This window comes from Yersinia thracica (assembly GCF_902170565.1).
Classification (GTDB): Bacteria; Pseudomonadota; Gammaproteobacteria; order Enterobacterales; family Enterobacteriaceae; genus Yersinia; species Yersinia thracica.
In genome coordinates, this window is the sequence record NZ_CABHXX010000023.1 from 1 (window position 1) to 57,671 (window position 57,671).

The window sequence follows — 57,671 nt, forward strand, 5'->3', positions numbered from 1 at the left end:
GTATATTATTATCTCCATTAGTTTACTCTGGATTGGAGATATCTTTTGATTATGCCACTTCCCCAATTAAAGATAACACTGAATGTTCACATTATCATCATAACTTAATCGATGAAGAATTTTATCCATGTCAAATTAATAATACAGTTCCAGATGTGAAGCAGAATAAAACAGAAATGACTGCAAAAAAAAGTAACTTATTAATCTGTGAAGAAGACTGCATAATATCAAGTAAAATGGTTATTCCTTTAGATGATATCTTTTCTTCTACTCTTGATTTAGACCGCCCCAACAAAGTGGCATTATTTAATTTTGAATTAAATCGCCATTCTATATTCAATCTAAATCTGGAAGATAACGTCGACATTACTATTGATGAAGATGAAATGTATATTCTGGCCTCTGACATAAACAGCCAGCAAATTAATTATAAACTTCAACCCGATACCACGGCTATTGCATTTATTTTCGAAATTTCAAATGGAGGGTTAGCAATAAATTACCTGGAAAGTAATTCCGCTAAACAGGGAATCCTATCACCCACTCTTATTTTTAACGCCGAGCGGAAAAATAATCTCTCTGTTTTCCCCGACCTGGCTATTTATAACAATATCCTCAATGGCCCCTTAGTGATGAATCGCCATCTGATGGTCACAATGAGTGATGACCACCGCACCAAACGAGGGGCGGTGGGAATGATGGGCTGTCTGTTGTCCGGCCCTTTAGCCCTTTACAATGTGGTCGTACATGGGCGCTGTAATCAGGTGGAGTCAGCCTGGGCCAGTATTAAGTCATTTTTCGGCGGTAAAGATAAAGCGAAAATGCAGTTGGTTGCCGGTTCGGCTACAGCCTTAAAACCGCACCCAGCACCATCTGAAGAAGCAGAAAAACAATCTGAAATATTGGCATTAACCCATATCGACCTCCCTTCATTGCACCAACAGAGCTTGACCCTGCCCGCCGTAGCAAAAGCCTGCAACATTCCGCTGGAAAATTTAGTTAGCCGTCGTTTTCCGCGTCAGATAGATGGCCCCGCGTGTGGTTCCTGGCTATCACATTTGCTGGCTGATTTTACCTTATTGTTTGGGAATAGTTTACGTGACTGGTCGACGGAGCGCTTACGTCAGGTATTAGACAGCGCTATTGATACCGATAGTTCTGGATATGCCGTCCTTGATACAGGAACGGAGTTAAGACTGATGCAGGGGATCAGAAGAGGTGTGAGAGAGCTTGGTCGAACCGAGGCTATCAATCAAATCACTCGCTCATTTCATTATGCAGAAAGGGAACTTGCCCACTATTACTTACAAACAGATGGCGAAGATGCCATGCCCTCGGCGGTCCAAAATCTCCCTTTAGGCCATTATGTGCTGTCCCTTGATAACTACACCCCCATAACTGAACCTGTCCCGGTGCGTATTCGTAGAAATGGCGAATGGGAAACATCCGAGTCATTGGCTTTTCAGATAGAAATCATCTCGGGAGAACATCAAGAAGAAGAGAGGGAGCTACGCGCCGCCTCCTTGGAAGTTATCAATGAATGGTTCGATAAATATTACTCTCTTACCTATGGCACGATGTTAACCAAAAATAAAGAAACCCATAAAGAAGTCAGAGTCCCTGTAACCTCTGCTGATAGAATCATTTACTCTGCACGTATTACCAGCAATTCATTGAAAATTCATTTGGAAGAAAACACACCAGGATATTTATTTGTCATTGTGAAAATTAATGGGGAAATTATCCATTTACTAGAAGCGGAAAAATATCAAATAAATAATGAACCTCAGGAAGGACATTATTATCTGGCAAACTTCCTTACCGCACCAAAATATATCATAAATGCAGATTCGGAGGACAGTATTCGAGGAGCCGGCACTGCCGCTGTTCATAGATTAGCTCGTCACCTTAAAAATAAAGGCGTTAACTTTATCCACTCTAATGTCCTTTCCCACCCCTCCGCTAGAGTGAAAAAAAAGTTGGGTTTTGAACATGATGAGCTTTAAATTTTAATATTTAAATATATTATGGGTATTAATATGAAAAAATTACTTTGGCTACCTTTATTATTTATTGTTTTTTCAAACAATGCTGAGTGTAATGATAACATCGTCAATAAATCAATAGGTGAACCATTATACTTTACAGAAAAAGAATATGCTCCAGCTTGTTTCTACACCGAAGATAATTTTCAAGGAGAATATATTTGCCTGGTGCCACCTATAATGATGGATTTATATAATACTGGTGACTATAACCTTAATGATAGAATTTCTTCTATCAAAATCCCTGAAGACGTACAAGTGGCTATTTATAAAAATGATAACTTCAACCCACCCTATTATACTCTAACAGAGTCTATTCATTTAAAAGGACTAGAAAAAATTGACATGGCGGGTCAAATTAGTGCGGTGACCACAGCAGAATCACTCGGTTTTTGTGATCAAAACTGTGTTATTATTAAACATCACAAACTAGAGCTAAAAAGAACTTTCAATCAGCCACTATCAACATCTGAAAATACCAATAAACTGGTGCTAATGAACTTTGATATCAATAGTGACAGCAATTACAGTGTTGGTTTTAGTCATTATCCCAACATTATCATTGTTGATAAAAATTTGTTTTTTTATTCCTCAGAACAAAATAAACCTCTCTATATGAAACTCAGTGAGGACGCTGACAACCTATCTCTGCTATTTAAACTAAATGACCATCAAATACAAGTTCAATATCTTGAAGCCAAAGGTACTGAACCACTTAATACTCCATTTTGGATTAACACACACTACTCATCTGAAAATTTACCCGATTTATATATCAGTAATGGCATTCCTGACAATGACCAGGGCACTCCCCCCGAGGATATAAATCCGTTAATATTGAATAAAACTATTATTGCCATAAATAAACACGCTCATCGCGATAAACGCGACGCTTTAGGGATAGCCGGTTGCTTTGGTATTCCCCTACTGGCAATTTATAATTATGTGGTTCAAGGCCACTGTAATCAACTCGATAAACTGGTGGGAACGGATGAATTTTCTCGTCACGATGGTGAGGGGAAAACACTGGTGGTGGCCGGTTCTGCAAAGCCCGTTCAGCGGGTAGAACACCGCCCCCAAACTTCATCCGATAAACCCGCTCCATTGATGCTGCTATTAACACGCCTTGATACGCATTTGCATAATCAGGCCCTGACACTACCCGCAGCAGCAAGAGTTTGTAACACCCCGATAGATAATATTATCGGCGCTCGCTATCCGCGCCAAACAGGGATTCGCTGTGGATCCAGGCTGTCCATACTGCTGGCTGATTTTACATTACTCTTCGGTGAAAGCTTATTGGGTTGGACAACCGAGCATTTAACTCAGGTTCTACAAAATATTCATGAGCATGGCACCACGGGCTATGCGGGGTCTGACCAGGAAACGGAGTCCAGATTGGTTAGAGGGGTTCAGGAGGCCATATCTGATTTAGGGCTAAGCCCATTAACCACCATGTTGGAGAATGCCTTTAATTACGCATTATTAAATTATGCTCGCTATTTTATGCAAAATGAAAATCAAGAAACTTTTGCCACTCCGCAAGCCGCGCAAAGTCTCCCGTTAGGGGATTATGTTTTACCTTTAGAAACTTATATTCACCCAACAGAGCCACCATCCCCCCTTATTAGGGATAATAACGAATGGATTAGACCAGATGACCTTTATTTTGAGGTAAGTGTTATTCCTGGCGGGGACCATCATCTTCCAACCAATTTAACCGATGAAATACTCGAAGTCGTCGATAATTGGCGGATGTTTTATAGCCAGGTCGGATATGAAATGGATAATTTGGGTAGTCCATTAACCAGCCAGGACAGAACTATATATGCCGCTAGAGTGACAAGTCATGTGTTATCTAACCTTTTATCTGCTAATTCGAGGGAGTATCAATTTGTCATTGTTAAGCTAAAAGGAAAAATCATTAGCGTATTAGCATCGCAGAATGATGAGAATGGTGAAGATAGTTATCTCAACTTCTCGGTAACGGCTCCTCAATATGTCTTAACCCCAAATGAAAATGGCAGTGTTCGCGGCGCAGGAACTGCGGCGGTAAGAGAGTTAGCGCGTTATCTTAAAGAAAAAGGGAAAAAAACACTCAGTGCTGATGTTATTTCCCACCCTTCTGCCAAAGTGAAACTCAAAATTGGTTTTGTTCATAAAGATGAGCTTTAACTCCACCACAGAGTCATGCGTATTTATTCTGTGACCACACGATAGACACAGCGGCGCGAACCGGAGAGGATATACTCAGTTCGCTCAACCGGTGCTTGTAGCACCTGACGAAAAACATCCAATTCTGCCCGGCAAAAACCCTGACAACGGGTGGCTGCCGCGCAAATTGGGCAATGATTTTCAATCAGCAATATTGAGCCATCGGCCTGAGTTTGGCACTCCGCCATGTACCCTTCCTGAGAGCGGATCGCCACCAGCCGCTCCACCCGTTCACCAATACTATTGGCCCCATTCATTGCTCGGCAATATAGTTCACGCGTTTCCTGCTCACGGGTATCTATCAGTAGATTAAGCGCTTCTTCGCCTAATTGGGTGCGCACCATCCGCAATAATTGCACCGTTAACTCGCCGTGAGCATCCGGAAAACGGGCATTCCCTGCATCGGTGAGCTGCCAAAGTTGGATAGGCCGCCCCACGCCTTTGGCCTGCGCTACAGCCACCACCAGGCCGTCTTTGGCTAATTTTACAAATTGTTGCCGTGCTGCTTCTCCCGTGGTGCCGAGGATCTTGCCCGCATCAGTGGCTTGCAAGGGGCCGCGAGTCTTCAGCAACATCAACAGACGCTCAGCAACTGACTGTGGTTGACTGGTAGAATGGTCGATATTCATATCTTCCCCGCTATCATGGGTGCGCTTTCTATTTTAACGAATGATAGCCAGTATAACATTTTACAAGCTTATACTTGACTTATTATCGGTGACTGGCCTAAGTTATTCCAAGAATTATCTTGTTTAACTTTATCGTAACAACACCACCAACTCAACAACCAGATTTCTGGCAGGATGGAAAACGTGATAATGAATGATGCAAGCCGTTGGAGTGATTTGTTCTCCGGCAAGAACGCGGCTTTTGCCATAGCCCTGTCAGGCGGCGTAGTGTTACACGCCATCAATATTTATATCGCCACCACGATTTTACCGTCCGTGGTTTTGGAGATTAATGGCCTGAGTCTCTATGCCTGGAATACAACGCTGTTCGTCACCGCCTCAATCCTCGGCTCAGCGCTTTCAGCCCGATTGCTCAGTGGCTACGGCCCGCGCAGTGCATATCTGTTGGCTTCATTGACCTTTATGTTAGGCAGTGCTTTGTGTGCGATGGCACCCAATATGCCGCTGATGTTGGTCGGCCGAACCGTACAGGGTTTGGGCGGCGGTTTTCTGTTCGCACTCTCTTACGCCATGATTAATCTGGTATTTCCACAATCATTGTGGCCGCGAGCCATGGCGCTGATTTCAGGTATGTGGGGCGTAGCAACCCTGATTGGCCCCGCGATTGGCGGGATATTCGCGGAAATGAACGCCTGGCGATTTGCCTTCTGGACATTGCTGCCCGTGACCCTGATTTATGCCATTTTCACCTGGCGCATCCTGCCTAAAGGGAGGTCCAGCACCGCCGTCACCTCGGCATTACCAGTCACTCAGCTGGTACTATTAACCGCAATTGTCCTGACGATTTCCGCCAGCAGTATTGCTAGCAGCGGTCTGACGAATCTGGTGGGTATCGGATTGGCGGTCTTACTGTTGGTGCTGTTATTGCGCATTGAATCCCGCGCCACTTCGCGCTTACTGCCGAAAGGCGCATTGCGTCTAAATTCCCCCTTAGCGGCGCTCTATATCACCATCTCTTTACTGGCGATCGGCATTACTTGCGAGATTTTTGTCCCCTATTTCTTACAAACCTTGCACGGCCAGTCACCGCTGATTTCTGGCTATATCGCGGCCACAATGGCGGCGGGCTGGACAATTTCTGAAGTCATGAGTGCTGGCTGGAAGAAATCAGGTGTTCGTTGGGCGATTATCAGCGGCCCAATTATTGTGCTGATAGGGATAATTGCGCTCGCCATTCTGATGCCGGTCAGCTCATTGGGCGGGTGGACGCAAATGGGCCCTATCGCCATTGCGCTGACATTAGTGGGCTTTGGTATTGGTTTTGGCTGGCCGCACCTGCTGACCCGCATTCTGCAAGTGGCTGCTGAAGAAGATAAAGATATCGCCGGGGCCTCAATTACCACGGTACAGATGTTTGCCACCGCTGTAGGGGCGGCAATAGCCGGAATGGTAGCCAACCTTTCTGGCCTTAATTTCCCCGGCGGGGTCGCGGGTGCCGAAAACACCGCTCATTGGTTATTTACGCTGTATGCCATTGCCCCAGCACTGGCGATTATCACCGCGCTACGTTGCGCCGCCATTCGCTCGCCTGGCTTTGCAGTTAAAAACACCGCTCGCCACGAAGCATAATAAATGATGACAGCCAGCCTGCTCAAACAGGTTGGTTTTTTCATTGCTCGTAACATTATAAGGGTGATTAGCGCTTGATCCCGCACCGGTCTTTGCTGTTATTCTGGCTTTAAATCTTAATCCTATTTACCCAAAGTCATTGAGGTTGCGATGAAGCCGTCTATTGTGCTGTACAAAAATATTCCCGCTGATCTGCATCAGCGTTTAGAGCAACATTTTACCGTAAACAGTTTTGAGGGTTTATCTTCAGAAAATCAGCCTGAGCTATTGGCTGCGCTGCAACAGGCGGAAGGGCTTATCGGTTCCGGCGGTAAAATTGATCAGACTTTCTTGCCATTAGCACCTCGGCTGCGCGCTGCCTCAACCATTTCTGTCGGTTATGATAATTTTGATGTCGATGCGCTGAGCCAGCGCGGAATTGTATTAATGCACACGCCGACTGTGCTGACCGAAACAGTGGCCGACACCATGATGGCGCTGGTGCTTTCCACCGCTCGTCGGGTCGTCGAGTTGGCTGAGCGCGTGAAAGCCGGTGAGTGGCAAGACAGCATTGGTGATGACTGGTTTGGCGTCGATGTTCATCATAAAACTATTGGCATTCTCGGCATGGGCCGGATTGGCATGGCACTAGCCCAACGGGCACATTTTGGTTTCAGCATGCCGGTGCTGTACACCAGCCGTCGCCCACATGAAGAAGCTGAAAAGCGCTTTGGTGCTCACCGCTGCTCACTCGATACATTGCTGGCTGAGGTCGATTTCCTCTGCATTACCCTGCCGATGACCGAGCAAACTTATCATATGATTGGCCGTGAACAGCTGGCTAAAATGAAATCCAGCGCCATCTTGATCAATGCAGGCCGTGGGCCAGTAGTGGATGAAAAAGCACTGATTGCGGCCCTACAAAATGGCACCATTCAGGGTGCGGGTCTGGATGTATTTGAACAAGAACCTCTGCCGGTGGATTCGCTATTACTCAAATTACGCAATGTGGTGGCCGTGCCGCATATTGGTTCCGCCACCCACGAAACTCGCTACAACATGGCCGCCTGCGCGGTGGATAACCTGATTGCCGCACTGACTGGCACCGTCACAGAAAACTGCGTTAATCCGCAAGTATTGCAGCAAGCATAAACATGCCCACTGGCCTGTTTTCAGGCCAAATCCCCCTCCTCCATCGCCCTCCTCCCTACAATAATCCCTAGAGGATGAGGCTATTTCTTCGCCGTCTGGCACTCTGATATCCATAAAGATTTATACGTTTCTCAGACCCAAGGAAGACGCGCGATGAAATATCTTACTTTCCCTCTGCTTCTGGTTTTGTCACCGGCAGTGATGGCGAACTGGTCACTCCCCCATTTCCCGGCGTTTACTGAGCAAGACAGTGGCGTTTTCCTGAGTAGCAGCGCCCTGACAAAAGGGGAGTATCTTCTTAAATTTCATCAAGATAAACAGTGCTGGCAGCCAACTAGCCCAGTAAAATTGAATCAGACATTTTCGCTGCAACCTTGTCAGAATCAAGCCGATATCCAGTGGAAACTGTTCCGTGATGGCCAATATCAGGTGCGGATTGATACCCGCAGCGGCACCCCCACACTCACTTTGAGTCTCAAAGAACCGGTGGCGGAAACCGTCAAAGTCGTCACACACAGTTGTCAGCGCTGGGATGGCAAACCGGTGACAATTGATGTCAGTAAAACCTTCGCTGAGGGGGAAATGGTGCGGGATTTCTACTCCGGCCAAACGGCGAAAGTCTCTCTCGGTAAAATCACGCTACAACCCACTCCCGAGAGCGGGGGTTTACTGTTATTGGAATCAGCCCAAACTCAGCAAGCTGCACCATTTAGTTGGCAAAATGCCACGGTCTATTTTGCCCTGACTGACCGCTTTAAAAACGGCAACCCCGACAATGACCACAGCTATGGCCGCCATGGCGATGGCATGGAGGAAATCGGCACTTTCCACGGCGGAGATTTGGCCGGATTAACGGAAAAACTTGATTATCTCCAGCAACTTGGCGTCAACGCGCTGTGGATAACCTCCCCGCTGGAGCAAATTCACGGCTGGGTCGGCGGCGGTACCAAGGGGGATTTCCCACATTATGCTTATCATGGTTATTACGGCCTGGATTGGTCACGTTTGGATGCCAATATGGGCACCGAACAAGATTTGCATAATCTGGTTGAGCAAGCCCATAAACGCAGCATCCGCATTCTATTTGATGTGGTAATGAATCATGTGGGATATGCCACTCTGGCAGATATGCAGAGCTACCAATTCGGCGCGCTGTACCTGCAAGGCGACTCGTTAGAAAAAACACTGGGCAAAAACTGGACTGACTGGACGCCGGGCAAAGGGCAAACCTGGCATAGTTTTAACGATTATATTAATTTCAGTGATAAAGCAGCCTGGGATAATTGGTGGGGCAAGAAGTGGATCCGCACTGATATTGGCGATTATGACTCCCCCGGTTATGACGATCTCACTATGTCGCTGGCTTTTCTGCCGGACATCAAAACAGAATCCACTCAGGCCAGTGGTTTGCCGGTGTTTTACCGCCATAAACCGGATACCGCCGCGCGGGAAATTGCCGGTGCCACTCCGCGTGATTATCTGACTCATTGGTTGAGCCAATGGGTTCGTGATTATGGCATTGACGGCTTTCGGGTTGATACCGCCAAGCATGTCGAGAAACCGGCCTGGCAACAACTCAAGCTGCAAAGCGCGGCTGCTCTGGCCGAGTGGAAAGCGGCTCACCCGGATCAAGCACTGGATGACTTGCCATTCTGGATGACGGGAGAAGCTTGGGGCCACGGGGTGATGAAAAGTGATTATTACCAAAATGGCTTCGATGCCATGATTAACTTTGATTTTCAGGATCAAGCTAAACAAGCGCTGACCTGCTTCTCATCTATTGACGGCACCTATCAGCAAATGGCTGATAAACTGCAAGGTTTCAATGTGTTGAGTTATATCTCATCCCATGATACCCGGCTATTTTTTAAAGATGACGCGCAACAATCATTGGTGAAACAGCAACGCGCGGGCGACCTGCTGCTGCTGGCTCCAGGGGCGGTGCAAATTTTCTATGGCGATGAAAGCGGGCGAGCATTCGGCGCAACCGGCTCAGACCCATTGCAGGGAACCCGATCAGATATGAACTGGGATGAACTGACCGGTGAAAAAGGCGCGCTGTTGGCGCACTGGCAAAAAGTCAGTCAGTTCCGCGCTCGCCATCCGGCCATTGGTGCTGGCGTGCAGCAATCTCAACAAACCGCTGATTACTATGCTTTTAGTCGCCAACATCAAGGTGATAAAGTCTTAGTCGTTTGGGTTGGAGACAAAAAAGAGTAATTAAGCATATTATTTTGCAATAACACTTCCTGCCGATATTTTCACGCGGCAGGAAGAAACCTTTCCGCATTGCGTCCGTTTTTATCTGCGAGTATGGTAGTTATTCACTTACGGATAACAATAAATTTTCATTTATGAAGTTTTCACTTTTCGGCGACAAATTCACCCGCTACGCGGGCATTACCAGATTGATGGACGACCTCAACGACGGCCTGAGAACCCCAGGTTCTATCATGCTTGGCGGCGGTAATCCGGCACATATTCCTGAAATGGATGCTTACTTTCAGCAACTTTGTCAGGACATGCTGGAAAGCGGGAAGCTGACCGAGGCGCTGTGCAATTACGATGGGCCACAAGGCAAAGATTTACTGCTGAAAGCATTGGCAACAATGCTGCAAGATGAGCTGGGTTGGCAAATTGAGCCACAGAACATTGCACTGACAAATGGCAGTCAAAGCGCGTTTTTCTACTTATTTAATCTCTTCGCTGGCCGCTATGCCGATGGCTCCCGTCGGCGGGTATTATTCCCACTGGCACCAGAGTATCTCGGGTATGCCGACGCGGGCCTCGACGAAGATTTATTCGTCTCCGCCAAGCCCAATATTGAGCTACTTCCCGAAGGGCAATTCAAATATCACGTCGATTTTGAGCATCTCAATATTACTGATGATATTGGCCTGATATGCGTCTCGCGGCCCACTAACCCGACCGGGAATGTGATTACTGACAATGAGTTAATCGGCCTTGATGCTATTGCTCAGCAACGTGGTATTCCGTTATTGATTGATAATGCTTATGGCGTGCCATTCCCCGGTATTATCTTTACCGATGCGACCCCACTGTGGAACCCGAATATCATTCTGTGCATGAGCTTGTCGAAACTGGGTCTGCCGGGTTCGCGCTGCGGGATTGTGATTGCCGATGAGAAAGTCATTTCGGCGCTCACCAATATGAATGGCATTATCAGCCTGTCACCGGGCAGCATGGGGCCAGCTATTGCTGCCGAAATGATTGCGCGCGGCGATTTATTGCGCCTATCCAAAGAAGTCATTCGGCCATTCTACTTTGAGCGGGTACAGCAAACTATTGCTATCCTGCGCAAATACTTACCGCCGGAGCGCTGCTTGATCCACAAACCGGAAGGGGCGATATTCCTCTGGCTGTGGTTTAAAGATTTGCCGATCAGCACCGAACTGCTGTATCAGCGCCTAAAAAAGCGCGGTGTGTTGATGGTGCCGGGCCACTATTTCTTCCCCGGTCTGGAATATGATTGGCCACATACCCATCAGTGCATGCGGATGAATTATGTCCCGGCACCGGAAGATATCGAAAAAGGGGTGGCAATTCTGGCCGAAGAGGTTGAGCGGGCTTTTCAGGAAGCAAAGTAAAACAGCCATTCTTAGCTTCAATTACAGAGTAAGAGTGGAGAGAACAGGCCGATCGTAAAGACGCCGTAAAGACATCCATGTCGGCTCGAGCCGCGCCATCCCTGGCGCGGACGCTTTACTCTTCGGCCTATCCTTTCCACTTAATCATTGACGTCGCTGACGAAATAAAACCATACCCAAAGTCATTGGAGTTGCAGGTAGGCAGCCAGCAAACACATCCCGATGAGCTTACTGACTTTAAGGCCCACGACCAGTAAGTGATTCGGGTGACCGTTTCTATTGACACTTAGCGCCGGGAGCAGATTTGAACGCTGCTAGCAGCGGCCTCAACGAGGCGAGGCCCACGGATGGGCCGAGTAACGAGAGCAGCTAACACCCCTGCAACTTCAAGGACAAAGGGTAGCTATAGTGTCCAGAACAACACCGCCAATATCTGCGGCGACATAATGCGTAAAAACATCGCCAGCGGATAAACCGTCGCATAAGATAACGCCGCCGCACCACTGGTTGGGTGCAGGCCATTGGCGAATGCCAGCGCCGGTGGATCGGTCATTGAACCGGCTAACATGCCGCACAATGTCAGGTAGTTCATCTTAGCCAACATACGCGCTAAAATCCCCACCGTCAGTAATGGTATCCCGGTAATCATCGCCCCGTAGCCAATCCACGCCAGCCCATCACCATTCACCAGCGTGTTGATAAAATCACCGCCCGACTTCAGCCCGACCACTGACAAGAACAACACAATTCCCAGTTCACGCAGTGCCAGGTTGGCACTCGGCGGCATAAACCAATACAGTTTTCCGATGCTGCCAATACGCCCCAGAATAAGTGCGACCACCAGCGGGCCACCCGCCAAACCTAAGCGCAATGCCGCCGGGAACCCCGGAATAAACAGCGGAATTGACCCTAACAACACTCCCAGACCGACACCGATAAATACCGGAAGCATCTGAACTTGCTGTAGTTTCTGTTGCGCGTTACCGACGACAGCGGATACCGCCTCAATAGATTCCGGGCGGCCAACCAGATTAAGAATGTCGCCGAATTGCAAGCTGGCGCTATTACTGGCAACCAGTTCAATCCCAGCACGGTTTAAACGAGTAATCGCCACGTCATACTTTTGCTTCAGATTAAGGTCACGGATTTTCTTACCCAGCACCGCCTCATTGGTCACCACCACCCGGGCAGTTTGCAATACCGTACCGGCGGTCGATAAGGTGACATCCACCTCTTCCCCGACCACCAGCCGTACTTTCTCCAAAGCTTCGCGCTGCCCGACCAAATGTAGATAATCGCCTAGCTCAATCACTGTGGCCGGCAACGGCACCATCAGTAAATCACCGCGTTTCAAGCGGGAACAGACCACTTCATCACTGTTGAGCAGCGGCACATCTTGTACGGATAGCCCATGCAGATTGGGGTTACGCACCGCCACATTCATGGTTTGCAGCAACTCGCGATTCTGCCCGTGGCTGCTATCAAACTCTTTTGCTTCGCGATCGACGTTGATTTTAAAGAATAAACGAATCAGCCACATCACCAGCAAAATACCGCAAATGCCGAATGGATAGGCCATGGCATAACCCATCCCCATTTGGCTGACCAATTGCGGTGGCGAGCCTAAATCAGTGAGGATTTGCTGTGCCGCCCCAAGTGCCGGGGTGTTGGTGACCGCACCTGAAAATATGCCCAGAATGATAGGCAGCGGCACGGCAAATAATTTATGGATAATCGCGGTCACTAACCCACCGACAATCACCATCAGGATAGCAAAGCAATTAAGCCGCAACCCCGAGACCCGCAGTGAGGAGAAGAACCCCGGCCCCACCTGAATACCAATGGTGTAAACAAACAGAATAAGGCCAAATTCCTGAATGAAGTGCAGCATGTCCCCATTGAGAACTAATTGGTAAGTTTGTGCAAAATGGCCCACGATAATGCCGCCAAATAACACCCCGCCGATACCTAACCCCACACCATAGATTTTCCAATTACCGATCCATAACCCCAATACGGCGACCAGCGCCAACATACTGACGGTAAGGGCGATAGCACTCATAAATCACTTCCTTGCCTAAGTTTAAAAACTGGCGGCCATGTGGAGTTTCATTCGGGTCATACATGGCCTTAAATTCTTACTGTTAGTGTGGATTTTGTCAGAAGGGGGGGAAAGTGAATGTGGGATGCGCCACAAAATGCACCGGAGAGTGGGGAAACTCTCCGGTGAAAAAACAAACAGAGAAATTTATACCCAAATTAATTGGCGTTGCAGCAAGGCAGCAAGTGAACAAACCCCGATGAGCTTACTCCAGTAAGTGATTCGGGTGCAGAAACGCCGCTAACAAAGCTGCGGCGTCAAATAAGAAGGGTATACTGGTACCCCGGAGTGGGGTACCGGTCATCATAATTACTGCTGTTCCGATTGCTCAGTTGCAGCCGGATTATCTAATACCTGGCGCTCTTGTGGAGCGGCGCTGCCAATACTAATACGCTGTGGTTGCAGCGCTTCTGGCACTTGGCGCAACAGATCAATGTGCAGCAAACCGTTTTCGAATTGAGCATTATCAACATTCAAATGCTCTGCCAGCGTAAAGGTCAATGAGAACTCTTTATGAACCAAGCCTTGATGCAGGTATTCAACCTGTTTCTCAGCCGGTGCTGGCTTACCGCGAACAGTTAAACGCGGGCCTTCCACTTCAATATCCAGTTCGCTCTGTTTAAAACCGGCTAATGCCAGTGAGATGCGATAATGGTTATCGTCAGTTTTCTCAATATTGTATGGCGGGAACCCCTGAGAATCCTGACCGCCCTGCATTGAGTTAGCTAATTTATCAAAACCAATCCACTGACGAAGTAAAGGTGACAAATCATAATTACGCATAGATATAACTCCTTCTGAGAAGCGAGATAAGATAATAAACAGTCACGAATTAGCGATATAAAAAACCTTAACGCAAAATACTGGCGTTATATTATTTCTCGCTATCAGCCTGTGACCGGTCAGCCCCCGATTACGGCAGGCTAAACTCCGTTAAATAATGCAACTAACTTACACTGTTAAGTAGATTACTTAATTTCAATACGGCGTGGTTTTAAACTTTCCGGCACCAAACGCTCAAGGTCGATATACAGCAAGCCATTCACTAAATTGGCACCTTTAATTTTAATGTGCTCAGCCAACTGGAATTTACGCTCGAAGTTACGCTCAGCGATACCCTGATACAAATAGGTGCGCTGCGCTGGCTCATTGGCATGAGAACCACGGATAATCAACAGGTTATCCTGTGTGACAATCTCCAGATCCTGCTCAGCAAAGCCTGCCACCGCGATCGCGATGCGGTAGTTATTTTCGTCGACTAACTCGACGTTATAAGGAGGGTAACCGCCATTACTTTGGTTCTGGCCGGATTCTAAAAGATTAAACAACCGGTCGAAACCGATAGCTGAACGATACAGTGGTGCAAGCTCGGAATTACGCATAAAAACTGCCTCCTAAATATATTAGCAAGGGTGTTATCATATTTTGTATTAAGCCTTCCATTATGGACAGGCTTATGGCCCGAATACCCTGTCGGCGTATTCTCTCTGACCTGATAATAAAGTGGGACCGGTATTTTTCTTTTCAAGAGCAAAACAAAAAAATTTTCGCGAGAAAAATCTCAATAAGACGCTTATGACTCTAATTATTCGATAAATGCGCTGCTATAACTTACACTTAGCTCAACTTACACCACAAGATTGAATTTTTCACCATAGGAACTGTCTGTAAGGTAGTGTAAAAATCATGTCAAAACCTGACACTGTTTGCTGGCTTATCGCGGTAACTTGTTACTCCCCGGTAGAATGAGAGCTGAATAAAATAATGAAAAATACAGTTATCCCTTTTGTTACCGGCTGTTCGCTGCTGTTGTCCAGCGGTTGTTCCAGTATTATGACGCACACCAGCAGCAGCCAGGGCTATTACTCCGGCACGGCTGCCAATGTGGCGATGCTCAAAGATGATAATACCGGTTGGGCGCTGCGCCCCTTGTTGGCGGTGGACCTGCCTTTTTCTGCGGTGATGGACACCCTGCTCCTGCCATATGATTATTTGCGTTCTGATAGCGAAGACAAAATGACCAATTCCCCGCGTGAGCGCATTCGTCAGTCAGAAGCGCAGAATCCGCCAGCCGTTCCTCCTGCGGCTACCCCGCTACCATGATCTAGCCAACATCCACTGTAACTATATTTACTGTAACTATACCCACTATAAATAGTTGCGCCAACCCGTCGATTTCCCGCATAAACGCGACTTTGTCGCCATCGGGTGAAAACACCACGGCATCCGCCAGTGGTGCAATTGCACTCCGGGTGGTCAATCGCTGTAACCGACCGGTGGCACTATCACACTGCATCACACTGTTATCACACACAAATGCCAAGCTGTGCCCTTGTGGATGCCAACTAAATGCCGACTGAATCCCCTCTTTCGTAAAAGTCAGTTGCCGCGGTTCACCACCATTCGGTGAAACCAGCCACATCTGTACCACACCTTTATCATCTTTCATTAAGCAAGCAATGGCACTGCCGTCAGGCGAAGTGCGCAGCCAATGCCGTGGACTGGTCGCCAGCCCAGGAAAACGCCGTTCAGCCGTAAAAGTTATCCGCCGCTGGCTGACACCCGCAGGTGGCGCGGGCAAGGTAGTTTGCGTACCCTCCAGTGGTGCAGTTCCGGCGCGGGCGTAATCCCGATCATGCTCCGGCAAATCAACAATAAAGACTTCCGGGATTCTTTCTCCCTGCGCCGAAAGTGTGTCGCCAATAAATGCCAATGCCCAACGCTGGCGAGTGCCGTCCGCTTTCAGATAGCCCTGAACGCCCACCCAGCCCTCTTCATAAGCACGGTTTATTTGGTCACTGCCCGCCAGGGGCTTGGGGGTAGTTCGAGTCACTAACACACAGAAATGGCTGCCATCATATTCACGCGGATGTTGCTTGGGCGGGTTAACCCCCTGCAAAGGCAGGGCAACGCCGACATTGCGGCAATCCAGCGCGGGATCCCATTCATGCAGCACATGGTCGTTATAAGTAAAACTCAGGCGGCTGCCGTCAGGACTGAAAACATGCACATGACTACCTCCGCGCAATGCACCGGGAGTGTATGGCGCGGTGATGTCCATCGCATCCAGCGTTACCGCCAGCTCTCTGTCCGGCTCAGTGACAATCACCCCTCGCCGGTGGTGGAAATCATAATGCCAGTGACTATCTGGATACTCCGGGCCATGAATAAACACATAGCGGGCGGGTTTATCAGGGCTGACCGTCACCACCCCGACATGCGCACCATGCTGAGCACGATAAATGACCTCAATGTCACCGGTTATGCAATTTACCCGCTCAATGGTTAAGCCGCTAAACGTACCGCCGTTAGGCCGCACATCATATGCCAGCCATTGGCTATCCGGCGTCCAAACGTTGATATTGGTGAGTTGATGACCTCTGGGATCAAAAGTGAGTTGCTGTTCCTGCAAGGCCATGCTGGCTCCGGACGCGATTACGCTGATAATGATTCATTACGCTGAATTATATCATCAATAGTTTTCCGTATGCCCCAGTGAACAATATCAATCGTTATAGCAGCAGACTAATTAGTGATTAAAATGAAATCAATTTATTAAAATGGTAACTCCAGATAGCATGACTTCAACTTAATATGTTATAGATACTAAATTGCTGTACTCACTTACTGTAACTTCCTGATTAACTTTAAAAGACTCACTAAGGGGAATAGTTGTGTCTGCTTTCCATAACTGGTTATCTGAAAAATCATCTGGCGATTGGTATATCTACATTAAGCGCCTTTCCGGTAATGATACTGGTGCAACAGGCGGACATCAGGCCGGAGTCTATATCCCGACTGAAGTGATTGAGAAACAATTCTCTCCTATTCTACGAACTGATGTGAGAAATCCTGACATTCTTTTGCTTGCCAGAATAAGTTCTCATGGAAATCTTGAGAGTGTAGTCCGGGCTATTTATTACAATAACCGTCATTTTGATGGTACGCGTAATGAAAAGCGTATTACTCGTTGGGGTAAAGGTAGCCCGCTGTTAAATAAAGAAAATACCGGGGCACTGACTGTTTTCGCTTTTCATAGTCAACCCGATAGCATCTGTGATTTTATTGATGTATGGCTATGCAATTCCCTAGTAGAGGAAGAGCTGCTGGAATCCATGATGGGTGAGATCATCCCTGGCTTTTCAGTTTCAGGCCCATCCAATCAGGTTCTTGGTGGTTTTGCTGTAACAAACGATGGTTGGAAGTCTGGCAATTACTCGATTCCAGAAGAATGGTCTGTTTCATTTCCATCGGGTGTGGAGATCATTAGTTATCTCCCTGAAGTATTCCAGTTTAAAAGCCAAACTCCTGATGAACTATTACTTGAAAAACGTGATGCAGAATATTCTCTGTTTCGGCGCATAGAAGAATTACATGTTTTGGATCGGGTGAAGGCAGGTTTTTCGTCAGTAGATGATTTTATAAAGTTAGCTAATTCAGTAAGTAATCGACGTAAATCACGAGCAGGGAGATCTCTGGAATTACATCTGGAGCATACGTTCGTTGAAAATAATTTTACTAATTTTGCTACTCAGTGTGTGACTGAAGGAAATAAAAAGCCTGACTTTTTATTTCCTTCTTCTGAAGCTTATAATGATGCGGAATATCCTTCAGATAAATTGAGAATGCTTGCAGTAAAAACCACCTGTAAAGATCGCTGGCGCCAGGCTCTGAATGAGGCTAACCGGATTGAAAAAATTCATCTTTTTACTCTTCAGGAAGGTGTCTCTGTTAATCAGTTCCAGGAAATGAAAGATGCTGGCGTTCAATTAGTGGTTCCGAAGCCTCTTCACAAAAAATATCCTGAATCTATTCGTGATGAGTTAATTTCTCTTGATGATTTCATTCAAGAAATCAAGGAAATATATAATCATTAATTAAATAACATGGCCGAATTTGAGTTGTTTATAACCTGTATTCGGTCAACTAAATATCATTTGACTAATACCTTGAGTATCAATTTGAGCATTTACTTCACTGCTACAAATCCACTCTTCCACTCTCGCTGAAATATCATTATCTGTTAGCTTGTGCTTACCCCGTAATGCACATTCCCAGACTACTAAAATTTTCCAACCATCTCCGAAGAGATGTTTTATAACGTCATTATCTCTTTTTATATTCCCTTGTATTTTTTTAAGCCAAAAGTCAGTGCGTGTAGCTGGAGTCTTAAATAAATGACAGTTATGTTTATGCCAAAAACAACCATGAACAAAAATTATCGCCCGATAATCATCGATAACAAAATCGGGCTTACCTGGGAGTTCCCTGATCTGAACTCTGTAAGAAAGCCCTAACAGGTCAAGTATTTTGGCTAATTTAACCTCTATGGCCGTGTCTTTTGTTCGGATCGCCCTCATGTTTTTACTGCGAGTTTCCGAAGAATGAACATCAGCCATAATGATTAAGCTGCCTTATTTTTTCGTACTTTTACTGCTTCTGCTATAAATGGCGCGAGTAACTGAGCGACGGCTGCAAAAACAGGAACGACTACGGAGTTACCAAATTGCCGGTAAGCTTGTGTATCCGATACAGGAATACGGAACGATTCCTTACCCGGAGTTTCAAACCCCATCAGGCGAGCACACTCTTTTGGAGTAAGTCGACGAGGGCGATTTTCCTGATTATTTTTATCATCGAAATCCGTTTCTCCTAAAGCTTTATCCCAACCACGGTCAATTAAAATCTCAGAGCCATCTTTGTGATAACGGGCTGATAATGTTCTGGCCACGCTCTCACTGTTTGTTGGGTCAACTAATCCAAACCCAAAGCCGTTACCTTTTGCCTGATGCTTTTTAGCGTAATTATATAAATACTTCCACAAGTGTGGAGTCAGTATGTATTTATCATCAACCTTAGGTTCAAGTAATTCACCAAATGTCAGACGTTTTTCAGGGAAATACTTATGGATATCTTTTAATGTAAAACCTTTATCGATATTAAGATCTCTACGAAAACCAACTAAAACAATACGTTCTCTATGTTGAGGCAAGAAATTCTTTCCATCTACAATCTTAGGATCTTGTGATCCGACTGCATTTGCATCAGCAACGGAATAACCCAGTTCATCAAGCGTATTCATAATAACGCGAAAGGTTTTGCCTTTATCGTGGCTTTTTAGATTCTTAACATTTTCAAGCAAGAAAATAGCCGGTTTTTTTGAGGCAATAATTCGGGCAACATCAAAAAATAATGTCCCCTGGGCTTCACATTCAAAACCATGAGCACGACCCAAAGAGTTTTTCTTTGAAACTCCAGCTAATGAAAATGGCTGGCAAGGAAAACCAGCAAGCAAAACATCATGATCAGGAATCTGCTTGTCTATATTCTTATAAGCTTCTTCATCTGATATTTCCGTATTTTCACTTAATGTGATTTCACGTATATCAGAATTGAATCGATGCTCTACTGGGTCGCAATACCAATTGGCTTTATATGTCCGTACCGCATAGGGGTTCCATTCGCTGGTAAAAACACACCGCCCGCCAATAGCCTCAAAACCTTTTCGAATGCCGCCGATACCCGCAAAGAGATCAATAAAACGAAATTGATAATTAGGGTGGTTTTTCGGCGGGGAAGGCAACATTTCCTGTAGCATGTTAATTTCGGCCTCAGTTAGAGGCTTTTGTATGGATTTCCCGTTATACCAGCGATTAAGGGCTTCACGAGTCCATTCACACTTACTGACTTTTCTCAGAATTTCAGCAACAGCTTTTTGATCGTAAATTTCCAGCACACACCGAACAAGTTCTTTGTCTTGTTGTAATCGTTGTTGTTCTTTATGTTGTGTTTGTTCAGCAATTTGATTCGCGATTAAATCTAGCGCTTCCATCTTAGAATTACTCACTCTGGGAATTTTCAATGTAAGAGTATCACTCATTTTACCCAGATGAAAGGAGAACTGTATAAAAAAACAGTGGTTAACCTATGGATTTCTCCTGCTTCCTTCCTAAATAAACTATCGCACTTTAGAAAAAACAGTCTAATATGGATTTTTTATTCTAAATGAAAATTTCTATGCTTAGCCGATACCAGCCCATTGCCGATGCGATAGCCACACTTTTTTCTCCTTATGCAGAAGTTGCCCTCCACGACTTAGCCAGCCAAACACTGGTTTATATCGCGAATAACTATTCACAGCGGGAATTGGGGGAAGACTCCAACCTCAGCGACCTGCAATTTGATCAACACTCTCAGGTGATTGGCCCTTACCAAAAGCGTAACTGGGATGGCCGCCAACTGCGCTCCATCAGCACTGTGCTGCGGGATGACAATGGGCAACCTGTCGGGCTGCTATGCATCAATCTGGATATTACTGTTTTTGAAAGTGCCAAAGCGGCGCTGGACATGTTCCTGTCGGGCCATCAATTGCAACCGCAACCTGATGTGCTGTTCCAGGATGACTGGCAGGAGCGCATCAATACTTACATACACCACTGGTTGCAGCAGCAAAAACTCACACTGGCGACATTGAACAATGTTAACCGCCGAAAGTTGATTGAGGCGCTTTATCAGCAAGGGGCATTTAACGGCAAAAATGCCGCTGGCTATGTCGCAAAAATCCTTAACATCGCCCGCGCCACTGTTTATAACCAACTAAAAAACATAAAAAATACATAAACTTAAAGGAATTAATATGAACACATTATTTGATGCTATTAAAGATGCCCACCAGGTATTACGCCCTCAAGTGAGAGTGACGCCGCTGGAATATAGCCCATTGCTGTCCCAGCACAGTGGTTGTGAAATCTATCTCAAATGTGAGCATCTACAGCACACCGGTTCCTTTAAATTTCGCGGAGCCAGTAACAAGCTGCGTTTATTAACTGACGAACAGCGCCTACAGGGAGTGATTACCGCGTCGACCGGTAATCACGGGCAAGCCATGGCATTGGCAGGAAAACTGGCGGGGGTTAAGGCCACTATTTATGCACCGGAGCGGGCGGCGGCCATCAAATTAGAGGCTATTCGCGCACTGGGCGGAGAGATTGAACTGATTCCAGGGGATGCATTAAATGCCGAACTGGCGGCTGATAACGCCGCGCAACAGCAGGGCAAAATCTATATCTCGCCTTATAACGATAAGCAAATTATTGCCGGACAAGGGACTTGCGGCATGGAGATGATTGAGCAGCAGCCGAATCTTGATGCTGTCTTTGTGGCGGTCGGTGGCGGCGGGCTGATTTCCGGCATTGCAACCGTGCTAAAGAAACTCTCTGATAAAACTCAAATTATTGGGTGTTGGCCCGCCAATGCCACCAGTATGTATACCAGTCTGGAAAATGGCCAAATTCAGGAAGTGGCGGAGCAAGAAACCCTGTCTGATGGCACCGCCGGAGGGGTTGAACCGGGGGCGATAACCTTCGCCCTTTGCCAGCAATTAATTGATCAGAAAGTGTTGGTGAGTGAGCAAGAAATCAAAGATGCGATGCGCTTGATTGCCCGCACTGACCGCTGGATGATTGAAGGCGCAGCTGGGGTGGCGTTAGCGGCAGCGCTGAAACTGGCACCGCATTGGCAAGGCAAGAAAGTTGCGGTGGTATTGTGCGGGAAGAATATCGTGCTGGAAAAATACCTGGGGGCGGTCAGCGAATGATTATCCTGAATAAGCAGCAGATTCTCGACAAGTTCGATGCTGATGCCGTCACGTTACTGCTCAAACAAGGTTTTATTGCTTTTAGCCAAAAACAGGTGCAAATGCCCCCAGTGCAGCACTTACTGTTTGAACAGGCCAATGGCGATTGCTGTATTAAAAGTGGCTATTTGCAGGGCGATGGACAATTCGTCGTGAAAGTTTCGGGCGGTTTTTATGATAATCCCGCTAAAGGGCTAGCGAGTAACCAAGGGTTGATGATGGCGTTTTCTGCCCAAACCGGCGAGCCGCAAGCCCTATTACTGGATGAGGGCTGGTTGACCGCGCTGCGCACAGCATTGGCTGGGCGAATTGTTGCCGAACTATGCGCACCAAAACATATCAGTGCCATAGGTATCATCGGCACCGGCATGCAAGCACGGCTGCATCTGACGTACCTGAAAAGTGTCATTCCATGCCGCCAGCTATGGGTCTGGGGCCGCAGTGAAACAGCATTAGAAGAATACCGCCAATATGCTCAGGCGGAAGGTTTTGAGGTCAAGATCACCTTGGATGCCGCAGTGTTAGGCCGTCATTGCCAGTTTATTGTGACCACCACACCCAGCCGAGAAGCTATTTTACAGGCTGTAGATATTCAGCCGGGGACTCACATTACCGCAGTCGGTGCTGATGGCGCAGGTAAGCACGAACTGGCCCCTGAACTGGTCGCCAAAGCCGATAAAATATTGGTGGATTCATGGGAGCAATGCACTGAATTTGGTGAAATTTCATCCGCATTTCAACAGCAACTTTTGGTCAATCACACCTTGACCGAAATCGGTATAGTTTTAGCGCAAAATCCCCCTTTCCGCGATAATGAGCAGCAAATTACCTTGGCAGATTTAACCGGGCTAGGTATTCAAGATGTGCAAATTGTGAAAGGGATTCTGGGGCAATAAAAGAGAGGGGGTCTTTTAGATTTTCTCTGTTGACTCTAAAAGCACATTTGAGCTGCCGAGTGAAAAATGCAGCCAGGGAAATCCGGCAGGACGCCGGATTTATTTTGAGGGCCGTTTTGATAAAGTGATAACGCTATAATGGTTTTAACGTGACACAGAATTCTGAACGCTCTCCTCATACAGCCGAATCAATAACTAATCACCCAATCAAAAATCAAAGCACATATTTCTCAATGGCCAGCGCGACACCATCTTCAATATTGGTACTCGTCACAAACTGCGCAATTTCTTTTAGTTCGGGAATAGCATTTCCCATTGCAACACCCACGCCAGCGTAATTCACCATAGCAATATCATTACCTTGATCACCCAGTGCCATTACATTTTCCTGCGCAATGCCTAAATGCTCAGCCAGCATTTTCACCCCCGTCCCCTTATCGACTCGTTTACTCAAAATCTCCAGGTAAAAAGGCGCACTTTTCATAATAGTGAAACGCTCAAAAGCTTCAGCGGGCATCATTTCCAATGCGCGGTCCAGTTTTTCTGGCTCATCAATCATCATCACTTTCGGGAAGCGTAGCTGAGGGTCCATTTCTTCTACTGCCCGGTATTTCAATGGAATACCGGTTATGAAAACTTCATGTAGAGTATATTTGCTGATGTCTTTGTTGGCGGTATATAAAGTCTCAAAATCAAAAGCCTGGAAACTGACCCCCATTTCTCGCGACAAAGCTTCGAAATAGAGATAATCCTCGAAATTGAGAGTTTCCTGCAAAATACACTCGCCTGTGGCCGCTTTTTGGACTAATGCGCCGTTATTGCTGATGCAATAATCGCCACTATTTTCCATATTCAGTTCGCGTAAATAACGTCGGATCCCGATATAAGGTCGCCCCGTCGCCAGTACCACACAAACCCCCTTTGCCCGAGCGGCATCAATAGCCTGCTTTACCCGTGGAGTGATTTCATGCTGTGTATTCAACAACGTGCCGTCCATATCGATAGCAATTAATTCAATAGCCATAGGCCCTCACATTTATTTAGCGAATACCCCATGCTAACGCGATTCAGCGATGAAATGCTAGTGAGTCTACGCGCAGCACAAATGCCATCAGCCGTTATTAGGTAAAAAAAAGCCCAGTAGCAGTTTTTCGCTCTGGGCTTTTATTGGTTCAATAAGTTATCTGATCAATTAGATATCAATGTTAGCTGCACGCAACGCATTCTCTTCGATAAAGGCACGGCGAGGTTCGACCGCATCACCCATCAGCGTGGTGAATAACTGATCGGCGGCAATGGCGTCTTTCACCATAACGCGCAGCATACGGCGGCTGGTTGGGTCCATGGTGGTTTCCCACAGCTGCTCTGGGTTCATTTCACCCAAACCTTTATAGCGCTGGATGGCCAAACCACGACGAGACTCTTTCACTAACCAGTCCAGTGCATCTTCAAAGCTTGAAACCGGCACACGGCGCTCGCCACGTTCAACAAAAGCACCTTCCTCGACTAAGCCACGGAGTTTATCGCCCAACAGGCAGATTTTGCGATATTCACCACCGTGAATGAAGTCGAAGTCCAGATCGTAATCGGTATCAACCCCGTGGGTACGGATACGCAACACCGGCTCGAACAGTTGACGCTCACGATTTTCGCGCACCACGGAACTGTAGCTGCTGCCGTGCTGTTCTTTCTCGTTCAGCAACACCACCAGCGAATCAATCCATTGCGTCACAACTTCTTTATCGGTCAAATCCTCTTCTTGCAAGGTTGGCTGATAAATCAGGTTATTCAGCAAAGCACGCGGATAACGACGTTCCATACGGGCAATAGTCTTCTGGACGCTGTAGTGCTCGGCAACCAGTTTCTCAAGATGTTCGCCCGCCAGCGGTGGGGCATCAGCATTGATATGCAAAGCCGCGCCATCCAGTGCCAGAGTCATCTGGTACTGCTCCATCGCGTCATCATCTTTGATGTATTGCTCTTGCTTACCTTTTTTCACTTTATACAGTGGCGGCTGAGCGATAAACACATGACCACGCTCAATAATTTCCGGCATCTGACGATAGAAGAAGGTCAACAACAACGTACGGATGTGAGAACCATCCACATCGGCATCGGTCATGATAATGATATTGTGATAGCGCAATTTGTCCGGATTATATTCATCCCGGCCAATGCCACAACCCAGTGCAGTAATCAGCGTTGCCACTTCTTGTGAAGAGAGCATTTTGTCAAAGCGCGCTTTCTCGACGTTCAGGATTTTACCTTTTAGCGGCAAAATGGCCTGATTTTTACGGTTACGGCCTTGTTTAGCAGAGCCGCCCGCAGAGTCCCCTTCCACTAAGTAGAGTTCGGACAATGCAGGGTCGCGTTCCTGACAGTCAGCCAGTTTGCCTGGCAAACCAGCCAAGTCCAACGCCCCTTTACGACGCGTCATTTCACGCGCTTTACGTGCCGCTTCACGAGCACGGGCAGCGTCAATAATCTTGCCCACGACAATTTTGGCGTCAGTTGGGTTTTCCAGCAAATACTCAACCAGCTTCTCGTTCATCAGCGTTTCGACCGCCGTTTTCACCTCAGAGGAGACCAGTTTATCTTTGGTCTGTGAGGAGAATTTAGGGTCTGGCACTTTCACAGAAACCACGGCAATCAAACCTTCACGGGCATCATCACCGGTGGCACTGATTTTCGCTTTTTTACTGTAGCCTTCTTTATCCATGTAGCTGTTCAGGGTACGGGTCATCGCCGTACGGAACCCCACTAAGTGAGTCCCCCCATCGCGCTGTGGAATGTTGTTGGTGAAGCAGTAAATGTTTTCCTGGAAACCGTCATTCCACTGCAATGCCACTTCCACACCGATATCGTCTTTCATGGTAGAGAAATAGAACACTTTCGGATGGATCGGGTTTTTGTTTTTGCTCAAATATTCAACAAACGCTCGAATACCACCTTCATAATGGAAATGGTCTTCTCTATCGTTGCGTTTGTCTTTCAGTTTAATTGAAACCCCGGAGTTCAGGAATGACAACTCGCGCAGACGTTTAGCCAGGATCTCATACTGGAATTCGGTGTTATTGGTGAAGGTCTGGAAACTCGGCCAGAAACGCACGGTTGTCCCGGTCTGATCGGTTTCACCCACCACTTTCAGTGGTGCCTGTGGCACACCCATTTTGTAAGTCTGCTCGTGAACTTTACCTTCACGGCGAATCACCAGCTCCAGTTTTTCAGACAAGGCGTTAACAACTGAGACACCCACGCCGTGCAAGCCACCGGAAACTTTATACGAGTTATCGTCAAATTTACCGCCAGCATGCAATACGGTCATGATGACCTCAGCTGCCGATACCCCTTCCTCGTCATGCATACCGGTTGGGATACCGCGGCCATCATCCTGTACAGAAACCGAGTTATCCGAATGGATGGTGACAATAATTTCTTTGCAGTGACCAGCGAGGGCTTCGTCGATAGCGTTGTCCACAACCTCGAATACCATGTGGTGTAGACCGGTACCGTCATCAGTATCACCGATATACATGCCCGGACGCTTACGAACTGCATCCAGCCCTTTTAATACCTTGATACTTGAGGAGTCATAAGTATTCGACATCAACGTTTCTCGCTCATTTTTAATCCTGTGGTTGAACCTCTATTTTGCCATGTTCCACGCGGAACATCTTGCCCTTTTCGCCTACCATGTCGGCCACTTGCTCAGCACTCACTGCGCTGACAAAAACCTGTGCCTGGGTAGCTTTTAAACGCTCGGCCAATAAACGACGACGGCCGGTGTCTAGTTCGGAAGCAAAATCGTCAAGCAGATACAGGCAACGCCGCCCGCTCTGTCGGGTGAGAAACTCACCCTGCGCTAACCGCAATGCGCACATCAGCAATTTCAGCTGACCACGCGAGAGCAAATCTTCTACCGGCGTACCATCGGCCCGAATGCGAAAATCCGCTTTATGTGGCCCGACGGCGGTATAGGTTAGCGCTCTGTCACGCTCAAACTGGCGTTCCAGCAACTCACCATAGTCACTCTCTTTATCCCAGCCGCGCTGGAAAGAGAAACTCAGGGCGAACTCTGGCAGGAACAGCGCGCATGTGGCTGAAATATCTGCCGCAATGGCGTCACTGTATGCCGCCCGCCACTCACTAATACGCTCAGCCAGCGGGATAATTTCCTGATCCCAGGCCCGGATTTGCGCATAGCGACTCACCTGGCGCAGCGCGGCGTTGCGCTGCTTAAGTAATCTTTTCAGATTGCTCCAGGCCATAAAAAAACCGGGTTCATTATGAAAGCAACCCCAGTCTAAAAAGGCACGCCGAAATTTTGGCCCGCCATTCAATAATGTAAACCCTTCAGGGGTAATCAGTTGCATTGGCAACAATTGCGCCAATTCAGCCACTTTATGACCATCAGTGCCATCAATGCGCACCTTGGTATCACCTTGTCGGCTTTTGCTCAGCCCCACGGACGATTCACGCTCATTAGCATCAACCCGACCGTGCAATATAAACTCGGCACATTCGTGACGAATCACGCGGCCCGCCTGCAAACTACGAAAAGCGCGACCATGACCTAAGGTATAAATCGCCTCCAGCACGCTGGTTTTGCCACTGCCGTTGGGGCCGACTAAAAAATTAAACCCCGACGCCAGTGCCAAGTCTGCCGATTCGATATTACGAAAATCTTTAATCAGTAAACGCGTCAGAGCCATGCTTACAGACGCATTGGCATGACGACGTAGGCCGCCGCCTGACTGGCACCATCTTCAATCTGCACGCTGGAGACCGAGTCGGTTAGTAACAGACTAACATCTTCACACTTGAGCGCATTCAGCACATCAAGTACATAGCTGACGTTGAAACCGATCTCCATTTCTGCCCCATCGTAGCTAACATCGAGGATCTCTTCCGCTTCTTCCTGTTCAGGGTTGTTCGCGGTGATTTTAAGCTGATTTTGACTGACATAAAGCCGAACGCCACGAAACTTCTCGTTGGACAAAATCGCCGCGCGAGCAAAGGCTTGTTTCAGCAAATCACAGCTCGCTTTCAGTGTTTTGTCCGGGTTTTTCGGCAATACACGGCGATAATCAGGGAAACGGCCATCAACCAGCTTGGAGGTGAAAATGAAATCACCCACATGGGCGCGGATATTGTTACTGCCAATTTGCAAACGTAATGGCGTGTCGCCACCATCCAGCAACCTGACCAACTCCATCACGCCTTTACGCGGCACAATAACCGAATGTGACGGTAATGTCTGGCCAATGGGCATCGCACAAACCGCTAACCGGTGACCGTCGGTTGCGACAGTGCGCAGTTCTTCGCCCTCAGTCTCAAACAACATGCCGTTCAAGTAATAACGCACATCCTGATGAGCCATCGAGAACTGAGTGGACTCAATCAGACGCTTCAAAGTGGCCTGCGGTAAAGTGAATTCAACTTCACTCTGCCAGTCATCCAAGTTCGGGAAGTCTGCCGCTGGCAAGGTAGATAGTGAGAAGCGGCTACGGCCAGAGCGCACCAATAGGCGGTCACCATCAAGTGCGACTGTAATTTCTGCACCTTCCGGCAAACCACGCCAAATATCAAAAAACTTCCGTGCAGGCACAGTGGTTGCACCCTGCTCATGAGGCTGAGACAGCGCCACGCGCGCCACCATCTCCATTTCAAGATCGGTACCGGTCAGCAGCAAAGAGCCTTCGGTGACTTGCAGCAACAAGTTACCTAAGATTGGCAACGTAGGGCGTCCACCCAGCGGGCTACTGACCTGTTGCAGCGGTTTTAGCAGATGCTCACGTTCAATGATAAATTTCATAGCGCTAGGAGGATAATGTTCTGATTAAGTTAGAGAAATCTTCTTTGATGTCGTGACTTTCTTCACGCAATTGTTCAATCTTGCGGCAAGCATGCAACACCGTGGTATGGTCGCGGCCACCAAACGCATCGCCGATTTCAGGCAGGCTGTGGTTGGTTAACTCTTTCGCCAACGCCATCGCCATTTGGCGCGGGCGAGCTACCGAACGGGAACGCCGTTTGGAGAGTAGGTCAGCGACCTTAATTTTATAATATTCTGCGACAGTTTTTTGAATATTATCAATAGTGACCAGTTTTTCCTGCAATGCCAGTAAGTCACGCAGAGCTTCACGAACAAAATCAATGGTGATTGCTCGGCCAGTAAAATTGGCATTGGCGATCACACGATTCAATGCCCCTTCCAGCTCACGCACGTTGGAACGCAGACGCTTGGCAATAAAGAACGCGACCTCACCGGGCAAGCGAATATTATTTTCATCCGCTTTTTTCATCAGAATCGCGACTCGGGTTTCCAGCTCCGGCGGCTCAATCGCCACCGTTAGGCCCCAGCCAAAACGCGATTTCAAACGATCTTCTACCCCATTGATCTCTTTTGGATAGCGATCTGAGGTCAGAATGATCTGCTGATTACCTTCCAGCAAAGCATTAAAGGTGTGGAAAAACTCTTCCTGGGAACGCTCTTTATTGGCAAAGAACTGAATATCATCGATTAATAACGCATCAACCGAACGATAATAGCGCTTAAATTCCTCTATTGCGTTGTTCTGCAAGGCTTTCACCATATCTTGCACAAAACGCTCTGAATGCATATAAACCACTTTAGCATTCGCTTTACGGGCAATAATGCCATTCCCAACAGCATGTAACAGGTGAGTTTTACCCAAACCTGTGCCGCCATAGAGGAATAACGGGTTATACGCGCCACCCGGATTATCCGCGACCTGGCGTGCCGCTGCGCGGGCCAGTTGGTTAGATTTACCTTCAACGAAATTATCAAATGTGTGTTTCGGGTTCACATTCGAACGGTAAGAGTGTTCAGGTTGGGCGGGCGAACTGTCCCAACTCGGGCGTACAGGTGCGCTGCGGGTAACCGGAGCAACAGGCGCGCTAACGCTGGCTGTAACTGGATGACTGTGTGCTGCTCTTACTGCGGGTTTACTCCCGACTTCAAAACGCAGTAAAGGAACCTCGCTGCCACAGAAATCATTAAGCAAGCCATTGATATTGTTTAAGTACTTATCACGGACCCAGTCCAGTACAAAACGATTAGGTGCGTAAAGCGCCAGAGTATTGTCACTCAGTTCCGCCTGTAGGGGGCGTATCCACATACTAAATTCTGTGGCAGGTAACTCATCCTGCAATCGGGCAAGACACTGCTGCCAAAGCGAAAGTGACACGGCGGACTCCACTCGAACAAGATCAATAAAAGAAAGAAATCAGGATTTTTTGTAACTCATCGTTTTTGACACACGCCAATATGGCCTGTAGCAAGCCAAAGTGACATGCGAACCGTTTTTCGGTTGTTTTACGACTAACATCCCCCCAAGATCCCGGAGTAGTGATCCCAGAGTAGTGGATGTGATCGGAATGGCGGATCATAGCGCAAAAGGAGCAATAGATCCTCCCCTTCCTCACAGATTAGATCCTTTTTATCCACAGGCGATAACTTCTGTTGGGAGTGTAACCTGGCGCACAGCTTTTCCTGCCCTTATCGTCCGCGATCCCGATGCTTTTCGGAATATACTGGAATGACTTTCCCCTTATCCCAACCCTGATCCTCATTAATCTACAAAGGATCTCACCGCGATCCTTGCGATTTATCAGGGAGTCCGTATAATCCTCAGCCCTACGTGTGATGCCTGTTCTCTTGATGGCCTTGGCCAAAAAGAAACCAGCGGTGAACACGGACAGGCTCTTGGTAAACTCCCATACAGAAAACTTCTGTGCGGGCGTGCGCAATGTCAATTGACTCAGGACTGTACAATTATTACAATCCCGCTTCTTTATATGTTGCGATTGAGGCGTCGGTGTCTTCACTCCGAGCAGCCAAACGCGTTTACTGAATCAGTAATTATTTTAAGTTTAGGTAGAAATCGCTATGAAACGCACTTTCCAACCGTCCGTATTGAAGCGCAACCGTAGCCACGGTTTCCGTGCTCGTATGGCCACCAAAAATGGTCGTCAAGTTCTGGCTCGCCGTCGTGCGAAAAGCCGTACTCGTCTGACTGTTTCTAAGTAATAAAAGCTAACCATCTCAATGGTTAAGCTAGCATTTCCTAGGGAGTTACGTTTGTTAACTCCCAGTCATTTTACGTTCGTCTTCCAGCAGCCACAACGGGCTGGCACGCCGCAAATCACCATCCTCGGCCGCCTGAACGAGCTGGGGCATCCCCGCATCGGTCTTACCGTCGCCAAAAAACATGTCAAACGTGCTCATGAACGTAATCGGATAAAGCGCCTAACCCGCGAAAGCTTCCGGCTGCATCAACATACGTTACCGTCTATGGATTTTGTCGTTTTGGTGAAAAAGGGTGTGGCTGACCTCGATAACCGTGCGTTGACAGAAGCTTTGGAAAAATTATGGCGTCGCCACTGTCGCCAGGCTCCCGCATCCTGATCGGGCTAATCAGGGGCTATCAGCTCGTGATTAGTCCGTTGCTGGGGCCGCGTTGTCGTTTCCATCCGACATGTTCTCATTACGGAATTGAGGCATTGCGCCGGTTTGGGATGATAAAAGGCAGTTGGTTAACACTGAAACGCGTATTAAAATGCCACCCTTTGAACCCAGGTGGCGATGATCCCGTGCCGCCGAAACCCGACGATAACAGAGAACACTAACGATGGATTCGCAACGCAATCTTCTACTCATCGCTCTGCTGTTCGTGTCTTTCATGATCTGGCAAGCCTGGCAAGTGGATAACAATCCACAACCAGCCGCTCAGACCACGCAACAGACTGCGAATACTGCTACCGGTGATAAAGCAAGCCAGGCCGTGCCAGGCAGTGGTCAGGGCCAACTGATTACTGTAAAAACTGATGTGCTGTCTCTGACCATTAATACCCGTGGCGGTGACATCGAGCAGGCTAACCTGCTGGCTTACCCGGATGCTCTGGGTTCAGATAAAACTTTCGAATTACTGGAAACGACTCCGGCGTTCATTTATCAGGCGCAAAGTGGCCTGACAGGTAAAAGCGGCCCGGACAACCCAGCTAACGGTGAACGTCCACTATTCGAGGTGCCGCAAACCAGCTTTGTATTAGCTGATGGCCAAGACGAACTGCGTATTCCATTGACCTTTACCGGCAAAGATGGCTCCGTCTTCACCAAGACGTTTGTGCTGAAACGTAACGATTACGCCATTGGCGTGGATTATCACGTTAAAAACGCCTCTGCTGCCCCGCTGGAGCTGACGCTGTTTGGCCAATTAAAGCAAAGCATCAACTTGCCTAAACACCGTGATACCGGCAGCAATAACTTCGCGCTGCATACTTATCGTGGTGCGGCTTACTCTTCTGATGAAACTAAATATAAAAAATATAGCTTTAGTGATATCGAAGATAAGAGCCTGGACATCACCACCAAAGGCGGTTGGGTTGCTATGTTGCAGCAGTATTTTGCAACAGCGTGGGTTCCAGTAGCTAACGAAACCAACACTTTCTACTCCGCTGACTTGGGTAACGGTCTGGCCGCCATCGGCTTTAAAGGTGCACCCGTCGTCATTCAGCCGGGTGAGCAGAAACAACTGGGTGCTACCTTGTGGGTTGGCCCGGAAATTCAGGACAAAATGGCGGCCATCGCGCCACATCTGGACCTGACTGTTGATTATGGTTGGTTATGGTTTATTTCTCAGCCACTGTTCAAACTGTTGAAATTCATCCACAGCTTTGTCGGTAACTGGGGCTTCTCCATCATTGTTATTACCTTTATCGTGCGCGGTATCATGTACCCGCTGACTAAAGCGCAATACACCTCGATGGCGAAAATGCGTTTGCTACAGCCTAAACTGGCTGCCATGCGTGAGCGTATCGGCGACGATAAGCAGCGTATGAGTCAGGAAATGATGGCGTTGTACAAAGCTGAGAAGGTTAACCCACTGGGTGGCTGCTTACCGCTGGTCATTCAGATGCCAATCTTCCTGGCGTTGTACTACATGTTGATGAGTTCCGTTGAGTTGCGTCATGCGCCATTCATCTTGTGGATTCACGACTTGTCAGCACAAGACCCGTACTACATTCTGCCAATTCTGATGGGTATCACCATGTACTTCATTCAGAAGATGTCACCGACTACCGTGACTGACCCGATGCAGCAGAAGATCATGACCTTCATGCCGGTTATCTTCACTGTATTCTTCCTGTGGTTCCCGGCTGGTCTGGTACTGTACTATATTGTCAGTAACTTGGTGACCATCCTACAGCAACAGTTGATTTATCGTGGCTTGGAAAAACGCGGCTTACATAGCCGTGACAAGAAAAAATAATCCACAGAGATAGTCACAAGTATTAAAGGGCGGTCAATATGACCGCCTTATTCTTTTTATAGAAGCCTGAACACTTCCAGGCTTGTGCAAAAATAATAAGTTAAAGAGAGATATAACCATGAGCACCACTGATACTATCGTGGCACAAGCAACCCCCCCAGGCCGTGGTGGCGTTGGTATTTTACGTGTTTCAGGTCGTGCTGCTACAGCGGTCGCACAGGCGGTTTTAGGTAAATTACCCAAGCCGCGCTATGCCGACTATCTGTCATTTAAAGATGTAGATGGCAGCACGCTGGATCAAGGTATCGCTCTTTACTTCCCCGGCCCGAACTCTTTCACTGGCGAGGACGTGCTGGAACTACAAGGTCACGGTGGCCCGGTTATACTGGATTTACTGTTAAAACGTATTCTAGCTCTGCCAGGGTTGCGCATTGCCCGCCCGGGTGAGTTCTCTGAGCGCGCATTCTTAAATGACAAACTGGATTTAGCCCAAGCAGAAGCGATTGCCGACTTGATCGACGCCAGTTCAGAACAAGCTGCACGTTCGGCGGTAAACTCATTACAAGGCGCATTTTCAGTGCGGATCCACAAATTGGTGGAAGCACTTACTCACTTGCGAATCTATGTCGAAGCTGCGATCGACTTTCCTGATGAGGAAATTGATTTCCTGTCTGATGGAAAAATTGAAGGCCAGTTAAACGGCGTAATGGCAGACCTGGAGCAAGTCCGCACTGAAGCCCGGCAAGGCAGTTTATTGCGTGAGGGGATGAAAGTGGTTATTGCTGGCCGCCCTAACGCCGGTAAATCCAGTTTACTCAATGCGTTAGCAGGCCGAGAAGCGGCGATTGTCACTGATATCGCAGGCACTACCCGTGATGTATTGCGGGAACATATTCATATCGATGGGATGCCGTTGCATATCATTGATACTGCTGGCCTACGTGAAGCCAGTGACGAAGTTGAACGTATTGGCATCGAACGTGCGTGGAATGAGATAGAACAGGCTGACCGAGTGTTGTTTATGGTTGATGGCACCACTACGGATGCCACTGAACCGGCGGCTATCTGGCCAGAGTTTATGGCGCGGTTACCTGCCAGGCTCCCCATCACCGTGGTGCGTAATAAAGCTGACATTACCGGTGAAACCTTGGGTTTAACCGAAGTGAATGGTCACTCACTTATTCGCTTATCAGCGCGTACCGGTGAAGGTATTGACCTGCTGCGCAACCATCTCAAGCAGAGTATGGGCTTTACCAGCAACACAGAAGGTGGTTTCCTGGCGCGCCGCCGCCATTTGCAAGCGCTGGAAACTGCTGCACAGCATTTGGTACAGGGTCATGAACAGTTAGTAAGCGCTTACGCCGGTGAACTACTGGCGGAGGAACTGCGTTTAGCGCAACAGTCATTGAGTGAAATTACCGGCGAATTTAGCTCAGATGACTTACTGGGGCGAATTTTCTCCAGTTTTTGTATCGGAAAATGAGTGTAATGCCATAGAGCGGGAGCAGATTATCACTAATTTTGATAATCTGGCTCTATAAGTCCGAACGGTTAGAGTTGAATCGGCGGTCGCTCGAACACTTAACTTTATTCATAAACTGAGGTATCCATGATTATAAAACCACGTGTACGCGGCTTTATCTGTGTGACTGCACATCCGACGGGCTGCGAAGCCAACGTCAAAAAGCAAATCGACTATGTCACAGCAGAAGGCACAATCGCTAACGGCCCAAAACGAGTATTAGTGATTGGTGCGTCAACTGGATACGGGCTGGCAGCCCGCATTACAGCAGCATTTGGTTGTGGTGCCGATACACTGGGCGTTTTCTTTGAGCGTCCGGGCGAAGAAGGCAAACCGGGAACCTCGGGTTGGTACAACAGCGCCGCGTTCCACAAATTCGCTGAGCAAAAAGGCCTGTACGCAAAAAGTATCAATGGCGATGCTTTCTCCGATGAGATTAAGCGCCTGACGATTGAAACCATCAAACAAGACTTGGGTCAGGTTGATCAGGTTATCTACAGTTTGGCCTCGCCACGTCGTACTCACCCGAAAACCGGTCAAGTGTTTAACTCCACACTGAAACCTATCGGGCATGAAGTTAAATTCCGCAGCCTTGATACTGATAAAGAAGTTATCAAAGAAGCTGTGTTGCAACCGGCAACTCAAGAAGAAATCGACAACACGGTCGCCGTCATGGGTGGCGAAGACTGGCAGATGTGGATTGATGCGCTGCTGGAAGCGGGCGTGTTGGCTGAAGGCGCACAAACAACCGCTTTCACCTATCTGGGTGAAAAAATCACTCATGATATCTATTGGAATGGCTCTATTGGCGCGGCCAAGAAGGACTTGGACCAAAAAGTTCTGGCGATCCGCGATAGCCTGGCAGCCCACGGCGGCGGTGATGCCCGAGTTTCTGTGCTGAAAGCAGTTGTGACTCAGGCCAGCTCTGCGATCCCAATGATGCCACTGTATTTATCACTATTATTCAAAGTGATGAAAGAAAAAGGCACTCATGAGGGCTGTATCGAGCAGGTTTATGCGCTGTATAAAGACAGCTTGTGTGGCAGTGCGCCGCACCTGGACCAAGATGGCCGCCTACGTGCTGATTACAAAGAACTGGCTCCTGAAGTACAAAGCCAGGTTAAGCAGTTGTGGGATCAAGTCACCAACGACAATATTGACCAATTGACTGATTTTATCGGCTATAAGACCGAGTTCTTAAATCTGTTTGGTTTCGCGGTTGACGGTGTGGACTATGAAGCCGATGTTAATCCTGATGTGAAAATCCCTAATCTGATTCAGAGCTAATCCAGACAACCCGCTGTGCGCCGTGCAGCGGGTTGATTATCCACTCATTAACATCTCCTCTCATGATATTCTCCTGATATACCCATATCACTATCCTATATATCGATAATGGATAAGTTAAGTTTATATTCTTCGTTTACGGATAACTCAATAGCCTGCAACCTTGTGAATAAATTCCTCTTTAGAGTCTGAATTAATATTTATTCCACAGGGAAATGATGATGAGAATACGTTCGCTGGCAATATCCTTATTTAGTTTAATTATTTTAACCTCACTGAATGCCCATAGTGAGGAGCAGAAAGTCATTAAGTTAGGATTTAACCCTAGCCCTTATAAAGAGCAATTTGAGAAAGGCGTAGCGCCTTATCTAATAAGTAAAGGCTACAAGATTGAATATAAAGATTTCAATGATGGAATCCAGGTCAATAATGCAGTCAGCACCGGTGAAATTGATGGCAACATCATGCAACACCCAGTTTATCTGCAAGCCATAAATGACCGACTACGCATTGATAATACAGGAATTGTACAAGTCCCCACGCCCCCGATGGGCCTCTATTCTAATAAGCACAATACAGAAGACAAGCCCAAAGATGGCGCATGGATATCAGTCCCGAATCAGCCCTCAAATGAATACCGAGCCGCGCTTTTACTGCAATCTATTGGCTGGATAAAGCTGAAAGAAAAGATTGATCCGGCCACTTTCTCGCAAAAAGACATTGCAGAAAATCCGTATCATTTGGTGATTAAAGAAATGGATAATGCACAGCAAGTCAGAGCATTACCTGATGTCGACTATGGTGCTATCCAAGGTAACTTTGCTGTTTCTAATGGCATAAAACTCACTTCAGCCCTGCAACTTGAAAAACCCACCTCTCAGTTTGTCAATGTGGTGACCGTTGCCGGTAAGAATAAAGACGCCGAGTTTGCCAAGGATATTATTGCGGGATATCACTCCCCTGAATTTAAAAAATATATTCTGGATAACGAAAAATATACGGGTTATATGCTGCCTGATTATCTAAACTAATGGAATAACAGATGATTAAGCTTCAGCATATTTCCAAGACGTTTGAGCGTAAAGGTATCAAACTACAGGCTCTTAATGATGTCAATTTAACCGTCGAGGACGGTGATATATTTGGCATCATCGGCTACAGTGGCGCGGGGAAAAGTACCCTATTACGCATGGTTAATTCACTGGAAAGCCCAACTGTCGGAAATGTCATTATTGACGGTAGAAACCTGCATGATTTTAGCCATGAACAACTCCGGTTACTGAAAAAAGATATTGGTATGATATTCCAAAACTTTAATTTATTGGAATCAAAAACTGTTTTTAAAAACGTTGCCATGCCACTTATTTTATTGGGAAAAAATAAGAAATTCATTCAGGAACGTGTTGCGGAGCTGCTAGATTTTGTCGGGCTGGCGGATAAAAGTCACAGTTTTCCGAATGAGTTATCCGGAGGGCAAAAACAGCGGGTGGGAATTGCAAGGGCACTAGCAACCAACCCCTCTATTCTGCTGTGTGATGAGGCTACATCGTCACTCGACCCGCAAACCACGGCTCAAATTTTATTATTACTGAAGAAAATTAATCAGCAATACAATATTACGGTATTGCTGATTACCCATGAAATGTCAGTCATTCAAAAGATCTGTAATAAAGTGGCGGTCATGGAAAACGGCCAAATTATTGAACAAGGTTCAGTATTAACCGTTTTTGGTCATCCAACTCACCCCACGACGATTAACTTTGTTCGCACCGTCATCAAAGACAGCTTGCCCGAGAGTGTGAAAAAGCTATTGGATAAAAGCCATGCTGGCCGTCAATTCCGCCTGGCGTTTATCGGGGCAATAGCCACACAGCCAGTGATCAACCAACTCATCAGGCAATATGATATTGGCGTCAATATTCTGTTTGCCAACATGTCAGAGATACAGGACACCACATTGGGCCATATGGTGCTGCTATTAACCGGCGAGAATCACACCATTGATAGCGCCGTTAATTATCTGGCGGGAACAGGGATTGATATACAGGAAATAAATTGATGATCGAAACCGCAATTACATTGGACCAATTTATCCAGGCGCTACACGACACTCTGGTTATGGTCAGTATTTCATTGGTGATCGGTTCTCTTATTGGTATTCCTTTGGGAATTTTACTGGTGGTGACCCGGCCAGGCGGATTAATTAAGAATAGAACTTTTTATAATATTCTTAATCCTGTTATCAATATCATCCGATCACTGCCATTTATTATTCTGATGGTCGCGATTATCCCGCTCACCCGCCTTATTGTGAACACCACCATAGGAACACCGGGGGCAATTGTGCCGCTGATTATTTTTATCGCGCCCTATATTGGCCGCTTGGTGGAAAACTCTCTACTGGACGTTAATCCCGGAATTCTGGAAGCAGCGAAATCAATGGGAGCAACACCGCTACAAGCCATTTGGTATTTTTTACTGCCCGAAGCACTGTCGTCATTAATATTGGCGCTGACCACTGCCACTATTGGTTTAATTGGTGCGACCGCTATGGCGGGGACAGTCGGCGGCGGCGGGATTGGTGATTTAGCCATTACTTACGGCTACCAGCGCTTTGATACTTTTGTCACTGTCACTACCGCGATTGTATTAATTATCACCGTGCAGTTAATCCAATCGCTGGGTAATTTATTTGCCAGTAAAATTCGCCGCGAGTGATAAAAAACCCCTTTCGGCTAGCAAAAGGGGTTAATTTTTTTGGCATAACAGCGATATATACCCTAAATAATTCGGGATGAATGAGCGTAGCCAACACACATGCAGCTTGAAGTATGACGGGTATAAAATTAAACCTTAAAGCCGCTAATCACACTTTCCAACTGCACGGTTTGATCCTGCATAGCTTGAGCCGCTGCCGCCACTTGTTCCACCAGCGCCGCATTTTGCTGCGTTGAGTTATCTAGCTGATTAATCGCGAGATTAACCTGCTCAATACCCAAGCTTTGCTCTTGGCTGGATGACATTATTTCATTCATTAATGACGCCACATTGGAAACCCCGCTCATCAGGTCATCCATTGTCGTGCCCGCATCCGCCACCAGACGAGTACCAATCGTGATATCAGACACCGAGTCTTCAATCAGCTTTTTAATTTCGCGGGCAGAAGTGGCCGAACGCTGCGCCAGATTACGCACTTCAGAGGCCACTACAGCAAAGCCACGCCCCTGCTCACCGGCTCTCGCGGCTTCTACCGCCGCATTCAATGCCAAAATATTAGTTTGGAAAGCAATGCTGTCAATCACACTGATAATATCGACGATTTTCTTCGACGAATGGTTGATTGACCCCATGGTATCCACCACTTTCTTCACCACGGTGCCGCCTTTCACTGCCACCGTGGAAGCATCCATTGCCAATTTATTAGCATGGCTGGCGTTATCTGCATTTTGTTTCACAGTACTGGTCAGTTCATCCATTGAAGCCGCGGTCTCTTCAATGGAACTGGCTTGATCTTCAGTACGAGCAGATAAATCCAGATTGCCGCTGGCAATTTGGCGCGATGCCGACGCGATAGCCAGGCTGCTTTCGCCAACCTTGCGCATCATTTGCTGCAAATAGTCGATAAAATCGTTGAAACTCTGGTTAATAGCATTGAACTCCGGGCTACTGCTTAGCGGTAAACGCTGGGTTAAATCAGCGCCACCCGCAGATAATGCCGTGATATTCTGTTTCAACGCCGCCAGCCGTTTCATAAAGACGCGGATAGAAAACACCAGGAACAACAGCAATAACAACATGATAGGGATCTGCACTAATCCCAGATGCAGCAAAATGCTGTGGCTCTGTTTGACCAATAAACGGGTGGGCAGGTCAGTGACCAAATACCACGGGCTATTGGCGATGGGGCGGATAAACAGAGTGTGAGAGGTGCCATCGACGTCAAATTCATTTTCCAGTAATTTCTGATCTTTCATTTGTGGCAATAATCGCAGAGTTTCTGCCGCCATCGGTGAACTGCTGGCAAAATCTGACAGATTTTTTAATTCTGCTTTGCCGTCAGCCAGAGCGCTGCTCCCCACAATCTTGCCATCGGCTTCGACAATCAGAATGGTGCCATTGACCTTCTGTTCCATCTCTTTAACCAGGCGGTTAAAAAAACCTAAAGTGACGTCAATGGTAGAGACACCATAGACCTCGTCACCTTTATAAATCGCCATTGCACAGTTGGTTCTTGGTTGCGGGCTGGCATCGTCCTGATAGGCTTTAGCCCAAGCACAGAAGCCTTTCGGGGCATTTAAACCGTCTTTGTACCAAGGTTGCTCAAAATAATTTTGCGACTCTGGCGAGTTCCAATGAGTATTAACCGTTAACTTATTTTCCCCATTACGAGCAAAGAAAGTGCTGAATTTAACCACCCCTTGCTCACGTTTATTGGGTAATGGCCAAATCCCACCACCAAAGACATTACTGTCACCGTATTGATCCACTAACCCCAGCAATAATGGGTCAATGGTATTACTGTCCATGATGGCAACGGCCTGCGTAATACTGCGGGCTTGAGCTTCAACTTTATTCATTTGCGCCATTATTGCCGTGGCGATTTGGTCAACACTGTTGCCAACAATGGTGCTTTCAGATTGTTTGAGTTGTGGTGTTATAAAAAGCTGAATAACCACCACAGTGATTATCAGTAAAAAAATGAAAAACGCACTAACGAGTAAGGTAAATCGGGCTTGAGTGGTTTTTAGCATTATCGTGTCGCTCAATGTAATAGAGCTGGATAGCTCCAGATCTATTAACGGCATTCCACGCAAAGACTTGATAACGGAAAGAAACGATTTTTTCGTTCCTCTCCTCCGATCACAATTTCAATGTAACAAATCCGCAGATGACACCCATTTAAGTTAAATTTTAAGGAGTAGCACGTCACTCAAGTTTGTCCTACTCTGGTGATAGAGCGGTGTTATTTATTGAATAGGAGTAATTCATGTCACAGCAACCCGTTAAAATTGTTACCCTCTTGGGTAGCCTGCGTAATGGTTCCTACAATGCCATGGTGGCGCGTGCGCTGCCCAAATTAGCACCAGCCGGTGTGTCCATCGAAGCACTGCCTGCTATTCGCGACATTCCACTTTATGACGCCGATGTACAACAGGAAGATGGGTTTCCGACCACGATTGAGGCCATTGCTGAGCAGATTCGTCAGGCCGATGGGGTGATTATCGTGACACCGGAATATAACTATTCAGTCCCCGGTGGGTTGAAAAACGCCATCGACTGGCTATCCCGTTTACCTAACCAACCGCTGGCTAACAAACCCGTGGCGATTCAGACCAGCTCCATGGGGCCAATTGGTGGCGCGCGTTGCCAGTATCATTTGCGCCAAATTTTGGTTTTCCTTGATGCGATGGTAATGAATAAGCCTGAATTTATGGGTGGCGTGATTCAAAGCAAAGTCGATGAACAAACTAAAGAGCTGACGGATCAGGGAACACTGGATTTTCTGGCCAAACAGCTGGCTGCGTTTGCCACTTACATTGAGCGTGTCCGGGTAAAATAACCCGCTATGGTTACAGAACCCCCATAGCCTACGGTATTGGGGGTTTCCTCCGTATCGCGCCCCATGTTATCAATAGCCACTTTATCTTTGCGGATGTTACTCGCCCATGGCCGTTAAAATCACTGTCTGGTTTCTCCTGACCCTGATATCCACTCTCTGGCTAGGCTGGTACGGGCTAAATACACAACAAAACGAGCGAGAAGCTGAGTTTCGCACCATTCACCGCGAACTAAGCCAACAATTGGCCCAGCAGCAGGCAATTTTATTTTTGGCTCTGGAGCCGGCTCAACTGGTGCAATTGCAACGCCATTTCCCACAGTTAATCGCAATCAATCAAACACCGGCAGACCCCTCTCAGCCCGGCCAACTTACCTTGCATATTCAGGAGGGAGATTACCGGTTGGCTAACTCATACAACGGCAGTGGTTTACAGGTTAATGCCCAGAAATTACTGCAAATAGTGGGCTTACCGCCTCATTTTGACAGTTTGATATTGCGCTATCAGCAGCATCAACTCGCAATTTTGGGCCATTCGGCACCTGAAAGTTTCTGGCAGTGGCAAAAACCGGTGGGCGAAGGGGCGCAATCTTTCACTTTAATAGGTCATGCCACCCCGGTTTGGCGTGATTTACCCTGGTTCACCGCCCTGCTGCTTGCGCTGATAACAGCCGCCGCCTTATACAGTTGGCACCGTTGGCAGCAATTGGCTCAGCACCGTTTACATGCTGACCAGCGCGCCAAATTTGCTGATCAAGCCAGGCTCAATGCCATGGGGGAAATCGCCACCGGCATCGCCCATGAATTAAACCAGCCGCTCACCGCGACATTGACCTATAACCAAACCGCACTACGGTTGTTACCGCCGCAGGATGAGAAAGTCGCTCCGTTGCTGGTGGCTTCTGTCGAGCAAATCAAGCGCATTGCTGCTTTGCTCGATCGGCTGCGAACCTTACTCAGCCGTGGGCAGATAAATTTACAGCCGGTCGTGGTGGCTGATATCTGGCGGCGGGTTAATGTTTTGTTGAGCCAGGAAATAACTGCGGCGAATGTGAAAATCATCAATATTATTCCTGCCAATCTGCCCACACTCCAAAGTGACCCTTTATGGCTGGAGCAGGTTTTTCATAATTTGCTCAGTAATGCCATTCAGGCTATCCAACAGACACCGGCCCCAACAATCACTTTCACCATAAAATTTACGCCAAAACAATATGTTATTCAGATTGAGGATAATGGCCCGGGGCTTAATCGTCAGCAATTAGACAACTTATTCAGCCCCTTCTATACCACCCGAGAGAGTGGGCTAGGATTAGGGCTAACCCTGTGTGAAACATTGGTACAGCGTATGGATGGCGACATAAAAGCGAGAAACAATGAATATGGCGGCGCTTGCTTTACCCTGATTTTTCCTCTGATGACCGGGAGTACACATGACAAAACACATTTATCTGATTGATGATGATGAGGGTGTTCGTGCTGCGTTGTCCGCGTTACTCTCGACCATGGGTTGGGAGGTTAAGGCGTTCAGTAACGGCCAGATATTCCTCGATAATCTGACAGTTACCCAGCCGAGTTGTGTGCTGCTGGACATTCGCATGCCGGGTAAAAGTGGCATGACAATCTTAGAAACCATTCAAGAGCGTGATAGCGCCCTCCCGGTCATCATTATGACGGGGCATGGCAATGTTGAATTGTGCCGCCGGGCCTTTAAAGGCGGGGCGCTGGAATTTTTGACCAAACCCATTGATGCCGATGTATTGATTGAAACCATCAGCATGGCGCTGGATCAACATGAGCAGGCACTAGCGGCCTATAAGCAGCAGGCAAGCTATCAACAGTTATTCAACCAACTCTCTGCTCGTGAGCGGGAAGTCGCCACCCTGATTATTCAAGGGGAAACCAGTAAACAGGTCGCCCATATTTTGTCGATTTCTCCGCGAACTGTCGAGGCCCACCGCGCCAATATCTTTGCCAAATTAGAGGTCAACTCGCTGGCATCACTTATTCATCACTATCACTTATCCTCCCAATAATCCCCAAAGCAATTGTCGTTGCAGGTAGGCAGCCAGTGAACTCATCCCAATGAGCTTACATAAGTAAGTGATTCGGGTGCGCGAACGCAGCTAACACCCCTGCGGCGTCAAGTGCGCAGGGGATAGGTAGAAGTACCTAGCAAAACGGGTAGTAGACCGAATATTTTTTCACCACTTTTCGCCGTAGGATAGCTTTACTGTGAGGAATTCACTTTGCTAACAATAAGGATTTTATATGATCAAGCCTATTGCCCTGACTTCTGCCTTATTCATCGGCCTGATAACTCAAGCCTCTGCTGCGGGTCTGAATACTGAACGCAATATTTCTTTGGCGCTGGCCACCGATGTAGCCAGCCGTGCCCTCGCCGTTTGCCAGGCTGATGGCTATAACGTCGCGGTCACCGTCGTGGATCGCGCTGGCATCATCAAGACTGTACTGCGTGCAGATAATGCTGGCCCACATACGGTAAAAGCCAGTGAACAAAAAGCCTTTACCGCGCTGTCGACCAAAACCCCAAGTGGGCAAGTGATGGAAAACAGTCAAAAAAACCCTGCGGCGAATAACCTGAAAGATATTCCTGGTTTCTTGCTATTAGGTGGCGGAGTGCCAGTGAAAGCCGGTGATGAAGTGGTGGGTGCGATAGGTGTTGCCGGTGCGCCGGGTGGGCATTTGGATGCGCAATGTGCGACAAAAGCGCTGGAGCAAATCAGCGCTCAATTGAAGTCATAAGATTATCAATACTACGCCCCCACCCTCGGTGTCGAATATGGGGGCGTGTTCAAAATCAGTGACTCATCATAAATTATCAGTGATCAACAAACGCAATTTTCAGCACAAACAGTAGCGCAACTACGACCACGCATGGGCTGATCTCACGCCAGCGACCGGTACCTAACTTCATCAGGCAGTAAGAAATAAAGCCCAGCGCAATCCCTTCAGTAATTGAGAAGCTAAACGGCATCATCACTGCGGTGACAAATGCTGGAACCGCTTCGGTCAAGTCATCCCATTTCACACGGGACAAGCTGGATGTCATCAGCACGCCGACATAAATCAATGCACCCGCCGCTGCATAGGCAGGTACCATTCCAGCCAGCGGAGAAATAAATATCACCAACAGGAAGAGGATCCCGACCACCACGGCGGTTAAACCAGTACGGCCACCGACAGAAACCCCAGAGGAGCTTTCAATATAAGCCGTCACTGACGACGTACCAATAAACGCACCGGCAACAGAACTGATACTGTCCACATACAGCGCTTGTTTCATGCGCGGGAACTTCCCTTTATGGTCAGTTAAACCGGCTTTATCCGTCACACCAATTAATGTACCGGATGAATCAAACAGGTTAACCAGCATGAAGGAGAATATGATCCCCGCCATACCAATATTCAGCGCACCGGCTAAATCGACCTGCCCGACCACGGAGGTCACACTAGGCGGCATGGAGAAAATACCAGAGTAATGCACATCACCCAGCGCCCAGCCGATTAAAGTCGTCACGACAATCGACACCAGCACCGCAGCATGAATATTGCGTGATGCCAGAATCGCAATGATAAAGAAGCCCAATGCTCCCAACAGGACACTGTGTGAAGTCAGATTCCCCACCGCGACTAATGTATCTGGATTAGCAACCACGATACCGGCGTTTTTCAGCCCCATCATGGCAATAAACAGGCCGATACCGCTGGTAATCCCCACCCGCAAACTCAGTGGAATGTTCGCTATCATCCAGTAACGGATGCGGAAAATAGTGAGCAAAAGGAAACCGATTGCGCCCCAGAAAATAGCCCCCATGCCGACTTGCCATGAAATACCCATCGCGCCAACCACCACAAAAGCGAAGAAAGCGTTAAGCCCCATCGCCGGTGCCAGAGCGACCGGTAAGTTTGCCAATAGCCCCATAAAAATACTGCCGAAAGCAGCAATCAGACAGGTGGTAACAAACACGGCCTGCACATCCATACCCGCAACCCCTAAAATCTGTGGGTTAACGAACACGATATAGACCATGGTCAGGAAAGTGGTGATACCCGCAATCAGCTCAGTACGGGCGGTGGTGCCGTGTTGCTTTAGTTTAAAAACACGTTCGAGCAGCCCCTGCTCAGTATCAAGGTTTGGTTTACTCATTTGAGGAGTTCCGCAAAAGGGAGTGACAGTTGCGGATATCCTATAACAAAAAAACGGTTGTTTAGAGCGAGATCACACTCTATTTGGCTATTTTTTATCTGCCGTGTTGCGCAACAGGCGGCTTAATTTTAACCACCCACTATTCAACTTATTGAATTTTATTCAGTTGATATGAGTAATATTGCTAGCAGGGTAATTATGTATCGCATTCTGGGGCAGGATGGTTAAAGTGGAATGAACTTAAAACGGCATAATAAAGGATGGATTGAGTGAACCAGATTGAATGTGTCATGTTCGATTGTGATGGAACCTTGGTCGACAGTGAAGTTCTGTGTTGTCAGGCCTATGTTGTGATGTTTGCCCATTATGATATTCACTTGTCGCTGGAAGAGGTGATTAAGCGTTTTAAGGGCGTGAAACTCAATGAAATTGTTGCGCTGGTGAGTCAAGAAAACGGTCTGGATGAGCCAATAGAAAAGCTGGAGAAACTCTATCGCGATGAAGTTACTCGCTTATTTGATGCCAAGTTACAACCTATCGCCGGCGCAAAAACATTGTTAGAGCAAATAACACTGCCGGTTTGCGTGGTGTCCAATGGGCCGGTGAGTAAAATGCAGCACTCTCTGGGCTTGACCGACTTACTGCCTTTCTTTGAAGAAAGACTCTATAGCGGCTACGACATCCAACGTTGGAAGCCCGATCCCGCGTTGATTTATCATGCCGCAGAAGAGATGAAGGTCGCGGCCGAGCGCTGTATTTTGATTGAAGATTCAGCAGCCGGTACCCATGCCGGAATAGCGGCCGGGATACCGGTCTATTATTACTGTGCCGATCCGCACAATCAGCCGATTCACCACCCATTAGTCACCATGTTTGATGACATGCGGCAACTGCCTGACTTATGGCGCGCCAGAGGCTGGCAGATAACCCGAACTTAACTTGCTGGTAATACAGGTTTATTTCGCCACCAGCGCCATGAACCTTTAATGGCGCTTTGCTTATTAATGGCATGTTGGGGGCTGAAGCGGCGGTTAAGGCCATTTGCCAGTAAGTCCAGCGCCAGACATAAAACGAAATAGACCAATGCCACGAACAGGAAGACTTCCATCGGGTAAACCATACTGCGGTTATTAACCTGAGTGGCCAAAAACGTCAGTTCATTGACTCCGACGATATAAGCCAGCGAGGTATCCTTAATCAAAGAAATCCATTGATTAATAAATGATGGCACCATCATGCGCAGGGCCTGCGGCAAAACCACAAACCACAAAACTTGCCAGCGATTGAAGCCCAATGACAAACCCGCCTGCCACTGCCCCACCCCAATCGCCACAATTCCGGCTTTCACCGCATGAGCCAGATAAGCTGAAGCAATCAGTGCCAGCGCACATACCACAGTGGTGATTTCGGGGATATCCACACCAAATACAATCGGCAGTAGGAAATACGTCCAAAAAATCAACATAATCACGGGAATAGCGCGGAAAAAACCTAAAAATGCGGCTAATATTCCCGCCCAGACACCGCGGGACATCGCCAGCACCACACCCAACACCGTGCCTAAAATAGCCGATACCACACCAGCTAACAGGCTGATTAACAAGGTTAATGCAGCTCCGCCTAACGGGCCATCAGGAAATGTGCCCCACAACAGATAAGTCCAGTTATCGGCAATAATCGTAAAATCCATCTCAGTGCCCCTTAACGATGGTTCGCTGCTGACGCCACATGCCCCAGGCCTCAATCAACGCAATAATCGTGATATACAACACCGTTGCCACACCGAAAGCCTGGAATGTCCGCAAAGTTTCCGTTTCAACCTGGCGGGAAGCATAAGAAAGCTCGGCCACACCAATAGCCATCGCTAATGATGAGTTTTTAATAATATTCATATATTGGCCGAGTAATGGCGGCATGGCGATTTTCAACGCCTGCGGCAATACAACATGGCGCATAGACTGCCACCCCGTCAGCCCCAATGCATGGGCAGCATATTTTTGCCCCTTGGCAACCCCGCTGATCCCCGAGCGCAACTCTTCTGCAATAAACGCCGTGGAATAAAAGGTCAAACCGATAAAACCGGCCAAAAACTCAAAAGAAGGCCAGCCGAGAGTTAGCCCAAAAACCGTGATTTCATGGGGAGTATTAAGCCAGGGTATCCAAGATGCGGGCAGAAATTGACTGGCAGCAAAATACCAAAAGAACAACTGGATAAGCAGCGGCGTATTACGAAATAGCGTGCTGTAACCAATCGCAAACCATTGCAACCCTTTGAGTTCGCTGTCCCTGGCCGCGGCCAGTAAAAAACCCAATAGCGTAGAGGCCACCACTGTGCAGGCAGAAATCCACAACGTCAGCAGAAAACCGTTCCATAACCAGCCGAGATATTGCGGAGCCAGCAGCCAGTCAGTAAGGTGATGTAGATTCATAGGCTTTTATACCTATATTCATCTGATATCCGAATAGTACGGATGTTTACGTACACAATAAAATCCATCTTATTTTCACTACCGCGCTATGGCTAAAGTCATTGGCGTTGCAGGTAGGCAGCCAGCAAACAAATCCCGATGAGCTTACTCAAGTAAGTGATTCGGGTGACAAATCTGTTGGGAGCAGATTTGAACGCTGCTTGCAGCGGCCTCGCAGAGGCGAGGCCCAAGGATGGGCCGAGTAGTGAGCGCAGCTAACACCCCTGCAACGTCAAGGACGAAGGATATATTAGGCTTTAGGCTGTTGATCCAATGGTGCAAATTTGAAATCGCCACGTGGTTGAGCTGCTTTAGTTTCTGGCCCGAACCAGCGGTCATAAATTTTCGCGGCTTCGCCATCTTTTTCCAGTTTAACCAGCGTCTCGTTCACTTGAGCAGTTAAGCGCTCCTCCCCTTTAGGAATCCCAACGCCTTGATATTCTTTAGTAATACTGAATGGTGAGATTTCAAAATCTGCTTTTTGTGCCGCAGGCAGGTTACCCAGCAGCCCAACTAATTTTGCATCATCCTGAGTGATTGCTTGAACATTACCATTGCGCAGAGCGGTAAATGCCACCGGAGTATCATCATAGGAAATGACTTTCGCCGTTGGATAACGATCACGTAAGGTTATTTCCTGTACCGTGCCTTTATCCGCGCCGATACGCAACCCAGCGATGTCTTCTGGCGTTTTCAACACACCTTTATGGGCAATAAACTTCTGACCCGTGGCAAAGTATGGCAAGCTGAAGTTCACTTCCTTGGCGCGGTCATCCGTAATAGTGAAGTTGGCAGCAATCAGATCCACTTTTTTAGAGGTCAGTAACGGAATACGGTTAGCTGGGTTAGTTGCCCGCAGTTCAACTTTTACACCTAAATCCTTCGCAATTGCATTCGCTACATCAACATCATATCCCACCAGTTTTTTAGTCTGTGGGTCGATATAACCAAAGGGTGGGTTGCTATCGAAAACAGCAATCCGCACTACACCAGCCTGTTTAATATCATCCAGTTTATCTGCGTGAGCAGCACCAGAAAGTGTGGCCAGACCGGCTAACAGCGTGAGTGCCAGAACGCTTTTTTTGGTGGTTAGAGATTGCTTCATTGAAAGCTCCTAAGATGATTGAGATGTTGCGATACAGGTAAGCTACCAAGTCAGCGTTAGGTCAGGAAATAATATAAAACGATATATTTATAACTAAATCATCTCAGGGGATAAGTTTACTTATATTGAAAGAAAAAGTGAAATCATGGGCGGGGAAAACGGGCGATTATGGCCGTGAATCCCCGGCCAAACCGCATTTTTAGCGCGTATGAGTAACAACCCTCCCCACAGAGCTATCTACCGCTTAACACTATTTAATTGGTTGTTTCTTCTGCTTTTATCTTTTCGTGATGATTTGCAGTAGTGGGTTTAACTTTCGTCTTTGTCAGACTCGCAGGATCTTCGGTAATCTCTGACTGACCAATGAAAACACCGCCTTTCTTGATGGAGAAATTACTGCCTTTTACAATGCCGTTTAACCGACCATTCTCCAAAATTTCCAAATGATCGGAAACACAAACCCCCTCGACCCTCCCATCAACCGTAATGTGAGGGGCGGTTAAATTCCCTTCAATATGACCACTGCGCATCAATCTTAGAGTGCCTTCATTGACGGCAATATCACCGATGACAACACCATAAATTTGAATATCGCCATCAAGATTAATATTACCTTTTAACTTTGTTCCCACCGCTATAATCGTATTTGTCTTCGCGGAGTCTGATGGCGAACCCGATAATGGGGCCGAAGAGGGTAGAGAAGAGTTGGCCATAATAGACACCTTGTCATGACTGCTTGCTTTCTTTTTAAACATAATATTTATCAGAATAAAAATGAGGAATAAAGTAGGAGCAAGAAGAAGATAAAAAAATAAATTGTAGACTATATAGCTAACTAAACATGCACCCCAGACCACCCACAGCAGGCTAAGAGCGACATTCTTTGGCATATACAGACGTATGTTCACTTATCCCGCCCAATGTAAACGCATATTAAAAATCACATATGCTTATGTAGATAAATATTAAAATCACCATTAAATGATAATAAGGAAGTATTCTTTCCTCCTAAAGGAACTTACATTTCCTCAAAACAATAAAACCATTTAAATATATGCCTACAAAGCAACACAATACGGTTTCATTATGTCAATCAATGGGTGATTAAATATAAACAGAGATAAAACGAGAATGATTTAGCTTAATAAACTAATAAGAGGGCGGCCAAGGCGGGAGAGATAATTTATAAAAACAACCCCCAATCAAGCAGGAATGCTTAATCTGATTGGGGGAAACAGGTTACTTTTCAGCTTTATTAGAAAGCAGTTTTTCTAAATCATCGCCACCTAAGTGACGGAAATCCTGACCTTTAACAAAGTAGAAGATAAATTCGCAGATATTCTGGCAGCGGTCGCCAATGCGTTCAATCGAACGGGCGCAAAACAATGCTGTCAGCACACTTGGGATAGTTCGCGGATCTTCCATCATATACGTCATTAACTGGCGCACAATGCCTTCATATTCCTGATCGACTTTCTTATCTTCGCGATAGATTCGGATAGCTTCATCCAAATCCATACGGGCAAAGGCATCCAGAACATCATGCAGCATCTGTACAGTATGACGGCCTAAAGACTCCAAACTGACCAGTAAAGGCTGGTGTTGATGAGAGAATTTCTCCAGCGCAGTACGGCAGATTTTATCCGCCACATCACCGATGCGCTCTAGCTCAGAAATCGTCTTGATGATGGCCATCACCAGACGCAAATCACTCGCCGTTGGTTGGCGTTTGGCAATGATGCGCACACAGGCTTCATCAATAGCCACTTCCATCATATTGACCTTTTTATCGCCAGCAATGACCTGTTTTGCCAACTCGCCGTCCTGATTGTGCATGGCGGTGATCGCGTCAGATAATTGTTGTTCCACCAGCCCGCCCATGGTCAATACTTGGGTGCGGATATGTTCAAGTTCTGCATTGAACTGGCCGGAAATATGTTTATTGAGATTCAAGTTATCCATGAGACTTCCCGTACATGTAAATAGACGAAATTGATGTGGTATGGATCTATCCCAGTAGGCGTAATTGTTGCAGTCAGTTTGAACACGGACAGCGCGGAAGAACCGGAGCGTACACGTAGTACGTGAGGATCTGAGCACTGCCCTGGTTCAAAATGGCAAATAAAATAGCCATAATGGGGTAGATTCTTCAGCCATAGCGACCAGTAATATAATCTTCCGTCTGTTTCTGCTGTGGCGCGGTAAACAGGGTGTCGGTATCACTGAATTCAATTAACTCGCCCAGATACATAAATGCCGTGTGATCTGAACAGCGAGCCGCTTGCTGCATGTTGTGAGTCACAATTACCACCGTATAGTCAGACTTCAACTCACTGATAAGCTCTTCAATACGGCCAGTCGAGATAGGGTCAAGTGCCGAGCAAGGTTCATCCAGCAACAACACATCAGGACGAATCGCGATACCACGGGCGATGCATAAACGCTGCTGCTGGCCCCCCGACAAACTGTATCCGCTCTGGTGCAACTTATCTTTGGTCTCATTCCACAAAGCGGCTTTGGTCAGCGCCCATTGCACGCGCTCATCCATCTCGGCGCGAGATAGGTTCTCAAACAGTTTCACACCAAAGGCGATGTTATCGTAAATCGACATTGGGAATGGGGTTGGCTTTTGGAAAACCATGCCAACTTTTGCCCGCAACAACGCAATATCTTGTTTATCGGTCAGAATATTCTGCCCATCCAGCAAAATGTCGCCTTCAGCGCGCTGATCCGGATACAACTGATACATTTTATTGAATGTACGCAGCAGTGTTGATTTACCGCAGCCTGATGGGCCGATGAATGCTGTGACCTGGTTTTTGGCAATATCCAGCGAAATATTCTTCAGTGCATGAAATTTGCCATAGTAGAAGTTCAGATCGCGAACCTGAATTTTGCTGTTGTTGATGTCAGTAGCCATACTCATCAAGACTTCTCTCTTTTAGCCAATGCCGCCGTAGCTGCATTTTGGAATTGATTGGCGAATCGGGTTTTTCTTTGCTAATTAAGGGCTTTTTCTCAGCCGATTAATACTTTTTCTTAGCGAAAATAACGCGAGCCACAATATTCAGTAACAGCACACACAGGGTTATCAAAAGCACCCCAGCCCATGCCAGTTGTTGCCATTCAGCAAACGGGCTCATGGCAAACTTAAAGATAGTGACCGGTAAGTTAGCAATTGGCCGACTCAGATCGGTACTCCAGAACTGGTTGGAGAGCGAGGTGAACAGCAAAGGCGCGGTTTCACCGGCAATACGCGCGACTGCCAACAAGATGCCCGTCAAAATACCGGAGATAGACGCTTTCAAGGTAATGGCCGATATCATGCGCCATTTGGGTGTTCCCAATGCATAAGCCGCTTCGCGCAAGCTATCCGGTACCAATTTCAGCATGTTTTCAGTGGTGCGAATGACAATAGGGATTTGTAACAGCGCCAGCGCAATCACCCCAGCCCAACCGGAGAAATGCTCCATCTTGGCAACCACGATGGTGTAAACAAACAAGCCGACAACAATAGAAGGGGCTGATAACAAAATGTCATTTATAAAGCGGGTGATTTCCGCCAACCAGGATTTACGACCATATTCCGCCAGATAAATCCCCGCCATAATTCCCAATGGGGTACCAATGACGGTTGCCCACAGAATTAATAATCCGCTCCCCGCAATGGCGTTAGCCAAGCCCCCACCCGCGGTGTTGGGCGGAGGTGTCATTTCGGTAAACAACGCCAAAGACATACCGTCGATACCTTTGGTCACAGTAGAGAACAAAATCCACACCAACCAGAACAGGCCAAACGCCATGGTGGCCATTGAAAGCAATAAAGCAATGCGGTTCTTTTGACGACGCCAGGCCTGCTTTTTACGGCGGGTTTCCATCAGCGTCGCATCACTTTGCATATCCATCGTCGCCATCTTAGCGCCCCTCTTTCTTAGCCAGACGCAAAACCATTAACTTTGATATTGCCAGTACGATAAAGGTAATGACGAATAAGATCAGGCCCAGTTCCATCAACGCGGCGGTATGTAAGCCAGATTCAGCTTCAGCAAACTCATTCGCCAGCGCGGAGGTAATACTGTTGCCCGGCATAAACAGCGAGAAGCTGTCGAGCTGGTAGGTGTTGCCGATAATAAAGGTTACCGCCATGGTTTCACCCAACGCACGGCCCAACCCCAACATCACGCCACCAATAACACCATTTTTGGTATAAGGCAGCACAATGCGCCAAATCACTTCCCAAGTGGTGCAGCCAATACCATAGGCCGACTCTTTCATCATCACCGGGGTTTGTTCGAAAACATCGCGCATCACCGCTGCAATGTAAGGAATAATCATGATGGCCAAGATGATGCCAGCGGCCAGAATGCCGATACCAAAAGCGGGGCCAGAGAACAATACGCCCACAATCGGGATGCCGGACATCACATTGCCGACCGGCTCTTGGAAATAGCGTGCAAATAGCGGAGCGAAGACAAACAAGCCCCACATCCCGTAAACAATACTGGGGATCGCGGCCAGTAATTCAATCGCCACACCCAGTGGGCGTTTTAACCAGTTCGGGGCCAATTCAGTTAAAAACAGAGCAATACCAAAACTGACCGGAACCGCGATGAGTAGGGCAATAACCGAGGTCACAACCGTGCCGTAAATCGGCACTAATGCACCAAACTGTTCAGCCGGCGCATCCCACTCTTTGGTCCACAGGAAAGCCCAACCAAATTTCTCAATGCTTGGCCAGGAAGCAATTATCAATGAAACGATAATGCCGCCCAACAGAAATAGCGTAATCAGCGCAGCCAGTTTAACTAGCGCGCTGAAAATGATGTCACCATATTGACTCGGTGCTTTGATTGTCGGCTTGTTCGCAGCCATAAACTCTCTTCTCATCCGGGTGTTATACCCTTCATATTTCAAGCTGCATATGCGTTGGCTGCTTTCGTTCCCCCCAGTCACTTACTTATGTAAGCTCCTGGGGATTCGCTCAATTGCCGTCTTCCTGCAACTCGAACTATTTAGGGTATATATTGAATCAATATTTCATAAACCGCTTGTTGCCAGTAAATCAGAAGATTGGCTTACCGCTGCTATCTTTAATCTGAGTTTTCCAGGCCGCACGGACTTGCTCAACAACTTCAGCTGGCAATGTTGCATAATCCAGCTCGTTGGCTTGTTTAGCGCCGTGTGTGTAACCCCAGTCAAAGAACTTCAATACTTCAACGCCGTTAGCCGCATTTTTCTGCTCTTTATGCACCAAGATGAAAGTTGTTGATGTAATTGGCCAAACATCATCACCTTTTTGGTTGGTTAAGTCTTGAGCAAATGTTTTGCTCCAGTCCACACCTTTCGCCGCAGAGCTAAAGCTGTGCTCAGTTGGGCTAACAGGTTTGCCATCCGCAGAAATCAGTTTGGTGTAAGCCAGGTTATTCTGTTTGGCGTAAGCATATTCTACATAGCCAATAGAGCCAGGTAGGCGCTGTACAAAGGCGGCGATACCGTCGTTACCTTTGCCACCCAAACCAGTCGGCCAGTTAACAGTCGAACCTGCGCCTACTTTTTCTTTCCATTCTGCGTTCACTTTAGCCAGGTAGCTGGTGAACACGAATGAAGTGCCGGAACCGTCAGCACGACGCACCACAGCAATATTTTGATCTGGCAATTTAACGCCCGGGTTCAGCTTAACAATAGCCGGGTCATTCCACTTTTTCACATTACCCAGATAAATATCACCCAGTGTTTTACCGTCTAATGTCAGTTCACCGGATTTAATGCCAGGGATATTCACGGCCAACACTACGCCGCCAATCACTGTTGGGAATTGGAACAAACCTTCAGCCGCCAGTTTTTCGTCTGCCAATGGCGCATCAGACGCACCGAAATCAACCGTATTGGCAATAATTTGTTTTACGCCGCCTGAAGAACCGATCCCCTGATAGTTAACTTTGTTACCTGTTTCTTTCTGATAAGAATCTGCCCACTTGGCATACACCGGTGCGGGGAATGTCGCACCTGCACCCGTCAGGCTTGCAGCAGCGAACGCGGACACAGTGGTCATAGATAAAGTCGCTGCCACAATGCTGGCTACGGTGGTACGCATCAGTTTCATAATCCCTCCTAATGGGATATTAGAATTAACTCTATAATGTATTCATCAGATTAAGTATGGTGCAGGAGGGAAAATAGGACAGTTTAATGACAGAAAAATGTACGAAATATTACAGTTATATGACAACACACAAGAATCCATCCAACACTTTGATTTTATTTATTTTTAATGTTTTTTAGTTTAAAAATAAAACTCAAAAAGTCAGGGTTTAAGTTAAAAGGGGATAATTGGCACTCATATTTATGACATTAGAAATGGGTGTTCGCAACTAGTCTCCTATCGTATCATTGCTCACTAAAGCCCCCTTATAATTATCATGAGTTACTAAATTCATCATGAGTCTTACGCCACCTTGAGTTATTTCCCCATAGCACTGAACGACACTGAGCGGGTACTGTTGAGGCATTCATGCTTTTCGCATTATCTATTCATGTCCATTTAGGCCAATATTTTATCGGTTTTTTGCAGCGATGCTTAGGATCTTGGCGTTTAGCTATTTTGCCAACACCCGGTAAGTTTTACCTAAGAAATAATAATGAAAAGAGACAGAAGAAATGACTAACAGTAATCACATCAACACCGCTGAAGAGCCAGGCGATCAACTGCGTGTAGCCCAAGTGCTTAAATCACCCAAGTTAATGGCGCGTGAGTGTCTGGCTGGTGTTGTCACCGCGCTGGCACTCATTCCTGAAGTCATTTCATTTTCTGTCATTGCTGGCGTCGATCCGAAAGTAAGTTTGGTTGCATCTATTGTTCTGTGTTTGACGCTATCTATTCTCGGAGGGCGACCCGCAATGGTCACCGCCGCTGCGGGTTCAGTGGCATTAGTCATCGGCCCAATGGTTCATATACATGGCGTCGAATACATACTGCCCGCAGTAGTGTTGGGAGGGATAGTTCAAATCCTGTTCGGCATTACCGGATTATCTCGCATGATGCGTTATATCCCGCGCTCGGTGATGATCGGTTTTGTTAATGCATTGGGTATCTTGATATTTTTCGCTCAGATACCCCATGTCTGGGGGCAATCGAGCCTGGTATGGGGGATGCTTGTCATTACCCTGCTCATTGTCTTGCTGCTCCCGCGCATACTTAAAAGCGTTCCCTCACCACTTATTGCCATCGTGGTCGTCACCGTAGTGGCTTTGTTGATGGGCTACCGACTACCCAATGTCGGCGATGAAGGGCCGATGAGTGGCGGCTTGCCAGGATTCACCCAGCTTTTGGTTCCTCTGAATTGGCAAACACTCCACATTGTATGGCCAACAGCTTTAAGCATCGCTTTTGTCGGGTTAATGGAGTCGCTGTTAACGGCAAAGCTGGTAGATGACATTACAGATACCCCATCAAGCAAGCGCCGTGAGTCATGGGGCCTTGGTGTCGGTAATATTCTCGCCGGTTTTTATGGTGGCATCGCGGGTTGTGCCATGATTGGCCAGACTATCGTCAATGTTGAATTAGGCAAAGCCCGGAGCCGAGTTTCAACTTTCGCGGCAGCCGTGGTTCTGCTGTTACTGGTGACAGGTCTGAGCAAAATTTTGGCACAAATCCCTATGGTGGTACTCGCGGGCATAATGATGGTTGTCGCAGTAAAAACGGTTAACTGGCATAGCTTGCAAACAGCAACCCTCAAGCGTATGCCTTGGTCAGAAACACTGGTGATGGTGCTAACTGTAGTGATGACTGTCTGGACGAGTAACCTCGCGCTCGGTGTATTGGCCGGAGTTATTGTTGCCATGGTGCTATTTGCACGCCGCATAGCCCATGTTATTCACGCCGAACGTACATTAAGTGACGATGGTGAGAGTGTTCGCTATACCGTAAGCGGCCCACTATTTTTTGCCAGCAGTAACGACCTGTTCGAGCATTTCGAGTATGCCAATGACCCCAAACGAGTCGTCATAGACCTGACGCATGCACAAATCTGGGATGCTTCCACCGTTGCTGCTCTGGATGGTATCGAGTATCGCTATAAACGTTATGGCGCAGATGTAACTATTGAAGGGCTGGATATGCGCAGCAGCGATTTTCATCGTCGCCTGACAGGAAATTTAAGCTAATCATAAAAAAATCCGGTGATAGGGTTTAAATCGCATCACCGGATTTTTAAATTTACTGCTGTTTTATCATCCTACGAAATTTATAGGATTTGGGTCGCAGATTACTCAACCGTCACTGATTTTGCCAGGTTACGTGGCTGATCCACATCGGTGCCTTTAATCAGCGCAACATGGTAAGCCAGCAATTGTAGTGGCACGGTGTAGAAGATAGGGGC

50 protein-coding genes (1 of these 50 running past the window's edge) are annotated in these 57,671 nt (G+C 47.3%); 26 read left to right on the plus strand and 24 right to left on the minus strand.

Annotation, left to right across the window (positions count from 1 at the left end; genetic code table 11):
• The first annotated feature begins 2 nt into the window (after window positions 1-2).
• Both FTA91_RS02730 and FTA91_RS02735 read left to right on the plus strand, forming a co-directional pair.
• Window positions 3-2,006 (plus strand): hypothetical protein, encoded by a 2,004-nt coding sequence (locus tag FTA91_RS02730; protein ID WP_235896822.1) that lies wholly within the window; start codon window positions 3-5, stop codon window positions 2,004-2,006.
• Window positions 2,007-2,039: 33 nt separating this feature from the next.
• Window positions 2,040-4,220 carry a hypothetical protein gene (locus FTA91_RS02735; protein WP_145534719.1) on the plus strand — a complete coding sequence of 727 codons (2,181 nt, stop codon included), beginning with the start codon at window positions 2,040-2,042 and terminating at the stop codon, window positions 4,218-4,220.
• 23 nt (window positions 4,221-4,243) lie between these two features.
• On the opposite strand, the gene FTA91_RS02740 is transcribed toward FTA91_RS02735, so the two are convergent.
• Entirely contained in the window at window positions 4,244-4,888 is a 645-nt protein-coding gene (locus FTA91_RS02740; RefSeq protein WP_145534716.1) for a helix-turn-helix transcriptional regulator, read from the minus strand.
• A gap of 189 nt (window positions 4,889-5,077) precedes the next feature.
• Here FTA91_RS02740 and FTA91_RS02745 point away from each other — a divergent pair, with 189 nt between their 5' ends.
• The 4 genes from FTA91_RS02745 (at window position 5,078) to FTA91_RS02760 (ending at window position 11,256) form a co-directional block, all read left to right on the plus strand.
• Window positions 5,078-6,517: an MFS transporter gene (locus FTA91_RS02745; protein WP_174635010.1), complete on the plus strand. Its 1,440-nt coding sequence runs from the start codon at window positions 5,078-5,080 to the stop codon at window positions 6,515-6,517.
• A gap of 150 nt (window positions 6,518-6,667) precedes the next feature.
• Window positions 6,668-7,648, plus strand: coding sequence for a glyoxylate/hydroxypyruvate reductase GhrB (gene ghrB / locus FTA91_RS02750; protein WP_050113335.1), 981 nt, complete (start codon window positions 6,668-6,670; stop codon window positions 7,646-7,648).
• A gap of 153 nt (window positions 7,649-7,801) precedes the next feature.
• The gene (locus FTA91_RS02755) at window positions 7,802-9,868 is read left to right on the plus strand and encodes an alpha-amylase (RefSeq protein WP_145534711.1); all 2,067 of its coding nucleotides are present in this window, start codon (window positions 7,802-7,804) and stop codon (window positions 9,866-9,868) included.
• A 134-nt stretch (window positions 9,869-10,002) separates the two neighbouring features.
• Window positions 10,003-11,256: a valine--pyruvate transaminase gene (locus FTA91_RS02760; RefSeq protein WP_050113337.1), complete on the plus strand. Its 1,254-nt coding sequence runs from the start codon at window positions 10,003-10,005 to the stop codon at window positions 11,254-11,256.
• Window positions 11,257-11,659: 403 nt separating this feature from the next.
• Here FTA91_RS02760 and FTA91_RS02770 read toward each other — a convergent pair whose 3' ends face one another.
• The 3 genes from FTA91_RS02770 to ibpA form a co-directional block, all read right to left on the minus strand.
• A complete protein-coding gene (locus tag FTA91_RS02770; RefSeq protein WP_004392987.1) occupies window positions 11,660-13,318 on the minus strand; it encodes a putative transporter in 1,659 nt (552 codons plus the stop codon).
• Between the two features lie 348 nt (window positions 13,319-13,666).
• Window positions 13,667-14,140 carry a small heat shock chaperone IbpB gene (ibpB, locus tag FTA91_RS02775; RefSeq protein WP_004392984.1) on the minus strand — a complete coding sequence of 158 codons (474 nt, stop codon included), beginning with the start codon at window positions 14,138-14,140 and terminating at the stop codon, window positions 13,667-13,669.
• 185 nt (window positions 14,141-14,325) lie between these two features.
• Entirely contained in the window at window positions 14,326-14,739 is a 414-nt protein-coding gene (ibpA, locus tag FTA91_RS02780) for a small heat shock chaperone IbpA (protein WP_050113339.1), read from the minus strand.
• 382 nt (window positions 14,740-15,121) lie between these two features.
• Between ibpA and FTA91_RS02785 the strand changes: the two genes are divergently transcribed.
• On the plus strand, window positions 15,122-15,460 hold the full coding sequence (locus tag FTA91_RS02785; RefSeq protein WP_050113340.1) for a YceK/YidQ family lipoprotein: 339 nt from the start codon (window positions 15,122-15,124) through the stop codon (window positions 15,458-15,460).
• Window position 15,461: 1 nt separating this feature from the next.
• On the opposite strand, the gene FTA91_RS02790 is transcribed toward FTA91_RS02785, so the two are convergent.
• The gene (locus FTA91_RS02790; RefSeq protein WP_050113341.1) at window positions 15,462-16,775 is read right to left on the minus strand and encodes a DUF3748 domain-containing protein; all 1,314 of its coding nucleotides are present in this window, start codon (window positions 16,773-16,775) and stop codon (window positions 15,462-15,464) included.
• A 256-nt stretch (window positions 16,776-17,031) separates the two neighbouring features.
• Here FTA91_RS02790 and FTA91_RS02795 point away from each other — a divergent pair, with 256 nt between their 5' ends.
• The gene (locus FTA91_RS02795; RefSeq protein ID WP_050113342.1) at window positions 17,032-18,234 is read left to right on the plus strand and encodes a type II restriction endonuclease; all 1,203 of its coding nucleotides are present in this window, start codon (window positions 17,032-17,034) and stop codon (window positions 18,232-18,234) included.
• A 45-nt stretch (window positions 18,235-18,279) separates the two neighbouring features.
• Here the strand turns inward: FTA91_RS02795 and FTA91_RS02800 are convergent, their stop codons facing one another.
• Window positions 18,280-18,756, minus strand: coding sequence for a very short patch repair endonuclease (locus FTA91_RS02800; protein WP_050113343.1), 477 nt, complete (start codon window positions 18,754-18,756; stop codon window positions 18,280-18,282).
• A gap of 5 nt (window positions 18,757-18,761) precedes the next feature.
• Window positions 18,762-20,189, minus strand: a complete 1,428-nt coding sequence (locus FTA91_RS02805; RefSeq protein WP_050113344.1) for a DNA cytosine methyltransferase — start codon at window positions 20,187-20,189, stop codon at window positions 18,762-18,764.
• A gap of 185 nt (window positions 20,190-20,374) precedes the next feature.
• Between FTA91_RS02805 and FTA91_RS02810 the strand changes: the two genes are divergently transcribed.
• From FTA91_RS02810 to FTA91_RS02820, 3 genes are read left to right on the plus strand one after another with little or no spacing between them, the layout of a single operon-like run.
• A complete protein-coding gene (locus tag FTA91_RS02810; protein ID WP_050113396.1) occupies window positions 20,375-20,977 on the plus strand; it encodes a helix-turn-helix transcriptional regulator in 603 nt (200 codons plus the stop codon).
• A gap of 16 nt (window positions 20,978-20,993) precedes the next feature.
• Window positions 20,994-21,953 carry a threonine/serine dehydratase gene (locus FTA91_RS02815; RefSeq protein ID WP_050113345.1) on the plus strand — a complete coding sequence of 320 codons (960 nt, stop codon included), beginning with the start codon at window positions 20,994-20,996 and terminating at the stop codon, window positions 21,951-21,953.
• The gene (locus tag FTA91_RS02820; RefSeq protein WP_145534706.1) at window positions 21,950-22,888 is read left to right on the plus strand and encodes an ornithine cyclodeaminase family protein; all 939 of its coding nucleotides are present in this window, start codon (window positions 21,950-21,952) and stop codon (window positions 22,886-22,888) included. The genes FTA91_RS02815 and FTA91_RS02820 overlap by 4 nt, the downstream gene beginning before the upstream one ends.
• 214 nt (window positions 22,889-23,102) lie before the next feature.
• On the opposite strand, the gene yidA is transcribed toward FTA91_RS02820, so the two are convergent.
• The 5 genes from yidA to dnaA all read right to left on the minus strand — a co-directional run bounded on the left by yidA (window position 23,103) and on the right by dnaA (window position 30,099).
• Window positions 23,103-23,912 (minus strand): sugar-phosphatase, encoded by an 810-nt coding sequence (gene yidA, locus FTA91_RS02825; RefSeq protein WP_050113347.1) that lies wholly within the window; start codon window positions 23,910-23,912, stop codon window positions 23,103-23,105.
• A 168-nt stretch (window positions 23,913-24,080) separates the two neighbouring features.
• Window positions 24,081-26,495, minus strand: coding sequence for a DNA topoisomerase (ATP-hydrolyzing) subunit B (gyrB, locus tag FTA91_RS02830; RefSeq protein WP_050113348.1), 2,415 nt, complete (start codon window positions 26,493-26,495; stop codon window positions 24,081-24,083).
• Between the two features lie 19 nt (window positions 26,496-26,514).
• A complete protein-coding gene (recF, locus tag FTA91_RS02835; RefSeq protein WP_049558461.1) occupies window positions 26,515-27,600 on the minus strand; it encodes a DNA replication/repair protein RecF in 1,086 nt (361 codons plus the stop codon).
• Window positions 27,601-27,602: 2 nt separating this feature from the next.
• On the minus strand, window positions 27,603-28,703 hold the full coding sequence (dnaN, locus tag FTA91_RS02840) for a DNA polymerase III subunit beta (RefSeq protein WP_038637668.1): 1,101 nt from the start codon (window positions 28,701-28,703) through the stop codon (window positions 27,603-27,605).
• Window positions 28,704-28,707: 4 nt separating this feature from the next.
• Window positions 28,708-30,099, minus strand: coding sequence for a chromosomal replication initiator protein DnaA (gene dnaA, locus FTA91_RS02845; RefSeq protein WP_050113349.1), 1,392 nt, complete (start codon window positions 30,097-30,099; stop codon window positions 28,708-28,710).
• 701 nt (window positions 30,100-30,800) lie between these two features.
• On the opposite strand from dnaA, the gene rpmH reads away from it, so the two are divergent.
• The 9 genes from rpmH to FTA91_RS02900 all read left to right on the plus strand — a co-directional run bounded on the left by rpmH (window position 30,801) and on the right by FTA91_RS02900 (window position 38,710).
• Window positions 30,801-30,941 carry a 50S ribosomal protein L34 gene (gene rpmH / locus FTA91_RS02860; RefSeq protein WP_004393543.1) on the plus strand — a complete coding sequence of 47 codons (141 nt, stop codon included), beginning with the start codon at window positions 30,801-30,803 and terminating at the stop codon, window positions 30,939-30,941.
• An 18-nt stretch (window positions 30,942-30,959) separates the two neighbouring features.
• Window positions 30,960-31,319, plus strand: coding sequence for a ribonuclease P protein component (gene rnpA, locus FTA91_RS02865; RefSeq protein WP_025380108.1), 360 nt, complete (start codon window positions 30,960-30,962; stop codon window positions 31,317-31,319).
• Complete coding sequence (gene yidD, locus FTA91_RS02870) at window positions 31,283-31,540, plus strand: membrane protein insertion efficiency factor YidD (RefSeq protein ID WP_032906726.1); 258 nt, start codon at window positions 31,283-31,285, stop codon at window positions 31,538-31,540. The genes rnpA and yidD overlap by 37 nt, the downstream gene beginning before the upstream one ends.
• 2 nt (window positions 31,541-31,542) lie before the next feature.
• Window positions 31,543-33,183: a membrane protein insertase YidC gene (gene yidC / locus FTA91_RS02875; protein WP_050113351.1), complete on the plus strand. Its 1,641-nt coding sequence runs from the start codon at window positions 31,543-31,545 to the stop codon at window positions 33,181-33,183.
• Window positions 33,184-33,301: 118 nt separating this feature from the next.
• Complete coding sequence (gene mnmE, locus FTA91_RS02880; protein WP_145534704.1) at window positions 33,302-34,666, plus strand: tRNA uridine-5-carboxymethylaminomethyl(34) synthesis GTPase MnmE; 1,365 nt, start codon at window positions 33,302-33,304, stop codon at window positions 34,664-34,666.
• Between the two features lie 126 nt (window positions 34,667-34,792).
• On the plus strand, window positions 34,793-35,992 hold the full coding sequence (gene fabV, locus FTA91_RS02885; RefSeq protein WP_145582936.1) for an enoyl-ACP reductase FabV: 1,200 nt from the start codon (window positions 34,793-34,795) through the stop codon (window positions 35,990-35,992).
• Window positions 35,993-36,213: 221 nt separating this feature from the next.
• Window positions 36,214-37,023 (plus strand): MetQ/NlpA family ABC transporter substrate-binding protein, encoded by an 810-nt coding sequence (locus tag FTA91_RS02890; protein ID WP_186377338.1) that lies wholly within the window; start codon window positions 36,214-36,216, stop codon window positions 37,021-37,023.
• Window positions 37,024-37,034: 11 nt separating this feature from the next.
• The gene (locus FTA91_RS02895; RefSeq protein ID WP_050113355.1) at window positions 37,035-38,051 is read left to right on the plus strand and encodes a methionine ABC transporter ATP-binding protein; all 1,017 of its coding nucleotides are present in this window, start codon (window positions 37,035-37,037) and stop codon (window positions 38,049-38,051) included.
• On the plus strand, window positions 38,051-38,710 hold the full coding sequence (locus tag FTA91_RS02900) for a methionine ABC transporter permease (RefSeq protein ID WP_050113356.1): 660 nt from the start codon (window positions 38,051-38,053) through the stop codon (window positions 38,708-38,710). The genes FTA91_RS02895 and FTA91_RS02900 overlap by 1 nt, the downstream gene beginning before the upstream one ends.
• A gap of 128 nt (window positions 38,711-38,838) precedes the next feature.
• Here FTA91_RS02900 and FTA91_RS02905 read toward each other — a convergent pair whose 3' ends face one another.
• Window positions 38,839-40,743, minus strand: a complete 1,905-nt coding sequence (locus FTA91_RS02905; RefSeq protein WP_186366582.1) for a methyl-accepting chemotaxis protein — start codon at window positions 40,741-40,743, stop codon at window positions 38,839-38,841.
• 236 nt (window positions 40,744-40,979) lie between these two features.
• Between FTA91_RS02905 and FTA91_RS02910 the strand changes: the two genes are divergently transcribed.
• From FTA91_RS02910 to FTA91_RS02925, 4 genes are all read left to right on the plus strand, one after another.
• On the plus strand, window positions 40,980-41,552 hold the full coding sequence (locus FTA91_RS02910) for an NADPH-dependent FMN reductase (protein ID WP_050113358.1): 573 nt from the start codon (window positions 40,980-40,982) through the stop codon (window positions 41,550-41,552).
• 106 nt (window positions 41,553-41,658) lie between these two features.
• A complete protein-coding gene (locus FTA91_RS02915; protein WP_050113359.1) occupies window positions 41,659-43,008 on the plus strand; it encodes a sensor histidine kinase in 1,350 nt (449 codons plus the stop codon).
• Entirely contained in the window at window positions 42,983-43,585 is a 603-nt protein-coding gene (locus FTA91_RS02920; RefSeq protein WP_050113360.1) for a response regulator transcription factor, read from the plus strand. The genes FTA91_RS02915 and FTA91_RS02920 overlap by 26 nt, the downstream gene beginning before the upstream one ends.
• Window positions 43,586-43,820: 235 nt before the next feature.
• The gene (locus tag FTA91_RS02925; protein ID WP_050113361.1) at window positions 43,821-44,315 is read left to right on the plus strand and encodes a GlcG/HbpS family heme-binding protein; all 495 of its coding nucleotides are present in this window, start codon (window positions 43,821-43,823) and stop codon (window positions 44,313-44,315) included.
• A 76-nt stretch (window positions 44,316-44,391) separates the two neighbouring features.
• On the opposite strand, the gene FTA91_RS02930 is transcribed toward FTA91_RS02925, so the two are convergent.
• Window positions 44,392-45,720, minus strand: coding sequence for an NCS2 family permease (locus FTA91_RS02930; RefSeq protein ID WP_038637709.1), 1,329 nt, complete (start codon window positions 45,718-45,720; stop codon window positions 44,392-44,394).
• A 269-nt stretch (window positions 45,721-45,989) separates the two neighbouring features.
• Here FTA91_RS02930 and yieH point away from each other — a divergent pair, with 269 nt between their 5' ends.
• The gene (gene yieH, locus FTA91_RS02935) at window positions 45,990-46,658 is read left to right on the plus strand and encodes a 6-phosphogluconate phosphatase (RefSeq protein ID WP_050113362.1); all 669 of its coding nucleotides are present in this window, start codon (window positions 45,990-45,992) and stop codon (window positions 46,656-46,658) included.
• On the opposite strand, the gene FTA91_RS02940 is transcribed toward yieH, so the two are convergent.
• The 9 genes from FTA91_RS02940 to pstS form a co-directional block, all read right to left on the minus strand.
• On the minus strand, window positions 46,655-47,410 hold the full coding sequence (locus FTA91_RS02940; protein ID WP_050113363.1) for an amino acid ABC transporter permease: 756 nt from the start codon (window positions 47,408-47,410) through the stop codon (window positions 46,655-46,657). The genes yieH and FTA91_RS02940 overlap by 4 nt on opposite strands.
• 1 nt (window position 47,411) lies before the next feature.
• Window positions 47,412-48,149: an amino acid ABC transporter permease gene (locus FTA91_RS02945; RefSeq protein WP_050113364.1), complete on the minus strand. Its 738-nt coding sequence runs from the start codon at window positions 48,147-48,149 to the stop codon at window positions 47,412-47,414.
• Between the two features lie 289 nt (window positions 48,150-48,438).
• Window positions 48,439-49,293: an ABC transporter substrate-binding protein gene (locus tag FTA91_RS02950; RefSeq protein WP_050113365.1), complete on the minus strand. Its 855-nt coding sequence runs from the start codon at window positions 49,291-49,293 to the stop codon at window positions 48,439-48,441.
• 254 nt (window positions 49,294-49,547) lie between these two features.
• Entirely contained in the window at window positions 49,548-50,156 is a 609-nt protein-coding gene (locus tag FTA91_RS02955; protein WP_050113397.1) for a bactofilin family protein, read from the minus strand.
• A 376-nt stretch (window positions 50,157-50,532) separates the two neighbouring features.
• Entirely contained in the window at window positions 50,533-51,255 is a 723-nt protein-coding gene (gene phoU / locus FTA91_RS02960; protein ID WP_038637723.1) for a phosphate signaling complex protein PhoU, read from the minus strand.
• Between the two features lie 187 nt (window positions 51,256-51,442).
• Window positions 51,443-52,219: a phosphate ABC transporter ATP-binding protein PstB gene (gene pstB / locus FTA91_RS02965; RefSeq protein ID WP_145534696.1), complete on the minus strand. Its 777-nt coding sequence runs from the start codon at window positions 52,217-52,219 to the stop codon at window positions 51,443-51,445.
• A gap of 100 nt (window positions 52,220-52,319) precedes the next feature.
• Window positions 52,320-53,207: a phosphate ABC transporter permease PstA gene (pstA, locus tag FTA91_RS02970; protein ID WP_050113366.1), complete on the minus strand. Its 888-nt coding sequence runs from the start codon at window positions 53,205-53,207 to the stop codon at window positions 52,320-52,322.
• Window position 53,208: 1 nt separating this feature from the next.
• Window positions 53,209-54,165, minus strand: coding sequence for a phosphate ABC transporter permease PstC (gene pstC / locus FTA91_RS02975; protein WP_050113367.1), 957 nt, complete (start codon window positions 54,163-54,165; stop codon window positions 53,209-53,211).
• Between the two features lie 190 nt (window positions 54,166-54,355).
• Window positions 54,356-55,396: a phosphate ABC transporter substrate-binding protein PstS gene (pstS, locus tag FTA91_RS02980; protein WP_050113368.1), complete on the minus strand. Its 1,041-nt coding sequence runs from the start codon at window positions 55,394-55,396 to the stop codon at window positions 54,356-54,358.
• Window positions 55,397-55,950: 554 nt separating this feature from the next.
• On the opposite strand from pstS, the gene FTA91_RS02985 reads away from it, so the two are divergent.
• On the plus strand, window positions 55,951-57,456 hold the full coding sequence (locus FTA91_RS02985) for a SulP family inorganic anion transporter (protein ID WP_050113369.1): 1,506 nt from the start codon (window positions 55,951-55,953) through the stop codon (window positions 57,454-57,456).
• Between the two features lie 101 nt (window positions 57,457-57,557).
• Here FTA91_RS02985 and glmS read toward each other — a convergent pair whose 3' ends face one another.
• On the minus strand, window positions 57,558-57,671 hold the final stretch of the coding sequence (glmS, locus tag FTA91_RS02990; RefSeq protein WP_050113370.1) for a glutamine--fructose-6-phosphate transaminase (isomerizing). The gene runs 1,716 nt beyond the window's last position; only the last 114 of its 1,830 coding nucleotides appear in the window; its start codon lies off the right edge, out of view; the stop codon is at window positions 57,558-57,560.

Coding starts and splice junctions, on each gene's coding strand:
- FTA91_RS02915 (WP_050113359.1), top strand. CDS start 41,659: ATGGCCGTTAAAATCACTGTCTGGTTTCTCCTGACCCTGATATCCACT.
- ghrB (WP_050113335.1), top strand. CDS start 6,668: ATGAAGCCGTCTATTGTGCTGTACAAAAATATTCCCGCTGATCTGCAT.
- FTA91_RS02920 (WP_050113360.1), top strand. CDS start 42,983: ATGACAAAACACATTTATCTGATTGATGATGATGAGGGTGTTCGTGCT.
- FTA91_RS02785 (WP_050113340.1), top strand. CDS start 15,122: ATGAAAAATACAGTTATCCCTTTTGTTACCGGCTGTTCGCTGCTGTTG.
- rpmH (WP_004393543.1), top strand. CDS start 30,801: ATGAAACGCACTTTCCAACCGTCCGTATTGAAGCGCAACCGTAGCCAC.
- FTA91_RS02900 (WP_050113356.1), top strand. CDS start 38,051: ATGATCGAAACCGCAATTACATTGGACCAATTTATCCAGGCGCTACAC.
- FTA91_RS02895 (WP_050113355.1), top strand. CDS start 37,035: ATGATTAAGCTTCAGCATATTTCCAAGACGTTTGAGCGTAAAGGTATC.
- FTA91_RS02985 (WP_050113369.1), top strand. CDS start 55,951: ATGACTAACAGTAATCACATCAACACCGCTGAAGAGCCAGGCGATCAA.
- FTA91_RS02815 (WP_050113345.1), top strand. CDS start 20,994: ATGAACACATTATTTGATGCTATTAAAGATGCCCACCAGGTATTACGC.
- FTA91_RS02740 (WP_145534716.1), bottom strand. CDS start 4,888: ATGAATATCGACCATTCTACCAGTCAACCACAGTCAGTTGCTGAGCGT.
- fabV (WP_145582936.1), top strand. CDS start 34,793: ATGATTATAAAACCACGTGTACGCGGCTTTATCTGTGTGACTGCACAT.
- pstA (WP_050113366.1), bottom strand. CDS start 53,207: ATGGCGACGATGGATATGCAAAGTGATGCGACGCTGATGGAAACCCGC.
- FTA91_RS02805 (WP_050113344.1), bottom strand. CDS start 20,189: ATGGAAGCGCTAGATTTAATCGCGAATCAAATTGCTGAACAAACACAA.
- dnaN (WP_038637668.1), bottom strand. CDS start 28,703: ATGAAATTTATCATTGAACGTGAGCATCTGCTAAAACCGCTGCAACAG.
- ibpA (WP_050113339.1), bottom strand. CDS start 14,739: ATGCGTAATTCCGAGCTTGCACCACTGTATCGTTCAGCTATCGGTTTC.
- FTA91_RS02755 (WP_145534711.1), top strand. CDS start 7,802: ATGAAATATCTTACTTTCCCTCTGCTTCTGGTTTTGTCACCGGCAGTG.
- yidA (WP_050113347.1), bottom strand. CDS start 23,912: ATGGCTATTGAATTAATTGCTATCGATATGGACGGCACGTTGTTGAAT.
- FTA91_RS02770 (WP_004392987.1), bottom strand. CDS start 13,318: ATGAGTGCTATCGCCCTTACCGTCAGTATGTTGGCGCTGGTCGCCGTA.
- mnmE (WP_145534704.1), top strand. CDS start 33,302: ATGAGCACCACTGATACTATCGTGGCACAAGCAACCCCCCCAGGCCGT.
- FTA91_RS02810 (WP_050113396.1), top strand. CDS start 20,375: ATGCTTAGCCGATACCAGCCCATTGCCGATGCGATAGCCACACTTTTT.
- recF (WP_049558461.1), bottom strand. CDS start 27,600: ATGGCTCTGACGCGTTTACTGATTAAAGATTTTCGTAATATCGAATCG.
- pstS (WP_050113368.1), bottom strand. CDS start 55,396: ATGAAACTGATGCGTACCACCGTAGCCAGCATTGTGGCAGCGACTTTA.
- yidC (WP_050113351.1), top strand. CDS start 31,543: ATGGATTCGCAACGCAATCTTCTACTCATCGCTCTGCTGTTCGTGTCT.
- FTA91_RS02925 (WP_050113361.1), top strand. CDS start 43,821: ATGATCAAGCCTATTGCCCTGACTTCTGCCTTATTCATCGGCCTGATA.
- phoU (WP_038637723.1), bottom strand. CDS start 51,255: ATGGATAACTTGAATCTCAATAAACATATTTCCGGCCAGTTCAATGCA.
- FTA91_RS02945 (WP_050113364.1), bottom strand. CDS start 48,149: ATGAATCTACATCACCTTACTGACTGGCTGCTGGCTCCGCAATATCTC.
- FTA91_RS02790 (WP_050113341.1), bottom strand. CDS start 16,775: ATGGCCTTGCAGGAACAGCAACTCACTTTTGATCCCAGAGGTCATCAA.
- FTA91_RS02800 (WP_050113343.1), bottom strand. CDS start 18,756: ATGGCTGATGTTCATTCTTCGGAAACTCGCAGTAAAAACATGAGGGCG.
- ibpB (WP_004392984.1), bottom strand. CDS start 14,140: ATGCGTAATTATGATTTGTCACCTTTACTTCGTCAGTGGATTGGTTTT.
- pstB (WP_145534696.1), bottom strand. CDS start 52,219: ATGAGTATGGCTACTGACATCAACAACAGCAAAATTCAGGTTCGCGAT.
- FTA91_RS02905 (WP_186366582.1), bottom strand. CDS start 40,743: ATGCTAAAAACCACTCAAGCCCGATTTACCTTACTCGTTAGTGCGTTT.
- FTA91_RS02820 (WP_145534706.1), top strand. CDS start 21,950: ATGATTATCCTGAATAAGCAGCAGATTCTCGACAAGTTCGATGCTGAT.
- FTA91_RS02940 (WP_050113363.1), bottom strand. CDS start 47,410: ATGGATTTTACGATTATTGCCGATAACTGGACTTATCTGTTGTGGGGC.
- FTA91_RS02890 (WP_186377338.1), top strand. CDS start 36,214: ATGAGAATACGTTCGCTGGCAATATCCTTATTTAGTTTAATTATTTTA.
- FTA91_RS02930 (WP_038637709.1), bottom strand. CDS start 45,720: ATGAGTAAACCAAACCTTGATACTGAGCAGGGGCTGCTCGAACGTGTT.
- gyrB (WP_050113348.1), bottom strand. CDS start 26,495: ATGTCGAATACTTATGACTCCTCAAGTATCAAGGTATTAAAAGGGCTG.
- FTA91_RS02950 (WP_050113365.1), bottom strand. CDS start 49,293: ATGAAGCAATCTCTAACCACCAAAAAAAGCGTTCTGGCACTCACGCTG.
- yidD (WP_032906726.1), top strand. CDS start 31,283: ATGGCGTCGCCACTGTCGCCAGGCTCCCGCATCCTGATCGGGCTAATC.
- FTA91_RS02760 (WP_050113337.1), top strand. CDS start 10,003: ATGAAGTTTTCACTTTTCGGCGACAAATTCACCCGCTACGCGGGCATT.
- FTA91_RS02910 (WP_050113358.1), top strand. CDS start 40,980: ATGTCACAGCAACCCGTTAAAATTGTTACCCTCTTGGGTAGCCTGCGT.
- FTA91_RS02735 (WP_145534719.1), top strand. CDS start 2,040: ATGAAAAAATTACTTTGGCTACCTTTATTATTTATTGTTTTTTCAAAC.
- FTA91_RS02745 (WP_174635010.1), top strand. CDS start 5,078: ATGAATGATGCAAGCCGTTGGAGTGATTTGTTCTCCGGCAAGAACGCG.
- pstC (WP_050113367.1), bottom strand. CDS start 54,165: ATGGCTGCGAACAAGCCGACAATCAAAGCACCGAGTCAATATGGTGAC.
- rnpA (WP_025380108.1), top strand. CDS start 30,960: ATGGTTAAGCTAGCATTTCCTAGGGAGTTACGTTTGTTAACTCCCAGT.